The sequence below is a fragment of the Bacillus sp. SH7-1 genome, assembly GCF_008042405.1.
GTDB lineage: Bacteria > Bacillota > Bacilli > Bacillales > Bacillaceae_G > Bacillus_A > Bacillus_A thuringiensis_N.
Genome location: NZ_QNUD01000006.1, coordinates 1 through 57,671, shown reverse-complemented (window position 1 = coordinate 57,671; position 57,671 = coordinate 1). Strand labels below are relative to the sequence as shown.

Sequence of the window (57,671 nt, the reverse complement as noted above, 5' to 3'; positions counted from 1 at the left end):
TTTTCTAATGGAAATATGGATAAGACCAAGTTTATTCGTACGTTCAAGAGCTTCTTTTAATAATAGATACGATTTTTCGTGTCCTGGAGTAGGGCCTATAAAATAAGAGCGGTCATAAAGAACAGAATCAATTTCGTTATTTTGGATAAAAGATATAATACGAATAGATCGTGGTTCGTGAGCTTTTTGCAACGCAGATAATTCTTTTTCATCCATAATAATGTACTTATGAGGGGCGTATTCATAGGCTTTTACAATATCTTTATCATCAATTTCTTCATCCGTACAATCAGGAGCAAATTTTTTATATTTAATAGGGGTTAAGCATTCTTTATGGAGACTTAAAAATTTTATATCGTTTTCTTCTACGGCGCTATATAGTTTAATTCCTATATTTAATAGTCCAAGTGAGAGTGCACCTTTCCATACAGTATGCAAATGAAGCCTCTCCTTTCCTTAAAAATGATTATGTATATTATGAGGTAGTAAGAAATTTCCTATACGTTTTTTGTTTTTACGGGAGGGTAAACAGGAGGGCCTGGGATATAAAATATATTGACAAGCCCTCCAAAATATTTTAATGTGATTGTATAAAATTGTGTATATAAAGGGGAGTAACTTATTACAGTAAAGTCGTCATTACAGGGAGAAACCCTCGGCTTTATTGGCAACGTTTCGTTGTTAGTGAGACCTTTACCAGCAATGGTAAAGGCCCCTTATTGTCTTTTTTAGGACCTTTACCATATTTGGTAGGGTCCTTTTTGTATACAAGGAGAGGAGATATAAAAATGAAAAAACTTATTAGTAGATTAAGAGTTGTATTTCATGTTCGTCGTTTCGTTCCATTCCTATTTGACTTTTTTACTTCAAAAGAGGTTTCAATAAAGAAGAAAATCTTATCTATTGCTTTTTTAGTTGGTTATGTAGCGATGCCGCTCGATTTAATTCCAGACTTCTTACCGTTCATCGGTATTTTAGATGATATTGGAATTGTGTTATTTATTCTGAACCGAATTGTAAAAATGGCGCCAGTTCAATTACAAGAAAAGCATAACGTAAACGTAGGATAGGAGTTAAAATATGGAGCAAATTATTTTAGATATAATTGAGTTTTTAAAGCAGTTTTCTTATTTTGGAGTTGTATTGGCTTTAACGTTTGAATTTATTCCGGCAGAAGTCGTTTTGCCTATGGTTGGGTATTGGGTGTACGAGGGTGATATGAATTTTTGGCTAGCTGTATTAGCTGGAACACTTGGCGGAACGACAGGACCGTTAACGTTATATGCACTCGGTTATTACGGTGGTCGTCCTCTATTAATAAAGTACGGGAAATACTTCTTTATTAAAGAAGAACAAATTCAAAAAGCAGATGATTTCTTTGAGAAATATGGACCGGTTGTAGCATTTGTTGGACGCTTTGTACCGGGGGTTCGAACACTTATTTCCGTTCCGTGTGGTATGGCAAAGATGAACATATGGAAATTTAGCATATATACATTTGTAGCAATGTTCCCGTTAACGACTTTGTATATTTATTTTGGAATGAAATTAGGTCCGCATTGGGCAAAAGCGGCGGATGTTGTTGGGCAATATATGCTACCGATATTACTAGTCGTGGTTATTGTTGTCGGTGGTATATTAATCTATAAATTTATGAAAAAAAGAAACAGAACGGAATCTATCTAGTCATTGGTACCGATGTTTGAATATTTTTTGAAAATAAATGAATAGTACAGGCAAAAGACTCTGAGGGACATACACATATAGGGAATATAAAAGAGAGAGGGGAAACAACTATGTCTTGTGAGTGCTCAGGGTCAGCTTTAACTTGTTGTCCAGATAAAAATTATGTGCAAGATAAAGTGTGTAGTCCGTGGTCTGCTACTGTAGTTGCGGCAGCAATTGATAATGTTCTCTATACAAATAATATTAACCAAAACGTGGTGGGGACTGGTTTTGTTAAATATGATGTTGGACCAGGTCCGATTACTGTAGAAGCACTTGATTCTGCTGGGGCTACAATTGATACACAAACATTAAACCCAGGAACGAGTATTGCTTTTACGTATCGCCGCTTTGATAGTATACAAGTTGTGTTACCTGCAACACCTGCTGGAACGTATCAGGGAGAATTTTGTATTACAACACGTTATCCACTTTCATAGCAGAATAGGAGAGAATCAAAATGGGAATGAGAAGTTCCGGTTTGTCTTGTTGTTCTAATAAAACGCTTGTACAAGATCAAGTATGTACAGACTGGTCTATTACAGGTGCTGGTACTCAAATTGTATATACAAATAATATTACGCAAGAAGTATATGGTTCGGGTTACGTGAAATATGATGTAGGTGCGGCTCCAATTACAGTTGATTTTTTAGTAGGTGCTACAGTAGTTGACACAATTACTGTACAACCGCAAAGTAGTGGTACTTTCACTGTACGATATTTTACTACCGTTCGAATTACTACAACAGGAACAACTGTTAATCAAGGAGAATTTTGTATTACAGTACGTTATCCGATTTCATAAAAAAGCATACCGTAAATGGTATGCTTTTTAATTAAGAAAGTAATGAAATTGGTATTCTATAAGCAACATGTAAATTGGCAACAGTACTTGCCTTCTAAATATAGTGAAGGATTATTTTGTATATTAGTAAGACTGACTGACTGTAAGTCTTTTCCTGTGTACGATATTGTATTACCAGGAAACACGGTGAAAATATTGGTTACTGCTCCAACAATTTCAATTGTAATTGCTTCTGTGCTGCTAGTACTATTGTAAGCCGAGACAGTACCTGATATAGGTAGTATTCCATCGCTTTGCCACAGTATCATCGATTGTGATGCATCTTTGGCAGAGGGAATGGTGTTATTCGTTATGAGGAAATTCACTGCAAATTCATTTGTTACTCGCTCGCAATTTGGATTTGGAGGAGGGGTCGGTGGACAAGGGTCTGGGCAAATGATAGACAAAGGAGCAAAACAGCCAATGTTTTTTTATTCTTCAATACAACCCCTCCTTTTTAAGTAGTCTTTTACTACTATTAAATGTAGAAGCATGACCGATGTGTTAAAAAAAGAAGAAAATGTTAAAAATTAAGATTGTCTAATAGGCTTAAAACTTAAATTATTATTTATGTTATAGAAAAGATTATATGTGAATAGACATGGGAAAAGAATGCTCAGACTCTTTTAGACAAAAAGTGGTTGTATAAGATAATACAAGGAATGTTGGACTTCATTTCTAATTAACTATATATTTACAAAAGTCTAACAAAATTCATTTGTTATTTAAACGACATTAATATGTTTTAGATAAAATAGCCCTTGTAATGAATTAATTATTATGAGGGGGATTCATGTGGAAAGAACAGCTTTACGCAAAGTAAAAGGTCTTATTGGATTATTAATGGTTTTTGTATTAGCATTTGTATCATTTCCGTGGAGTACATCAGTTAAAGCAGAAGAGAAGAAGCAAGAAAAGGAACCGAGTGAGAAGAAGATAGTTTTTCCAGTTGTAAGTGATGTACATATTAAGAATAGTGGAACAGATGATACGTTTCGCTGGAAACGAGCAATCGAGCAACTGAATACACTTGCACCTAAACAAGATGCGTTTGTAATTGTGGGAGATTTTACTGATTCAGGATCACTGCAACAATATGATCGTTTCATGCAAGTGTATAACGAAAATGCAAATAAAGATGCAGTACGAATGAATTCTTTAGGAAATCATGATTATTGGAACGGTTTATCTGTAGAGGGAGCGCAGAAGCGTTTCTTAGAAAAAACAGGTATGGAATCGATTTATTATCATAAAGTGGTGAAAGGGTATCACTTCCTTGTTATGTCTCCGGAGGACGGGACAACTCATGGATATTATTCAGACAAGCAAATTAATTGGTTAAAAGAAGAAATGGCAAAAGCACAAAAAGATGATCCAGAAAAACCAATTTTCGTATTTTTACACCAACACATAAAAGAGACAGTTTACGGTAGTCATGAATGGGGAACAAAAGATAGCGCAAAAATTAATGAGGTGTTAAAAGAATATCCGCAAGCTATTACGTTTTCAGGTCATTCACATTATCCGCTAGATGATCCAAGGTCGATTCATCAAAAAGACTTTACATCAGTTGGTACATCTTCTGTAAGTTATATGGAAGTTGAAGGTGGTAAAGTGCAAGGGAATATACCGCCAGGAGCTAGCACATTAAGCCAAGGTTTATTAGTAGAAGTAGATGATGAAGAAGTAACGATTAATCGTCGTGATTTCCATACAAATTCTTGGACAGGCGAGCCTTGGAAAATTAAATTACCAGCAAAGAAAGACACGTTTACACATGTAGAAGATCGAGACAAAGAAAAGCCATACTTTGCTAAAGATGCAAAACTTACGGTATCAAATGTAACAGAAAATGCAGCAACAGTAACATTCCCGCAAGCTGTGGACAACCTTCTTGTTCACTCTTATCGTGTACAAGCTAGAGATAAGCAAACAGGAGAAATTAAGAATAAGTTGTTAGCATTCTCAGAGTTTTACCGTGACCCAGTGCCGAAAGACCTTACATTTACACTGGCAGGATTAGATGGCGGAAAAACATATACGCTTGAAGTAGTTGCAATTGATTCATTTGGTAATGAAAGTGTGCAGCCTTTAACAGCAGAAGTTACTACGAAGAAAGATAATATTGATCCGAATGTAAAAGTGCCAAAGGCAGATGTTTTTGATGTGAATTTCTTAGATGGTACATTTAAAGATAACTCATCGTTTGGAACGAAAGGCGATGTGAAAGGAAATGTATCTATTGCATATGATAAAGCTTTAAAAACAAATGTAATGAAATTGAATGGACAAGCTAATACATTTGGATATCTTCCGTTTTCAGCAGCACAAAAAGAGAAAGTAGCAAATACGTTCACGCTAGAAACTGTATTTTCAATGAATGAAATTCGCGGACAAGGTATTTTACAAAATACAGAGAGTGGCGGAATTGGATTTGAGTCTACAGGAAGTGGATATGTTGAATTGTGGGCTCACATTGGCGGCAGCTATAAACGTGTTGGAGTTCAATTAGAAGCGAACAAAACGTATCACTTAACAGGAACGTATAACGGAAGTGAAGTAGCTATTTATGTCGATGGTAAAAAAGTAAATAGCCAACCAGCTAAAGGGAAAGTGTCTCATCCGAACGTACCATTTGCATTTGGAGCTGACCCTGATAGTAACGGAAATGGCGGTATTCCGTTAAACGGACAAATTGCGCTTGCAAAATTATATAGTAAAGCGTTAAGTTCTTCAGAAGTATTAGCAGCGTACAATGAGTTTTCTAACCGCACGAAGTTAGAGCAAGTGAACGCGTTATATGAAGAGCTTGGAAAAGTAAAAGAAGTGTTAGCTGGTACGTATGAATTTGGTGATAAGCCAGGTCAATATTCAAAGGAAGCATTTCAAGAATTAGAGAAAAGCTATAATCATGCAAAGCAAGTGTTTGAAAATCTAGCAAGTACTGGGGAACAGATTGTTCAAACATATAATGAATTAAAAACTGCAAATCAAGCATTTATACAATCTAAAGTAGTAGAACAACCGAAAACACTGAAAGAAAAATTACAAATTAATATTGAATCTGCAAAAGTAGTAGTGAAAAAAGCGCAAGCTGCAAATGTAACGGACGGTTCAGTGAAATCATTGAGTCAAAAAATTACAGTGGCAGAAGCTGTATTAAAAGATGCGAAAGTAAAGGATGCACAGGTAGAAGCGATGAATCGTACATTAGAGTATGCGATTTCACTCGTTGAAAAAAGCATAAACAAATAAGAGTGAAGAAAAGAAGCTTATCATGATAGGCTTCTTTTTTGTTATACTAAAAATAGTATAGAAAAAGGGAGCGAATAATTTGGAACAGAAAAAGCTAAAAAGAATTCTTGAATATGTATGGATCGCGGTTGTGCTCCTTGTAGGATATTATTTATTAAAAGATAAAAGTATATGGGTTCTATTTTTAATGACGTTTTTATTAGCGGGTTTAGGCACGCTATTTATTAACTTTTTCTTTGATAGTTTGAATGCATGGAAGAAGAAAAAGAAGGGAACGAAGTAAAGGAGGGAATATATGCAAAAGTGGAAGCTTATATATCAGGTGATTATTTTCATAGTACTTGTAGGTATTGGTATTTTTAAATATTCTACACCAATAGGAAATTGGGCATGGTTTACAGCTTGCATCGGCATATTTTTCATTTTACAATCGTTAACGAAAAAGCATAATCAGACATGAAGAGAGCTCGCCGTTTTATCGGCGAGCTATTTTGTTATGCTTTTTTCTGTTCATCATTCTTTTTTTCGCTAGCTAAGTGACTATGTTTTCTAGAGTAGAAGAAATAGAAGCATAAGCCGACTAGAAGCCAAACGGCAAAGCTAATCCATGTCGTTTTGGACAAATTGATCATTAAATATAAACAGCAAAGAATTGCAACAACTGGTAATACAGGTACGAAAGGTGCACGGAATCCGCGTTTTAAGTCAGGATGAGTTTTTCGTAAAATAAGTACAGCGCAGCAAACGAATGTGAAGGCTGTTAACGTACCGATGTTCACTAAGTTAGCTAATACATGTAAGTCTAAAAGTCCTGCTAATAAAGCCGACACAACGCCAGTAATCCACGTGTTTAATAAAGGGATTTTTACTTTTTTATTCACACGTGCTAACGCTTTTGGAAGTAAACCGTCGCGGCTCATCGCATACGAAACGCGAACTTGTCCATACATAACGACTAAGAGAACGGTTGTCATTCCAGTCATTGCCCCAACAGCGAGTAATCCTGCAATGGTATCTTCACCAACGAAATGTAAGGCAAATGCAACTGGATCAGAAACATCTAATTGTGTATATGGAACCATACCTGTTAAAACGAAAGATACAATCATGTATAAAACGGTACAAATAAGAAGAGAGCCAATAATGCCAATTGGTAAATCGCGCTGCGGTTTTTTTGTTTCTTCCGCAGCGGTTGCGATTGCATCAAAGCCTAAGAAGGCGAAGAACACAGTGGCAGCCCCAGTAATAATACCGTCGTATCCGAATGGAATAAACGGCGTCCAATTTTCAGGTTTTACATATTTTGCGCCTGCTACGATAAAGGCGATAATAACCGCTAACTTGATAAGAACCATAATATTATTAATGCGTGCGCTTTCGCGTATACCAAAGCTTAAAAGCCCTGTAATGAGTAGTAAAATACAAACCGCCGGTAAATCGATAAGGCCACCCTTTCCGACTCCAGGGGCCGAGGCGATTATGGCGGGCAGATGGATGTTAAATCCTTGTAGTAAAGATTGTAAATAACCAGACCAACCGACAGCTACTGCCGCGACGGCAAGTAAATATTCGAGCATTAAACACCAGCCGACGATGAAGGCGACAACTTCTCCGACTGTCATATATGCGTAAGTATACACACTTCCTGAGACAGGAATAGAAGAAGCAAATTCGGCATAACAAAAGGCTACACAAGCACAAGTAAATGCAGCAATAAGGAATGATAGCATAATACCAGGACCAGAATGTTTCGCTGCGACAATACCTGTTAAGACAAAGATCCCTGTCCCAATTACGGCGCCAATTCCTAAAAATGTTAAATCAAGTGCGGTTAATGTTCTTTCTAACTGCCGTGGTGATTCAGTACTAAGCGGTTTTTTTCGTAATAATGACTTCACTTTGGACTCTCCCCCCGTTTTTTCATTTCCATAACTGCGAATATAGTATGAGCCCACTAGAAAAGAGTATGTAAGTAAATGGAGGTACAGTTATGGTGCGTAGTTTTTTAAAATTGCTGGGTTAATCTTAATATAATTCAGAATATTTTGTCAAATAAAAATGTGACAAATAAAATGCGGATGAATAGGAGAAACTACTTGCAGGAATGAACGATGGTTAACAGAGTGAAAAAAACACTCATAAAAGTTTCACTTTATAAAGTAGGAGAAGATGCTATGCTGTTTTATTTTGAACTTGTTGTCATTTTGCTTTGTACGAAATTAGCTGGTGATATTAGTGTAAGACTCGGCCAGCCTTCTGTACTTGGAAAATTAATTATCGGTATTATTATCGGTCCAGCTGTACTTGGTATTATAAATAGTTCTGAATTAATTGATGAACTGAGTGAGATTGGTGTTTTGCTACTTATGTTTATGGCTGGACTTGAAACAGATTTAGAAGAGTTAAATCGGAATTTGAAATCATCATTTGCAGTAGCAGCTGGTGGAATTATTTTTCCTTTCATCGGTGGTTATGTAACAGGATTGCTGTTTGGATTAATACAATCTCATGCCATTTTTTTAGGGTTATTACTTTGCGCAACGTCAGTTAGTATTACGGTGCAAACGCTAAGAGATTTAGGGAAAATGAATACGAGAGAAAGTACAACGATTTTAGGTGCAGCTGTATTTGATGATGTCATCGTTGTTATTTTATTAGCGTTTGTTATGAGCTTTTTAGGAACGCAAGATGTGAATATAACACTTGTTATCGCAAAGAAAATTATTTTCTTTGTCAGCATTGTTTTTATCGCATGGAAAGTTGTTCCGTGGATTATGAAAATGCTTGTGCCACTTCGTGTAACAGAAGCGTTAATTAGCGCGGCTCTTATTATTTGTTTCTCATTTTCGTATTACAGTGAAATGATGGGGATCGCAGGTATTATTGGGGCATTTGCAGCCGGAATTGCCATTTCGCAAACAGAGTATAAGCACGAAGTAGAACATAAAATTGAACCGATTGCTTACGCGATATTTGTACCGGTGTTCTTCGTAAGTATCGGAATGGAAATTACATTTCAAGGTATCGGAAGCCAGCTTTGGTTCATTATCATTATGACGCTCGTTGCGATTTTCACAAAGTTAATCGGATCGGGTTTAGGAGCAAGACTAACAGGGTTCAACCTTCAATCTTCTATTAGTATCGGGGCGGGGATGGTGTCGCGCGGAGAAGTAGCACTTATCATCGCAGCAAATGGACTTACGGCGAATCTATTAGCGAAAGAAAATTTCACAGCGATTGTTATTGTTGTTATATTAACGACGATTATTACGCCGCCGCTTTTGAAGAAGTATTTCGTGTAAAGAGGAAGAGCTTATCTGACGTAGATAAGCTCTTTTTTTATTGTAAAAAGCAATAGTCATGTGGCATGAAAGGTTTGTAATTATGGTAAAATCTATGTATGTGATATGACAAGGAGAGGGAAGTGTGAAGATTACGAAGGGGAAGGTTATCGGTGTAATTATACTTATTGCACTATGTATACCATTTACTGCATGGAAAGAATCAAAAGTGAAAGATTTTCCGGTTTCTATTTTTTCTTCCTATGTAGAAGACGAAAACCCGAAAGACTATAAGTACACTGCTTTTGTACCTGACTTTGCAATTTGGATAGGTGGATGGGAAAAACAGCGATCTGAAGGTGAAATAACGTCATATAAAAAAGGGGATCGAACTGTAATTGTTCACCATCCACCTGGTAATGATGGTTTTTATCTATATGATACGAATGATATTAGAGAATATAAGCAACCGTAAGAAGTGGAGGTTAAATAGTGAAAGCTTCAACATTACTATTTAAAATTGAAAATAATATGGATCAATTTTCACCAGCTGAAAAGAAGGTTGCCATGTACATAATGGAGAATGCAGAGATTGTTCCGAACTTAACGACGAAAGAAGTGTCAACTAATGCGGGCGCAAGTGAGGCGAGTGTTGTTCGCTTTTGTAAGTCGATTGGAATTGGAAGTTTTAAAGCATTTAAAATCGCGCTCGTTCGTGAATTAACGATTGCTGATTATAATATTAATGATTTTTCAGTTATGAATACGGAAGATGGACCGTATGACTTGTTTAATAAAGTTACATATGTCAATAAAGCTGCAATTGAGGCGAGCGTTACGGCGATAGATAAAAAAGAACTTGAGAAAGCTGCAGATCGTATTGTAAATGCGGATAAGATTATATTTTACGGAGTCGGCGGATCAGCTACTCCAGCGATGGACGGGGCTTATAAATTTACAAGGCTCGGATTTACAGCGATGATGCTATCTGATTTTCATATGATGTTGCCGCTTGTGACGAATTTAAAAGAGGGCGATATATTTGTTGCGATTTCAACATCTGGTCGTACGAAAGATGTACTTGAAATGGCGCAATATGCGAAGAGACAAGGTGCAACAGTTATTGCGATTACAAAGCTCGATCAATCATCACCGTTATATAAAGAGGCGGATATTCGTCTTTGTATGCCAGATGTGGAACAAGATCATCGTATTGCGAGTATTGCTTCAAGAATGACACAGCTGAATATGATTGATGCCTTATATGTGATTACCTTTAATCGTATCGGTAATAAAGTTTTGGATCAATTTATGGAGACAAGAGAAGAAGCCTTGCGATTACGGAAGTTAAAATGAAAAGATGGGGAAACCCATCTTTTTTTGTATACTGACATAAAGTGAAACTTTAATAATTGGAGGTTTTGTTCATCACCCAATTATTATTAGTTGAACCAATCGGATTTTTACAGGCAGTTGATCCCCCACCTATTTTTTGTTTTCGCTGAATTTGAGGTGGGGGGTCTTACTGCCAGTTAAAGTGGGATAAATTCGTCATGAAAAGAAATTAAATTTCATAAAATAATAAAGTAATATTGATTTTAAATTTCTTAAAGTTATAATAAAAGTATGAAATTAAATTTCAAAGCAGGTGATAATATGTTAGAAAATTTATCGACAGAACATCGTAATGAGAAGACGATGAATTTAGATGAGATGAGTATAAAAGAAGTTTTGCAAAGTATGAACGAAGAAGATCGGACTGTTGCGTTAGCAGTTGAAAAAGAGATAGAGCAGATTGAACAGGTTGTGCAAACTGTAATTCAATCATTTGAAAGAGAAGGGCGACTCATTTACATTGGGGCTGGTACAAGTGGCCGTTTAGGTATTTTGGACGCGGTGGAATGCCCGCCGACATTTGGTACAGATGATAAAATGGTGCAAGGATTTATAGCAGGTGGATTGAAAGCGTTTACTAAAGCGGTGGAGGGTGCCGAAGACCGCGAAGGGTTAGCAGAAGAAGATTTAAAAAGTATTGGATTAAACGAGAAAGATACAGTGATTGGAATTGCGGCAAGTGGTCGAACTCCTTATGTCATTGGCGGATTGAAATACGCGCATAGCGTGGGAGCGAGTACAGCGAGTATCTCCTGTAATAAAAATGCTGAAATAAGTAAATATGCAAAACTAAATGTGGAAGTAGAAACAGGTGCAGAAATTTTAACAGGCTCAACGCGTTTGAAGGCTGGTACAGCGCAAAAATTAGTGCTTAATATGATTTCAACAGCATCTATGATTGGTGTTGGGAAAGTATATAAAAATTTAATGGTAGATGTTCAATCTACAAACGAAAAGTTAGTAGAACGATCAAAACGAATTATTGTGGAAGCAACAGGGGTTAGTTATGAAGTAGCAGCAGAGCATTATGAAAAAGCAGAACGTAACGTGAAAGCTGCGATTGTTATGGTGTTATTGCAGTGTGAGTATGGGGAAGCACTGGAGAAATTAAAAAAAGCGAAAGGGTTTGTGAAGAAGGCACTATAAAATAATAGGGAGGGGGATTCTATTATGAAGAAAGAAGAGAGAATGGCCAAAGAAATTTCAGAGCAACTTGGGGGAATAAAAAATATTCGCGGTATTGCTCATTGTATGACGAGACTACGATTAACGCTTCATGATGAAAGTAAAGTGAACATGGACCTTTTGAAAAAGGTTGAAGGCGTTATGGGGGTCATTGAAGATGAAACGCTTCAAGTTGTTGTTGGGCCAGGGACAGTAAATAAAGTAGCAGCTGAGATGGAAGGTTTAACAGGACTCCGAATCGGTGAAGTGGCAGATCATCATCTTGAAGATCTTGGGCAAGAGATGAAGTCAGAGATTAAGAAGAAAAATAATACACCGGTGAAAAACTTTTTAAGAAAAATAGGAAGTATTTTCATTCCGTTAATTCCGGGTCTTGTCGCGTCAGGTATTATAAACGGGGTTGCTAACTTTGCGAAAAACGCAGGTGCTGATCCGAATGCAACGTGGCTACAAATGTTACTACTTATTGGGGGCGGTATCTTTACATTCTTAGGTATTTTAGTCGGTTGGAATACAGCGAAAGAATTTGGCGGGACACCGGTTCTTGGGGCAATTGCAGGTATTTTAATTTTTAACCCGGCGATGGCGAATGTGAAATTATTTGGTGAAGCGCTCGTACCCGGACGGGGTGGATTGTTTGCAGTTATTTTTGCAGCGTGGCTTATGGTTGTAGTGGAAAGACAAGTTCGAAAAGCTGTACCAAATGCAGTTGATATTATCGTGACACCACTCATTACTGTGTTAGTCGTAAGTATCGTAACGATGTTAGCAATTCAGCCGGTAGCAGGTTTCTTATCTGAAGGAATTACAAGCGGAATTAATGGTATTCTAAATATTGGCGGCGCGTTTGCTGGAGCAGTGCTTGCAGGAACATTTTTACCGCTCGTTATGGTCGGATTACATCACGGTTTAACACCGATTCATATGGAGTTTATTAATCAAACGCACGTAACACCTTTATTACCAGTACTAGCAATGGCTGGAGCTGGTCAAGTAGGCGCAGCAATTGCGATTTTTGTAAAAACAAAAAACAAACGACTTCGTAACGTAATTAAAGGTGCATTACCAGTTGGATTTTTAGGAATTGGTGAACCGTTACTATACGGGGTTACATTACCACTGGGAAAACCGTTTCTTACAGCTTGTTTAGGAGCAGCAGTTGGCGGTGCATTCCAAGCAGTTATGCAAACAGCTGCACTTGGAATTGGCGTATCAGGATTATCTTTAATTCCGTTAATTGCTGATAATAAATATTTATTATATTTCCTTGGATTAGTAGTGGCATATACTTTCGGATTTATCTTTACGTACTTCTTCGGTTTTAAAGAAGAAATGGCAGAAAACATATAGAGAAAGGGATTCCTTTCTCTTTTTCTATTCATAGAAAGGGAGATTCATATGCTAGGAGTATCAATTTATCTTTCAAAAGAACGAGTAAAAAAGCAAGAAGAATGGCTAAAAATGGCGAAGGAAAACGGGTTTTCATCTATTTTTACATCACTTCATATTCCAGAGGATGATCCTGGTACGTATAAAGAGTTAATACAAATACTTGGGAAGCAAGCTCTCAAATATGAAATGGAATTAATGGTCGATGTTTCTCCAAAATCGTTACACCATTTAGGAATGACTTACAAAAATGTCGAAGAGTTAGTAGACTGGGGCATTACTGGTTTACGAATGGACTATGGCATCACGCCGAAAGAAATCGCGCGCGTATCCCATAAAATGAAAGTAGCTTTAAATGCGAGTACGATTACAGATTCATTTTGGAAAGAATTAATCACTGAAAAGATACGGGTAGAGAATGTAGAAGCGTGGCATAATTTTTACCCGCGCCCAGAAACAGGACTAGCAAAGTCCTTCTTGCAAAAACAAAATCAATACTTACATGAATGTGGGATAAAAACGATGGCATTTATTCCAGGAGATGGAGAAAAACGTGGTCCGTTATATGAAGGCTTACCAACGTTAGAAAAGCACCGCAATATGCGCCCGCTTGAAGCGTACTTAGAACTTGTACAAGATTGTGGCGTCGATAAGGTGTTAATCGGGGATATAAGCGGAAGTCTAGAAAGTGTACAAGAGATAGCGAGTGCGAGTAGAGGGATTATTCCGCTGCGGTACAAATCGTTTGTAACTGATAAAGAAGCATTAAAATTATTGGAGAGAGTGCATACAAATAGACTAGATCCAGCTCGTGATGTCATTCGCTCAGTAGAATCGCGAGAAGAACATAAAGTGATTGTACAGCCAATGCATACAATTGTAAGAAAGAAAGGTAGCATTACAATTGATAATGAATTGTACGGTAGATATGCTGGAGAGATGCAAGTTGTCATACATGATTTGCCTGTAGATGAGAAAGTGAATGTTGTTGGCATGGTAGTAGAAGAGGATATGTCTTTATTGCCGTTTGTTGGTGCTGGAAAAATGTTTCAACTTTTTTGTGCGATAGAGTAAAAGCTTGAATTAGCGCTATTTTGTAAGAAAACATTATCCGTAAAAGGGATAATGTTTTTTGTTTTCTTTAAAAAAGTATTTGACGAATGAAATGAAATACCGTATTGTTTTGACTTGTAAATAAAAGTTCACCATAACAAAACAAAAAGGAGAGTTCAAAATGAATCAACATATTGGGAATTTAATTATTCGTATCGTGTTAGGAGTGACGTTTTTTGCACATGGTTTAGCGAAGTTTCAATCAGGCATCGACAACGTAGCAGGCTGGTTTACAAGTATCGGCTTACCAGGCGGTCTTGCATATGGCGTAGCAACAGTTGAATTAGTTGGTGGTATATTATTAATTATCGGTTTAGGCGTACGATATGTAGGATTATTATTCGCTCTTATTTTAGCTGGAGCTATCGTAAAGGTAAATGGAGCAGCAGGTTTATTAGGAGATGGAAAGAATCCAGGATATGAATTAGACCTTGCGTTATTATCAATGGGTGCGTATTTATTCGTTGTAAAAGCAGAAGGATATGTAGATCGTTTCTTAAAAGAGAAAGTAATGAAAACGAAGTAAATTTATTTATAAATTGTTGACTTGAATCATAATTGTAACTATAATAATTACAACGTATAGATTAAGAATAAAACAATTTAAATATTTTTTTACACAAGGTGTAACCACAGAAGTTACATCTTGTGTAAAAATAAATAAAACGGGAGGAAGTAATATGTCTAAATCAAATTTAGAAATTATTCAAAGCACGTATGAAGGATCAGCTTCTTCGAATGCCAAGCATTTAGCAGAAGCCCTCTCTGAAAAAGTAGAATGGACAGAGGCAAAAGGATTCCCGTACGGGGGAACTTATATAGGTGTAGAAGCAATAATGAAAAATGTATTTAGCCGTTTAGGATCAGAGTGGGATGATTATAAAGCAAGTGTAAATACATATCATGAAGTAAGCGGAAAAGATGTAATTATTGCTGAAGGTATGTATTCAGGAGTTTATAAAGAAACGGGAAAATCATTTAACGCAGAATTTGTTCATGTATGGCAACTTGAGAACAGGAAAATTGTGAAGTTTAAGCAGTATGTAGATAGTCATATTGTTAAGGAAGCGATGAAGAGATAATGCTTTTTAAATGGATCGTAGGTATATGCATTACAATTATAGTAATTTTCTCGTCTATAGTTGGCGGAAAGAAATTGCTTGCATATGTGGAAAAAGAAAATAAAAATATTCAAACCCAGCAAGTGGCAAACGAAAAAGAGAAGAAAGTTGCAGAAGAATCTCCACAAGTTAGTGAAGGTGAAATTATTTCTACTATGCACAAAATGGTACACCAAAAGGTAAAATCCTCTGAAAAATGGGGATTTGTAGAAATGACAAACAAGGAAATTTCTAATGTGAAAAGAGATATTGAAAATAGTACAGGTTTTCAATATAAAATGAGGTTATTTTCTATTATAAATAGATGGGAAAAAGGAGATTTTTCTCAAACTGTTGAGGAGCATAACTTTTTATGGAGCCTTCAAGGTGGAGATACTGGTAAGGCAACAGAACGTTTATCACCAGAAGAGGAAAAGCAGTATATAAAAGAAATGAAGAATAAATAAAAAACATCGCCAACTCAGATGACGATGTTTTTTCATTAAGAATGTTTTCGTATTAAAGCTCCAGTTGGCTGAACAGCAACTGTTTTGAAATGAGAAAATAAATAACATCCAGTCACAACGATCATTGTCCCTACAATTTGTATCCATGTTAGTTCTTCACCGAGGAAAAGGAATGCTAAAATAGCAGTGAAAATGGGATTGAAGTTTAGAAAAATGCCAGATGTAGTTGCTCCTAATTTTTGTACGCCAACATTCCAAAATACCATACAAAGAACTGTGGAAATGAGTCCTGTATATAAAAGTGATGTTATAAAAGAAGTGTTGATATTTGTAACAGTGAAGCTCCCTATGTTAAATGGCAATAATAAAATAACGCCGAAAATACCAGAGTATAATGTGGCCATGAGTGGTGTCGTTGTTTTTGTTGCCCATTTACTACAAACAGAATAGATTCCCCAAATACAAACAGCAGCCATCATCCATAAATCGCCGCTATTAAAATGTAATGAAAATAAAAGTGAAAAATTACCTTTTAATAGGACAAGAATAACCCCAAAGAATGAAAGAACCATGGATAGGATTTGAAGTGTATTTACTTTTTCTTTTAGAAATAAGACAGAAAATAATGCGATTGAAATTGCGTTTAATGTAGAAATAAGCCCTACATTTGTTGCGGATGTTTTTTCTAATGCTAAAAATTGAAAGATGTTAAAAAGAGCAACCCCTGAAATTCCCATCAATATTAACGGAAGTATTGCAGTACGTGGTGGAAGGATTTTCTTTTCTTTAAACCATACCATTGGTAATAAACAAACAATCGCAATCATCCATCTTAAATTTGTCAGTGTCATCGGTGATGCATGATCGACGAGTGATTTTCCAACGACGAAATTTCCTCCCCATAATAAGCTCGTTAGTAATAGTAAAAAGACGTAAAAATAAGGCATGCTAAAATCCCCTTTTTTGTAATCAATACGAATTGTAAATAATTTTAGCATTTTTCTTTATTGTACAATATATTATTTTGTATAATGGGTAAAAGTAGATAAAATGTTTTGTTATTAATACTATTTACAGAAAAATATTCAGTTTTATGTAATTTAAGGCGTGTTTTTTCGAATAATCATCGGTAAGAAAAAAGGGGGAATTGTAATGGAGTCGTCTGTTATTAAAGTGTTGGATGATTTAGATGTAAAAATTTTAGATATATTGCAGAAAGAATCACAAGTAAGTAATGCAGAGCTTGCGCGACGCGTTAATTTATCACCAGCTGCGATGCATGCGAGAATAAAAAGATTAGATGGAGAAGGATTCATTGATAAGCAAGTAGCCATTTTAAATCAAGAAAAGCTTGGTTTTGATTTGTTATGCTTCATTTTTATGAGTACGAATATTCATCAATCGGATAAACTTGAAGTGTTGGAAAAAGAATTAGAATCGATGCCTGAAGTGTTAGAATGTCACTGCTTAACAGGAGAGTATGATTATTTATTAAAAGTTGCAAATCGTGATCGTAAAGAATTAGAGCAGTTTATTAGAAAGCTGAATAAGCTTGGTATTACACGTATACAGACGAGTTTAGCACTTCGTGAAATTAAATATTCGACCGTATTACCGATACGAAATGAGGAACCGAGCATCGATTAGATTGCTTGGTTTTTTGTTTGTGTAAGGATAAGAAAAGTGATTGACGGGGAGAAAGGAGAGATGTATTATTATATAAAATTATGTATTAAAATTCATTAAAAGTTATAAATATTAATATCAGGGGCAAGGGGATAGAATATGAAAATCTGTAATGCGGTTACGAGTGATGTGAAAGGAATTTATAGTCTCATTGAAGTTTATGCAAAAGAAGGAGTGGTTTTACCGCGTTCTCTTTTATCTCTCTATCAATATTTACAGTGTTTATATGTTATGAAAGAAGGAGAGAACATTGTTGGAGTTGCTGGTTTACATGTGTTAGGGAAGGATCTAGCAGAAGTTCGGTCATTAGTCGTTTCGCATACATATGCAGGGAAGGGAATCGGGCGTATGCTAGTGAATCATGTCATAAATGAAGCAGCGAAAATAAAAGTGAGTAGAGTTATTTCTTTAACCTATGAAACGGAATTTTTTCAAAAGTGCGGATTTGATTTTGTGAATAGAGAAGCATTACCTGAAAAAGTGTGGATTGATTGCAGACATTGTCCAAAGGTGGATTATTGTGATGAGGTGGCGATGATTCGGTATGTTGGATGAATTTTTCAGACAGAAAAAGGCCCACTATTATTTAAGTAATAGTGGGCATCTATATTTTAGGGGAAATTAAGAACTTGAATTAGTTTTTCTTACTGCAAAATTAAAAATGGGGCTTTTAAGCTCATAGTTATAAGTAAAACCATCGACAAGCCCTACAACTTTATCGCTATCGTAAAGATCAAGCATAAATTGTGCCATTTGTTTTGCAGTGTGGAATTTCGGTACAACATTATCGTATTGGAACTCATCAATATCAAATGAACGTTTTGCAAATTCTGTTTCAGTTGCAGCAGGAGCTAAAACTTTTGCTTGCAGTTTTGCGCCTTGTTCCTTCAGTTCGTGAGACAGCCCTTCTGTAAATGCACTTACATAGAATTTCGTAGCACAGTACGTAACAGCATCAGCAACAATCGTGTATCCGCCGCCCGATGAAACGTTAATAAGCTGTGTTCCATCAACCATTGAATAATCTCGAACGAAAAGAGAAGAGAGTATTGTTAGTGCTTCTATATTGACATGTAACATCGTTTCTATTTTATTTAAATTTTGTTCGGCAATTGAGGCGAAATTACCAAAACCTGCGTTGTTAATCCACGTTTCAATTTGAAAAGTTTGTAGGCTTTCATAAAGTTTATAAACATCTTCAGTGACAGATAAATCAGTTCGTCGAATGACAACATCCAACTCTGGATGCATTTCGTTAATTTTCAATTTTAATCCGTTCAATTCTTCTTGTCTTCGAGCTACAAGTACTAAATTTTTCCCACGAGATGCAAATGCTAAAGCTGCTTCATAACCAATTCCGGAACTTGCACCAGTAATAACCGTGTATTTCATATAAAATCCCCCTAAGTTCAAATTCATTTATGGTTAGATTGTATTTGTTAGAGTATACTCTAAGTCAAATGTTTTTTATAAATTTGATAAGATTGTGAATATATGAGGATAAATGGCATGCGGAGGGAGTTAGAGTATGTATACAATTAGTGAGGTAGCTAAATTATTAGGAGTGAGCACACATACACTACGTTATTATGAAAAGGAAAATATATTAATTGCAAATCGCGATACAAATGGGAATCGACTTTATGAAGAGTCACATATAAAGTGGTTGCAGTTTGTAATGAAATTAAAACAAACGCAAATGCCAATAGCGAAAATAAGAGAATACGCTAGGTTATATTTAGAAGGAGAGCATACGACTGAAGCTCGTTTACAGCTTCTAGAAGATCATAGGAGAGCTATTCAGGTTCAAAGAGAAAACTTAGTAATTACAGAAAAGATGCTTGAGAATAAAATTATTGCATACAAGGCCTCTTTGGAAAATAAATAGAAAACATAATCTGCTCCTTAGTTAAATGAAATAGTGTGTTGGCAAATAAAAAAGAGCAGATAGCAAAAGCTAACTGCTCCATTTAAGGGATCTCTCCAAGGGGGAGTGGAGAAAATATTATGTTACTAGCAGTATTGACAGATTATTAGGAAATATACAAATCGGATGAAAGAAATTTTAAATAATCTTTCGGCATTGACAGTTCTTAAAATATTCATGTACAATATTTATGAATGATATTCAGTCATTTTCTGTGACAGAATGTAGTTAGTTTGAAAGCGAAACAAATATAAATGGTAAATGAGGATGATAGTTGTTTATATATAGTAGTGATGAAAGAGAATATTTTTTTAAAACAAAAATGACTGATAGTCAGTCATAAGAGGTGAGAGGTATGAAAAATAAAGCTTGGTTATATGTCGTATTAACATGTATCTTTGAAATTTTTTGGGTGTTTGGTTTTAATACGGCTAATACTTGGTGGCATTGGATCGTTATTTTAGGAGTTATCGCTGTTGATTTTCACTTCCTTACTAAAGCGTGTGAACATCTTGCGACAGGAACTGTATATGCTGTTTTCGCCGGAGCTGGTACGGTAGGTACTTTCTTAATGGATGTATTTCTTTTTGGCGGCAGTTTCAGTGTAGGGAAATTATTCTTTATCGTGATGGTTGTAGCTGGCGTTATCGGTTTAAAGCTAGCTGATAATAAAGAAGAAACTATGGAAGGAGCTGCTTAAAGATGGGTTGGTTTTTCGTATTTTGTGCTGCAATTAGTGAAATAGTCGGTGTGATCGGTCTTAAAATGTATAGTAAAGATAAGACGTTAGCCAATGGTGCGATTTATATAGGCGGATTTGCTACATCCTTCGCATTCTTGTATACATCTTTCTTATTCTTACAAGTAAGTGTCGCTTATGCGGTTTGGATTGGTATTGGAACAGCAGGTGCCGTTTTATTAAACATGTTCCTGTTTGGTGAGTCGAAAAGTAAAGCACGTATCATTAGTGTGGCTCTTATTGTATGCGGAGTGACAGGATTAAAGGCTCTTTCGTAAAGATATACTACATTTGATCTCCTAGTGGTTTGTTAGGAGATTTTTAATATTAAAAAATGATTTCCTCTTAGAGTTCACTATCATTGACAGTACAATCGATTATCTTATAAAATGAGTGACAGTCATTCAATACGCGTGTGAAAGGGTTTAGATGATGAATAAAAAAGAGAAAATTGTCTATGCAGCGATTGAAGTGTTTCAGGAAAAGGGCGTTGAAAAAACGAAGATTTCTGATATCGTGAAATTAGCTGGCATTGCGCAAGGAACTTTCTATTTATATTTTCCTTCTAAGCTATCTGTTATGCCTGCAATAGCAGAAGTGATGGTCGAAAAGATGATACTTGCAGTGAAAGAAAAAGTGCAAAACGAAGCGCCTTTCTCAAGTAAAGTTACGCAAGTAATAGATGCGGTGTTTCACTTCATAGCTGAATATCGTGAAATACAAGCTTTAATGTATGCGGGTCTTGCATCTACAGAACATATAAAAGAATGGGAAGCTGTGTATGAGCCTCTTTATATGTGGTTAAGTGAATTTTTAAATGAGGCGAAAGAAGCTGGTGAAATTCGTGATTCGGTTCATGCAGAAAGAACAGCGAAGTTATTTATCGCCCTTGTTGAATCAGCAGCGGAACAAGTTTATTTATATGATCATAAAGATGATGAGCAAGTCGAGCTACAAAAGGCAGAAGTACTAGATTTTTTAACACATGCACTACATATAAAGAAGTAGTAAGATGAACCTGTCTGAGAAGGTAGGTTCATTTTTGAGGAAAACTGAATGATAGTCATTCACCTGATACTTATGTATGTGTGGAAGGATAGAGTGAAATTCTAATGAGTGGGATATCTCTACTCATGATTAGCCCACAAAGAGCAGGATAAAGAAAAGCTTCTTGGGCATTATTTTTTGAGAGGAATTTATGGGAAGAGGTGTGAAAAAGTGAAGAAACCGATAAAAGAACAAAAGATGGTATTGGTCATTCTTTTGAGTAATATATTTATCGCTTTTTTAGGGATTGGATTAATCATTCCGGTTATGCCGTCCTTTATGAATGATATGGGTTTGACAGGGAAGACGATGGGTTATCTCGTTGCAGTGTTTGCAATGGCTCAGCTTATTGCCTCACCTATTACAGGCCGGTGGGTCGACCTTTATGGTAGGAAGAAAATGATAATCATTGGATTATTTATTTTTGGTGTTTCAGAGCTTCTTTTTGGATTAGGAACAGATGTATGGATGCTCTATGCAGCGAGGGTGTTAGGCGGAATTAGTGCTGCATTTATTATGCCTGGTGTTACGGCATATGTTGCTGATATTACATCTATGCAGGAACGTCCAAAGGCGATGGGATACTTGTCTGCGGCGATTAGTACCGGATTTATTATAGGGCCTGGAATTGGCGGATTTATTGCAGAATACGGTATACGTGTGCCGTTTTTCGTTGCAGCAGTAATTGCCTTTGTAGCATGTGTGATTTCGATCTTTATTTTAAAAGAACCGTTAACGAAAGAAGAGCTTGCAGAGATTTCTTCTAATACGAAAGAATCAAGTTTTATTGGAGATTTAAAGAAGTCATTACATCCAATGTATGCAATCGCATTTATTATTGTATTTGTACTTGCATTCGGTTTATCGGCATATGAAACTGTGTTTAGTCTGTTTTCTGATCATAAGTTTGGATTCACACCGAAAGATATTGCTGCAATTATTACAATTAGTTCAATCTTTGGGGTAGTTGTGCAAGTATTTATGTTTGGAAAATTAGTTGACATGTTTGGCGAAAAAGTATTAATTCAAATATGTTTAATTGTAGGTGCAGTATTAGCGTTCGTTTCAACTGTAGTCTTTAATTATTGGATTGTACTTCTCGTTACTTGCTTTATTTTCCTTGCATTTGATTTACTTCGTCCAGCTTTAACGACGTTTTTATCAAAGGCAGCTGGAAAAGAGCAAGGATTCGTTGCTGGTATGAACTCGACTTATACGAGTTTAGGAAATATCGCAGGACCTGCCATGGGCGGAATATTATTTGATATGAACATTCATTATCCATATGCATTTTCAGGAGTTGTTTTAATAGTTGGTCTCGGTATTACATTTATGTGGAGAGAGAAACAGCTAGCTGAGAGTTTTGCGAAGTAATAAAGCCCCTTACGATAGTAAGGGGTTTTTGTTTTATAAATTTAATCCAAACCGTTTTAATTCAATGAATATCCCCTCTAATTGTTTTCCTTTATCCGTTAATGTGTACTCTACACGAGGCGGAACTTCTGGATATACTTTTCTCGTTATAATCCCTTGAGCTTCTAGTTCTTTTAGTCGAAGCGATAATGTTTTCGGGCTAATGCCATCCATTGATTTTTGTAAATCACTAAAGCGTAATGTTCCTTCGATAAGAAGGTCACGGATGATTAAAAACGTCCATTTTGTACTAATTACATCAAGCGTTTTAGCGATAGGACAAGGTATGCCAGGTAACCCTTTTGTTAATTCAACTGGATCTATATTGTTCATGGAACTAGCCTCCATAAATTTTTTTGAATGAATTTGCTTTATAGTATCACAAAACTATACTTTTGGTAACTATATGAAAAAAATATCACTACTTCCATATAGGAAGTTAATACATATACAATAGCAATACGAAATACAAAGGGTTTAGATGAGGAGGTGGTGATTTTCATGGGGATAAAAAAGTTGTTTGGATTCTTTAGTTTGTTTGTTGTTTGTATTGTACTTGTAGCATGCGGCGCGGAACAAAAAACTGAAGTCCAGTTATTAAAAGAAATGCCAAAGGCAAAAACAATGACAATCGATCCTTCACTAAGTAAAATGGAAGCGACCGAAATGGTTCATGCAGCGCAGCGTTTTTATGCATTTTGGGATACAGGTAAAGAGGAGCTTCTTTCGCAGACTGTTACGAAAGATTTTTTCGATAATACGTTGCCGAAAGGGCGACCACAAGGTGTTGAAGGATTAAAGTTTGCAGCGCAAAATTTTCGTAAAGTCGTTCCTAATATACATTGCGAGATTGAAGATTTATTAGTTGTTGGTGATAAAGTAACAGCTCGTCTTTCTTTTACAGGAACGCATAACGGTAAAAATATTAGCTTTTCTGCAATAGACATTTTGCATGTGAAAGACGGAAAGATAACCGAAGATTGGCATTTGGAAGATAATCTTACGTTGAAACAGCAACTTGGGTTAATAAGTGAGGAATAGAGTAGGGGAGAGAAAAACGATGAAAAATATATTTATTATAAATGGACATGAAAAATATGGTACAAAGGAAGGACGATTAAATAAAACGTTAGTGGATCATATGGTAACGGTATTAAGCGAGAATCATCATGTGAAAACAACAACGATTCAAGATGGATACAATATAAAAGAAGAACAAGATAAGTTTTTATGGGCTGATGTTGTAATTTATCAAACACCGATTTATTGGTTTAGTGTTCCAGGATTATTTAAAACGTATATGGATGAAGTATATGAATACGGTTTGTTCTTTGAAGGTGCAGATGAATATGGAACAGGTGGTTTATTAAAAGAGAAAGCGTATATGTTCTCTACAACTTGGAATGCACCTGAAAAGGCATTTGGAGATAAGACGAAGTTCTTTGAAGGGGAAAGTCTAGAATCAACGCTTAGTCATTTACACCGCGTGCAGAAGTTTCTTGGGATGAGTCCGTTAAAGAGTTTTGCCTGTTATGATGTGGTAAAGAATCCGGATATTGAGCAGTATTTATTGAACTTGAAAGATCATTTAGATGGAGTAATTAAATAGTAGTTTGTATTGTGAAGAAGGTACTACTAAGGATGTAGTACCTTCTCTTTTTATAAAAACTCACACTTTAATACATGGATGGCTGTATCCATAACTTTGCAAAATTTGCCCAGCCGAATGAATCAATTGTTACATTTTTTAAAGAAGAAGGGTATGTTTTTCTTTTTAAAACGTGATAGTTAAATAAAATGATATTTTCTGTTTGTAAAAATTCTTCGATCTCATACATGAGCTCATAGCGTTTTTCTTTATTTTCTTCTAATAAAAATGTATCAAGTAAACAGTTAATTTGTTTTTCATAGTGCGGGTCCATGAACCGACTTACGAAGCAGCTTTTATTTTTAAATACATTTAAGAATGCAAGTTCATGATCGGCAGCAAACACTTCTCCCATGAAAATAATATCGGCATGTTGATCGATAGAACGATCCATATAATCTGAAACGAGAAATGGGTGAAGCTCTACTTGTATACCTAAACTTTCACATCGTTCTTTTAGGAAATATGCGTCATTTGCACTGTCTTTAAATGCGAAGAAATAAATATGTATCGTTTCTCCGTTATAGGTGCTCTTTTTTAAATAAGCTTTTGCTTTTTCTAAAGAGTAGGACCTTTTAGAAACTTGGCGGCTTCTTTCAGGGAAAAAGCTTGATGCAGCAATTGTTCGTCTCCCCTCTATGCTACGAAGTATCGTTTCAACATCATATAGTTCTCTCCAAGCTTTTCGAAAGTAAATGTCGTGATGAGGACCAGGTTTTGTAAAGTTGAAGCCAGCATAAATACAACCTATTTCTTCTATTTGTATATCATGCCTTTCATTTTCTTCTTCATTTGGTAGTTCATAATCAGCATCTATTTGCACATGATCAGGAATACCCCAAAATTCAATACGGTCTAATAACGCGCGCTCTTTAAAATAATGAGTGAACGCTTCGAGTACGATATTATCTTCAGAGTAATGAGCAAGTTTGAAAGGTCCCGTACCTATGTAATGATGATTTTCGATACTCACATCACGCGGTAAAATTGCTAGTTGTATGGAACTTACATAGTGTAAGAAAAATAAATTTGGTTTTGCTAAATGAAATCGAATTTGCAGTGGTGATGGCGTTTCAATTTGAACAATTTCTTCTGTTAACCATTCGAAAGGAGAGTGAACTTCTTTTAGTCTTTCAAATGAAAATCGTACATCTTTAGAAGTTAAAACTGTTTCGTTATGAAAATATACATCCTTTCGTAAATAAAAAGTCCACGTAAGCCCGTCTTCACTTAATTCCCACGTATGCGCAATGTGTGGTTCCATTTTTTCAGTAACATCGTTATAAACGACTAACGTATCAAAAATTTGACTCGTAAGATGGCTCTCTGTAGTTACAGCCACAAAAGCCGGATCTAATGGGAATATCTTTCTCGATATAGGAATCTTTAATATATCGTACATATCATTTGAAGGTTCGTATCCAAAATGATGATGTAGTTTATTTTCTATCTTTTTTTGAAGTGCAAGGGGTAGGGGTTCTTTTAAAAGAAGAAAGATATCTTTTAATTTTTCTTGCGCTAACAGTTCATCTGTATAGGACTCAATCGCTTCTACGAAATTATGTATAAATAGAATTTCCGTTTTATTTCCGCGGCCTCGCCCTGGAGTCCAGCTAATTAATTGCTCCTCGCTCATTTTCTTTAATAAAATCTTTACGTTTTTCGTACTGCAATATAAAATATCCGCTAATTCTTGTAAGCTATTTCGCATATGTTGTTGATCTTGTGCATGTAGTCTTAGTCTAATGTAATAGTCCATAATTTTCATATATACACTTCCTTCTATCATAAAAGGGGAAACTCTTTAGAATATTCTAACCTTTTTCTTCCTTTTTTTCAAAGTAATATAAGTAAGCATAAGGAGGGGGAAACAATGGGATTTTGGAGTATGCATCGAAATATAAAAATTAGAATTATAACTTCGTTTTTAACACGTGCTGTGTCCACGATGATTTTTCCATTTATGGCGATTTATTTTTCAATAAAGTTAGGTAGTGCGATTGCTGGTGCGTTACTACTTATTAATGTCATAGCTTCATTAGTAATTGGTTTATACGGTGGTTATGTTGGAGATCGGCTTGGTCGTAAAAAGGTGATGATTATCGGTCAAAGTATACAAGTCATTTCCATTGCTTGTATGGGAGTTGCGAATTCGGATTATGTAGATTCACCGTGGTTAACATTTATCTTTATGCTAGTGAATAGTTTAGGATCTGGACTTATGAATCCTGCTACAGAGGCGATGTTAATTGATGTGAGTACACCTGAAAATCGAAAAGTGATGTACACCATTAACTATTGGGCTATTAATTTATCAATGGCAATTGGAGCAATATTTGGCGGATTACTATTTGAGAACTTTAGATTGCAATTGTTTATCGGATTAACAGTTATTGCCGTTATTACTTTATATGTGATGGCTGTATACATGGAAGAAGTGTATGTAGCGAGAAAAACAGTAGAGAAGAAAAATGTATTAAAAGATATGGCGGATAGTTATAAAGTCGTAATGAAAGATAGAGCGTTTTTAATTTTTTGTGCAGCAAGTATATGTACATTATCTTTAGAGTTTCAGGTTAATAATTATTTAGGAGTACGTTTGCAGCAAGAATTTGAAACGGTGCACTTTTTCTTTGGGAATGGTGCTACGTTTGATTTAACAGGTATTCGCATGCTGAGCTGGATATCAGCGGAGAATACAATTTTAGTTGTGTTATGTTCAGCACTTCTTATTAAAATGCTGAAAAGCTTCAACGATTTGAAAATCTTATATGTAGGTTTATTCATTTATACAATTGGATTTACAATACTCGGAGCGAGCAATAGTTTATGGATTTTATTAATTGCAGGGCTTTTCCAAACGGTAGGCGAGATGATGTATGTGCCAGTGCGTCAATCTATTATGGCAGATATGGTGCCAAATGAGGCAAGAGGTTCATACATGGCGATTAACGGAATGGTCTTTCAAGTGGCAAAAATGAACGGGGCATTAGGTGTTATGCTAGGTTCATTTATTGCATCTTGGGGCATGAGTGTTTTGTATTTTATCGTTGGTATGAGCAGTATTTTATTATTTATGAAGGCGATAGGGAAAGAGAAGTATGAGGATGAGAGAAATGTTTCTCAAATTGGATGAAACGATATAAAAGCGAACCAGTTATACTGGGAGTCGCTTTTATATAATTTTTAGAACGGATCAACTTCAGCTAAATTTGGAGTGGTATTCGGCTGTAGCAAAAGATTTTTTAATGTGCCTACTTCAGAAAGAGCGACTAATATGTAGCCACTAATCAGTACAATAAGTCCAATGACGCGTAACGTTTGTAAGCTCACTTCATTATTATTCGTTTCCGTTGGATTTGGGGGCATTGAAGGTGGATTGTTATTCATAAATAAGGCTCCCATCTTTTGTATTTATATATGTGCGAAATCATTATTTAACTTATGGATAGGAATGATATAGTCATTTTCACTATATGAGAACTGCCTATGAAAAGTGATTAGAAATTTGGGGACGAGAAAAGGGGATCCAAAAGATTATTTAAACTGAACTTTTGGATTCCCCCTTTTTATTTATCCTGCTATTTGTGGTGGTCGGATTTCCTGTAAACGACCAGTTGGTGAGGGTTAATAATCAGTGGGGGATGAATAAAACCCCACTGATTCATTATTTTCATGTAAATAAAAGGAGATTAATTAACCAAAGTAGCTATCCTAATATACGCAACGATTCTTCAATAAACGCCGGGATGTCCTCAGGTTGTCTACTTGTGACCAGCTGATTTTGGCATACGACTACTTCTTTATCATGGAAATTTCCACCGGCATTTTTCAAGTCGATCTCAATAGATTTATATCCAGTCACATCACGTCCTTCAAGTGTTTGTGCAGTGATGAGTAGCTGAGGTCCGTGACAAATAGCGAAAACAGGTTTTTCCGCATCCATAAATGCTTTACTAAAGCGTACAAAACGTTCATCTGCACGAAGTATATCTGGGGAGAACCCGCCTGGTATGAAGAGGGCATCAAAGTTCTCTGGAGAAACATCATTGATACCTTTATCAATTACAACTTCACTTTTTCCTTGTTTACCGTGTACCGTTTTACCTTTTTCTGCTTCAATAGTTGTTAATTCATATCCCTTTTGTTTAAAAGCTTCTGCTGGCTCTGTGTATTCTGTGTCCTCGAAATAATCCGTTATTAAAATAGCAATTTTTTTACTCATTCTAATCCGCTCCTTATATTATATTATCGGTTCCAGAATCGTCCTTGGGCAATGCCTTCTATAAATGACTCAATTGAAGTGTCTGTTAAGTTGTAAACTCCTGCTCCATCTAATTTAATTTTACTATTGTCCAAAGCATGAGGATTACTAAGGACATGAGCTATCGGTTTAAAATGTTTAAAAGTAGTTTCTGCAAATTCTAAAACAGGGGGGTGAATGACAGAATCACTACTAAACACTAATACTGCATCAAAAAGGGAAGAGTCTGTTGTTGTATAAGTATCAGTTACTTTAATGGAATCATTGAACTGATAAATTTTATTATCTATGATGCTATAGTTAATTCGATGCTGTACAAAAGCTTGAATCCATTCGGACAGAAGGGAGACGCTTGGGTCACCATTTAATAGAATTGCAACATTTTTGGAATCAGCTTTAAAAATAGTGTTGGACATACTTAGTGCAGGTGATTTGGCATCTGAATTTACTTCGTGATTTTCTTTAGGTAAAGGGGCTCCAATAATGTTAGCGACTTCTTGTGCTAATTGACGATCGACGTGGTTTAGGAGAGCAATTACATTTGCCTTCACCATGTCTGATTTACACTTCCCAACTTCAAAGCAAAAAGCTTCTTTTATGTGCTGCTTTTCAATAGGCCTCATACTATTGTAGAAAAGTTTAGCTTGAGAATAAAAGTTAAGGAAGCTTTTACTGCGACCTCTAATTTTATGTCCATCAATCTTTTCTTGATAATGCTCATATCCGCCCTGTTCAGCTTGCACGGTTGCTGGTTGATTGTCATTTAAGCCATTAGGATGATAGCTTGTTTGACCGCGATGAATTTGCATTTGATGCATACCATCACGTTGATTATTATGAAAAGGACATACAGGCTGGTTAATAGGAATTTGGTGAAAATTAGGGCCTCCTAAACGAGATAATTGTGTATCTGTATAGGAGAATAATCTTCCTTGCAGAAGAGGATCATTTGAAAAATCAATACCTGGTACGACATGGCCAGGGTGGAAAGCTACCTGTTCCGTTTCGGCAAAGAAGTTATCAACGTTTTTGTTCAATGTCATTTTACCAACTAGTTTTACAGGAACTTCTTCTTCCGGCCATAATTTCGTTGGGTCTAAAATATCAAAATCAAATGCATGCTCATCTTCTTCTGGAATTAGCTGTAATCCGAGCTCCCATTCCGGATAATCGCCTTTTTCAATTGCTTCATATAAATCTTGACGATGGAAATCGGGATTTTTCCCAGCGACCCTTTGAGCTTCATCCCATACTAATGAATGAACCCCGAGGGTAGGTTTCCAGTGAAATTTTACGAAATGGGCTTTTCCTTCTTTATTAATAAGTCGAAATGTATGAACCCCAAAACCTTCCATCATTCGTAAACTACGCGGAATTGCGCGATCACTCATCTGCCACATAACCATATGAGTAGACTCGGGATTATGGGCAACAAAATCCCAAAATGTATCATGAGCGCTAGCTCCCTGAGGAATATCATTATGTGGTTCTGGTTTAACTGCATGGACAAAATCAGGGAATTTAATAGCATCTTGGATAAAGAATACTGGCATATTATTACCTACTAAATCATAGTTACCTTCATCTGTATAAAATTTTGTGGCAAATCCGCGCACATCTCTTACTGTGTCATTTGATCCTTTAGAGCCTTGAACGGTTGAGAACCGTACAAATACAGGTGTTTTTTTTGAAGGGTTAGTAAGAAAATCTGCTTTTGTATATGCTTCTAACGATTCATAAAGCTGAAAATAACCATGTGCGCCAACTCCGCGCGCATGAACAATTCTTTCAGGAATTCGTTCATGATCAAAGTGGGTCATTTTCTCGCGAAAGTGGAAATCCTCCATTAAGGTTGGGCCTCTTAAGCCCATCTTTAAAGAAAATTCATCCTCGGCTATTTTGACTCCTTGGTTTGTTGTTAAAGCATGTTTGCGTTGATTATCTGTAACGTGGTGTTCCAATTGCTCCATTTTTTTATTCACAATATAGGCCCCTCCTTTACTCTGTTAATTTAATACATACCCTTTTTATTAGGACGTAAACATGTATTATCATTTTTGTATGTAAAATCATAAAATATCGGTTATTCTGGTGATTCTTGTTTGAGGAAGGAAAATAAAAAAGCCAAGGAGATCATTTATTTTCTCCTTGGCTTTTAAGATAACTCTTTTTGTTAAAACGAAGAAACGCGTTGCTTCGTTTTTGGTACAATAATAAATTTGATCCAAAGTAACCCGATAATCATAATGATAAGGCTATGTAAAAATTGACCTGTAGCAATGAGTATAACAATTGAAAATACAATGAGTTGAATGCTTAGCAATATAAAGATTAAGTGAAGAAATTGATTCATTCGTTTTTCAGTATCAATTGGATATAATGCTACAATAATATTTCCCGAAAAATATTTCCATAGGGAACGGAGCTGCATAGAGATCATATATAGGACGATATATGCGATAGCGCCTTTTACGTATATGTTTGGTATAAAATATAAGGCAAAGGCACCAATCAGCCCTAAGCGAATATATATACCGAAATAATCATTCCCGCGTAAAAATGCTAGTGTGTGTAAATAGAAGAAAGTTGCTCGTTTTTTATGTAATAAAGGTTCAATCCAAGTTGTAAGCCATTTTCTTTTATTTACTTGCTTATTCAGTTGCGGAACATCGGTGAAGATGCTAGCAAATTGATAGAAACGAACGTTCATTTTTTCTTCTTGCTCGATTATGTAATCCCATGGTATTCGTTTTGTAGGCTGTTTTTTCGTGTATAGAAAAAGGAAAGTAAGTAGTAAGAGTAATCCGCCTAATATGAGAACATTTGCCGCATAAAACAGCATGTAAATAATGAGGGCGTTACAAGCAATACGAATAATGAACCATATGCTTTTTTCATGACTATCACGCCACATCCAATGTATGTATATGTTCCAAGCTTTCGTAATCATTAAAACGATAAAGATTGTACATAAGAAAGGTACAGTTAATTGTAATGATTGCAGTGCAAGTGGAACGAGAATAAGGAACGTAAATAATAATGGGAAAAGCTGAATGATGTAATTATATAGAAGAGATTTTTTGAAATAAGAAGTTAATTTCTCTTCTAGTGCTAGTAAATAGACAGCATCAGGTTTTTGAATAAATGTACGGATAGGACATCTCGTTATAATGAATGTAAGTACAATCGTGATGAGTAGTAAAGATATTCCTTTAGAAGGAGATGTTTTTAGAAACTGAGCATAGTAGTATGCGCCAACGCATGAAATAAAGATAAAGCTATATAGTAAACCGTTAATCATACGTGCAAAGTATGTAATGATATTTTGAATATGTTGTTGGAAGCGGCTGCTCCATAGTGATTCGATTGACATGTTTTTCACCTCTTTGTTCTATTATATATGTTTTGCAAAAGAAAAAACGAGCAAATTGCGTTATGCAACTTGCCCGTTTTTCTTTTCGTTATTTTTTTTCTGATCACGATTCATTAATGGATAGAAGGCAAAACCGATTACGAATAAACCAATTCCGAGAAGGAATGTTTTTATATCGGATGCACCGGTTTTAATAACCCATAGTGCGTAACAAAGTGCGATCACTGCGACTATACCATCTGTAATTCTTGCCCGCATTTCATTTTTATACGTTTCACCAGTTGCGACTAGTTTTAACTGGAAGATCGGTGAAACGAGATATGGAATGAGGTAGGCCAGTGTTGATACGGTAATAACGAATGTATAAGCTTCCGCAATGGTTCCTGATAATGTTGAGAATAGGAACACTTGCGACATAATGTTTGTTAATCGTAATGAGTAAATTGGACTTCCTTTTTTATTTGTTTTCGTGAAGAAGGAAGGGAAGAAACCTTCTTTTGCTGCTTGATAAGGTACTTCTGAGCTTAATAAAATCCAGCCTAAGATCGAACCGAATAGGGAAGTAAGAGCAAGTAGTGCCATCAGTTTCCCGCCGCCGTGACCCATTGCAGCATTTAATGCATCTGCTAATGGACGTTCAGAAGCTTGTAATGTATCAACGTGAAGGACACCCATTGTTAAAATTGTAATTCCTAAGTAAATCGCAACTGTAATAAGTAATCCAGCAACTGTTGCGCGTTTTACCGTTTTTGGAGAAACAGCACGGTTTGATAAAAGAACCGCTGATTCAATTCCGATAAATGCCCAAAGTGTTGTAAGAGCAGCTAAGTTTACTTGTGAAAGAAGACCGTGTGATACACCTGATTTATCGATCATCGGTGTGTACCATTGTCCAAACTTAGAAGCTTCGAATGCAAATAACGTAACGACGATGAATAAAAGGAATCCAGTTACTTTCGTTGTTGTTGCTAAGAAGTTTAGCTTTCCAGCTCCGCTTACACCGTTAGTTAATATAATATGAGTTCCCCAAAGTAAGATGGAACAAATCGTAAATGTAATTAGTTTTCCGACTTCTATGTTAAACGAACCGATTGAAAATAGTAGTCGTGTATCTTTCATAATTGGGAAGAAGAGTGATAAATATCCCGCAAATGATGTAATGATGGCAACGTTACTTGCCCAGTTTGCAACCCAATATCCCCATACCATACTGAAACCAGCCATTTTTTTCTTTTTTGGTGTTGAGAATAAGGCATATGCATGACTTTGTGGTCCTGTCGTTAAATCAGGACGACGAATTGCTAAATTACCGAAAACAAGAGCTAGCATTAAAACACCAAACCCTGTTGTTAACCAAGCTAAAGTGACACCGAGAGGGCTTGCTGTTTGTGCCAACGTACTTGGCACCATGAAAATACCAGCGCCAACCATGTTACCGACAACGAAAGCTGTGAGTACCCAAAAGCCCCATTTTTTTTGTTGCATAGAAAATACCTCCAAAGTTAGTATAACCAAGTCAAGCGAGGAGATATGTATGTCTTCCTGAGTCAGGAAGAGAAGTCCCAAACAAAACAAAAAAAGCACGTAATTTGCCGCTACATGCTTTCTATCTTATAAGAAACCCACGACATACCTCTCGATAGCTCTCCACAAACGAAACGTTTGTGACAGTTCTGCACTTATTAAATGCAGACCCAGCAAGTGTGCATGGTGGACACAACTTACTTCGGCAACCATTCCTTTCTCATTCCTTCATCAATGCCACTACATCTCCGGAAATGATACTCTTAATAATTGCAACCTCTACCTCACCGAGATACGAATGAGGATTTAAATATTAAATTAACGTATTTAAGAGTAACAAATGAATTTTTATACGTCAATGGATATAGTAATAATCAGATTATAGAGAAGAGTTTGTGATTAAAAGTATGAGGGATTATTATGTAATATTGAATTTTCATAATATAATAAATGTTATTAGCGCTAGATGATTGAAAAGGGGATGAAGTATATGTCTGTATGTCATAAACATTCAGTAATAGGTGTGTTAGATTCGGGAGTTGGGGGATTAACAGTTGCGAGCGAAATTATAAGACAATTGCCTAAAGAGAGCATTTATTATATTGGTGATAATGAGCGTTGTCCGTATGGGCCAAGAAGTGTAGAAGAGGTACAATCTTTCGTATTTGAAATGGTTGAGTTCCTCAAACAGTTTCCGTTAAAAGCTCTAGTTGTAGCATGTAATACTGCTGCAGCTGCTGCATTGGCTGCGTTGCAAGAAGCACTTTCTATTCCGGTTATTGGCGTTATACATCCGGGAGCAAGAGCGGCTATTAAAGTGACGAAGAAAGGGAAAATCGGAGTAATTGGAACTGTAGGTACGATAAAATCTAATATGTACGAAAAAGCATTACATGAGCTTGATACATATTTGAAAGTGCATAGTCACGCGTGCCCGACTTTAGCTACAGTTGTAGAAAATCAATTAGAAGATACAGCATATGTAACGCAGCAAGTGAAACAAGCTTTACTGCCATTAACGAAAGAAGATATAGATACGTTAATTCTTGGGTGTACGCATTATCCACTTTTAGAGTCTTATATAAAAGAGGAACTAGGAGAGGGTGTAACGATTATTAGTTCTGCAGAAGAAACAGCGATAGAGTTAAGCACAATTTTACAGCACAAAGGAATTCTGGCTGACAATTTGAATCCTAAGCATCGATTTTTTACAACAGGCTCTGTTTCATCATTTGAACATATTGCTGAGCGATGGCTAGGGTATCAAATTTTTGTAGAATGTGTACATTTGCCGATGAAAAATGCGTGTATGTATAATTAGGATGTATTAAATTACTTTTTTAATAAATCAGGTTCGTTTCATAAGAAGGAAAGAATAAGCTTTTAATTGAAGTGTTTAAGGGCAGTTCAATTAAAGGGGAGATTGGATTATGGAATTATCAAGATCTCAATTATTTGCTTTAGAGTATATTTCAAAATATGCAGAGAACGAAAAACGTGAGGCGAAAGCAACAATTAATCATATACTTAACATGTCTAATATTACAGAGGAAATATTTGAAGAAGCTGTCGCTAATTTAAAATCTCATGCAAGGATTGCTTTACACTTTCATCCAGACAGACTAGATTCGAATATGAAAAGTGTTGCTGAAGCACTGTTTGAGCAAGGAGTATATAAAAGTCAGTTTGAAACATTGCTATCTAATGGAAGCGTATCTGCTTATCCTGGTGGTGAACGTGACCTTTGGGAAAAGAGAATATTTGGAGGAGCATATCAACTTGAAGGTGTAACGAATGATCAACGGCCAAAGTATGGAGCTCTAAATTTGATGTTACATCCAGATGGGCCTGCTCCGCGTTTTGGATCATGTTATTTTCTCTTATCTCCAAAAGTTTCTTCGCGCTCTACATATACATATTTAGATTCGCATCAAGATCCGAAAGAAAAGGGGACTTATGAGGAGTTTGATATGATTTTAGCTGCTCTTTTGGAAGAGACATTTGTAAGAGATTTTGCAATTGGTGAAGGAAATTTGACGCCAACAACATTCATGAATCATTTACTGGCTAACCTGAAAAGGCCGTTTATAGATTTAGTAAGCAAAGAGCCAGCCCGTAATCTTAATCATTATATTGAAGCGCAAGTTCATGGAGAGATTTCTCTTAAAGAAGACGTGGAAGCGCTTGTTGCAGATCCTTCATTTAAGGGTACGGATGTAGGAAGAACTTTAGAAGAAATTTGCCTGAAGTATTCTATAGGTTTGTATTGGCACATGGGTTTTGTACTTATGGTAGATGAAGTTCCGATGAATTTTAGAGGTTCAAAAATGCCATCTTTAGCAAGACGAATTGCACGGAATCATTGTATCGATGCAAATATAATTGGCTCTGCTGTAGTTGATTTGAAACGCAATCCATTATCTTGGAGTGATCGTGGAACTTATGAAGAAGTGCTTCAGGAATTAAAATTATTATGGCATGTTTTAGTTCGATTTGGAAAACCAAATCAGAAGTTGAACTAAATCCTTCGTTTTTGAGAAGTATCTATATAGAAAAGAAGCTGATCTAAAATTAGATCAGCTTCTTTTTATAAGATTAAACTAAGTTTAATACAGTTACTTTTTCACGTGTCATAGACTCAAGGCTCTTACGAATACCTTGTGCGCCCATACCTGAACCTTTTACACCGATGAATGGGAAGTGGTCAGGGCCGCGCTCTGTGCGTCCGTTAATTTGAACAGAACCAGTTTCGATTTTGTTAGCAATTGCAAATGCTTTGTTAATGTCTTTTGTGAAGACACTTGCTTGTAAGCCGAACTCTGATTTGTTAGCAATTTCAATTGCTTGCTCATCAGAAGAAACACGGATGATTGGAAGGATTGGGCCGAATGGCTCTTCCCAAGCAACTTTCATTTCTTCTGTTACGTGGTCGATTAATGTTGGGTAAATTAAGTTACGCTCACGTTTGTTACCGATAACGATTGTTGCACCTTTTTCAACAGCATCGTCAACTAAGCCTTGAACGAAGTCAGCAGATTTATCGTCGATTAATGGAACGATTGTGCTGTCTTGTTCTGGAGATCCAACTGATAGTTCAGCTACTTGCGCTTTTAATAAGCTAACAAGTTCGTCGGCTACGTTTTCGTGTACAAGTACACGTTTAATAGCTGTACAACGTTGACCAGAGTAAGAGAATGCACCGCTTACGATATGGTTTGCAGCATCTTGTAAGTCAGCATCTTCACGAACGATACCAGGGTCTTTACCACCAAGTTCTAATACAAGTGGAATCATTGCAGCTTTTTTCGCTAAATGTTTACCTGTGTTTGTACCACCTGTGAACGATACCATATTGATGCCTTCGTGTTCTACTAAGTAGTCACCAATTACAGAACCGCGTCCTGTTGCTACGTTTACAAGACCTTTTGGAAGGCCAGCTTTATGAAGTGCTTCAACCATTTTAATACCGCTAATTGCACCTTGAGTTGCTGGTTTGAAAATAACAGCGTTACCCATAATTAGTGCTGGTGCAAGTTTTGCAGCAGATAAGTTTACTGGGTAGTTAAATGGTGCGATTGCTAATACAACACCAAGTGGTGCACGTTGGATGATTGCAAGTTTAGATTTCGTTCCGCCAGGGAAGCTATCGCCCATCATGCTTTCTCCGTGCATATGTAAAGCTTCTTCGATCGTGTAACGAATGAAGTCAGCTGTACGAACAACTTCTTTCTTCGCATCTTTATATCCTTTACCGACTTCTTTCATAATGATATCGGCAATTTCATCTTGCATATTTACGAGCTCATCAGCCCATTTATATAAATATTTTGCGCGATCTTGTAGAGAAGCTTCCGCCCATGATTTTTGAGCTTCTTTTGCAGATGCAATTGCTTCATCTACTTCTCCGCGAGTAATTGCTTGTACTTGTCCAATTACTTCGTGTAAGTATGGAGATGGAATTTCAATTGTTTCTCCTGAAGAGCTTTCTCTCCATTCTCCGTTTAAATAAAATTTGTACGTATTGCTAGTTGTCATGATTAGTCCTCCTAAAATAGCAACTTGTAAGAGTGAGTATAAGGTGATTGTAGGGGGTTTGATAACATTTTTCAAATGAAATGTTTGTGAAAACGATTTCTTATTCTTTTTTTATTTTGTATGCCCTTTCTTACAGAAGATTCTCTTATTTCAAAATGATATATCATATATTTTTTGTTTGATGTGTGAAAAAACAATTGACAGAATACTCAATAAAGTTGTAAGATTATAAATGGAAAATAAATGAAGGGGGTGTGCGTAATGATTGTAATCGTAAATGTAATGGGCTTAGCTCTGTTAAATGGCAGAAAACATTTATATCATTACGCAACCCGTGCGGATATATAGGGCATCTTTGTCTTATAAAAAGCGTACGTTGCGTATATCGTAACGTACGCTTTTATGCATTTTTGTGCATATCGTCAAGCGACGGTATGCTTTTTTTTGTTTATTTTCCATGTTACTATATAAAATTTTGGAAGGTGGAAAAATGTGATGAGATTGTATGGGTTACGAAATGTAAATGTGATGGGTCTGGATAGCGGATAAAGAAATGAGATTGAAACGAGAACGAGAAGGGAGAGGTTACATTGTTATCAGTATTACTAAAGTTAAAATGGTTTTTTAAAGAACATTGGAAGAGATATAGTATCGCCATTGGAGCTCTTTTAATTGTGAATATAGTTGAAGTTATTCCCCCGAAAGTGTTAGGGGTTACGATTGATAATATAAAAACAGGAACGTTATCAAACGAAGCTATTATACAGTCTATTCTTATCTTAATAGGGGTTACGATCGTTGGATACGGTCTTACTTTTGTGTGGCAACATCAATTGTTTGGCGGTGCATTCGTACTGGAGAAGACGATGCGCTCTAAATTTATGGGGCATTTACTTAAGATGACACCCACGTTTTATCAAAAAAATCGTACTGGTGATTTAATGGCGAGAGCGACAAATGATTTAAAAGCAATCGCTATGACAGCTGGTTTCGGTATATTAACGCTCGTGGATTCGAGTTTATATATGCTTACGATTGTCTTTATGATGGGATTTACAATTAGTTGGGAGCTTACATTTGCGGCACTTATACCGCTTCCGATTATGGCGTATGCGATGAATATATATGGAAAGAAATTGCATGAAAGATTTACAGTTGCGCAAGATGCGTTCGGTGATATGAACGATAAAGTACTAGAGTCAATAGCTGGTGTGCGCGTGATTCGTGCATACGTACAAGAAAATGCAGATCAAGAAAGATTTCATCATTTAGGAGATGACGTCTACGAAAAAAATATGAAGGTAGCTAGAATTGATGCACTATTCCAACCAACTGTGAAAATGCTTGTTGGTCTTAGTTATTTAATTGGTTTAGTGTACGGCGCATATCTTGTATTTCAATCAAAGGTGACACTTGGCGAACTTGTTTCCTTTAACGTGTATTTAGGGATGATGATTTGGCCGATGTTTGCAATTGGCGAATTAATTAATGTTATGCAAAGAGGAAATGCTTCATTAGACCGTGTAAATGAAACGTTAGCGTATGAACCGGATGTTAAGGATCCGAAAAATCCAAAGCTTGTACAAGAGCCGGATTATATTCAGTTTGATGACGTTACCTTTTCATATCCTTCATCAACTGAAACAAATTTAAAGAAGGTTTCGTTTACATTAAAACAAGGGGAAACGCTTGGGGTTGTTGGAAAAACAGGAAGCGGAAAAACGACGCTCGTACGTCAGCTTCTTCGCCAATATCCGCTTGGCGATGGAGATATTGCAGTCTCTGATGTGACGTTAGATAAAATAACGAATGAAAATGTACTTGGATGGATTGGGTATGTACCGCAGGAACATATTTTGTTCTCAAAAACAGCGAGGGAAAATATTTTATTCGGGAACCGAGAAGCGACGGAAGAAGAACTTGAGAAAGCGATTGAAATTGCGGCGTTTACAAAGGATTTAGAGTTTTTACCAGAAGGATTAGAAACGCTCGTTGGAGAGAAAGGTGTTTCTTTATCAGGAGGGCAAAAACAAAGGATTTCAATTGCGCGAGCTGTTATTCAAAATCCAGAAATTTTAATTTTGGACGATTCTTTATCAGCTGTTGATGCTCGTACGGAAGCAGCGATTATCGAAAATATAAGAACAGAAAGAAGCGGAAAGACGACGATTATTACGACGCACCGTTTATCAGCCGTACAACATGCGGATTGGATTCTCGTTATGGATGAAGGTGAAGTAATAGAAGAGGGTACGCATGATCAGCTTATCAAAAGCGGAGGCTGGTATGCTGAGCAGTTTGAAAGACAACAAGGTGAAAGTGAAAGTGCGGATAGTGGGGTGAAAATATGAGTGTTTCAAAAAGATTGTTTCAATATGCGATGAAAGTGAAAGGGACGATTTTTGCAGCGATGCTAATGTTATTTATTTTTGTCATCGCAGAGCTTGCTGGTCCTTTCGTCGCAAAAACGATGATTGATGATCATATCGTTGGAATTGAGAAACCTTGGTATGAAACAGAAAAGAGTGAAGAGGCTGTTTCGTATAATGGTACCTTTTATAAGCGAAGCGATCGCTTTGAAGAAGGGGAGAAAAAAGGAAAAGAAGTACGCGTGATGCAAGTCGGTTTTCAATATTACTTTGTGCCGAATAAAGTGAATGCTGAAGGGTCGCGTACTGTAAAAGGTGATATGATTACCGTTCAAAATGGTAAGGCGGTGCAAGTGTATAAAGCGAAAGCATTAACGAAAGAAGAAGTGTTTGCGTTTTATAAACCAGAAATAAACCGTCTATTATTACTTGGTGGTGGCTATTTCGCTTTATTAGTAGTCGTTTCACTATTTGCATACGGAAAGCAATTTTTCTTACAGAAGGCAGCGAACAAAATTATTCAAATTATGAGGGAAGATGTCTTTTCTCATATTCAAACGTTGCCGATTCGTTATTTCGATCATTTACCAGCAGGGAAAATCGTGTCGCGTGTAACGAATGATACGGAAGCTATTCGTGATCTATACGTAACGGTACTTGCGACATTCGTTTCTAGTATCATCTATATTATTGGGATATTTGCCGCGCTATTTTTACTTGATGTAAAACTGGCAACGCTATGTTTACTCATCATCCCAATTTTAATTGTTTGGGCGATCCTTTATAGAAAGTATGCGTCTGTATATAATCATAAAATGCGCTCACGTTTATCTGATATTAACGGAACAGTGAATGAATCCATTCAAGGTATGCCGATTATTCAAGCGTTCCGTCAAGAGCGTGAAACAAAAAAAGAGTTTGAAGAATTAAATGGCGATTATTTTAAGTATCAAAATAAAATTTTGAATTTAAATGCCGCAACTTCTCATAATTTAGTGTCTGTATTAAGAAATATCGCTTTCACAGGTGTGATTTGGTATTTCGGTGGCGCTTCATTAAGTGCTACAGGCGTCATTTCTCTAGGTATACTGTATGCGTTCGTTGATTATTTAACACGATTGTTCTCACCAATTACAAATATGGTGAATCAGCTTGCTAACTTAGAACAATCGCGTGTTGCATCAGAACGTGTTTTTGAATTGTTAGAGGAAAAAGGGGAAGCAGTAGAAGAGGAACGTATGCCTCGCTTACAAGGAAACGTGAAATTTGATAATGTGTCGTTTTCTTATAATGGAAAAGATGAAGTGTTAAAAAATATTTCTTTTGAAGCGAAACAAGGCGAGACAGTGGCACTTGTCGGTCATACTGGATCAGGAAAAAGTTCCATTATGAATGTACTATTTCAGTTTTATGAGTTTGAAAAAGGAAAGCTTACAATTGACGGTCACGACGTAAAAGAGATGCCAAAACAAGCAACTCGTGAACATATGGGAATCGTACTGCAAGATCCGTTTTTATTTAGCGGGACAGTTGCATCTAATGTAAGTTTAGAAAATGAAAAAATTTCAAAAGATCGCATCATAAAAGCATTGCGTGATGTTGGTGCGGAAAGATTTGCGAACAATATAAATGAAGAAATTACGGAGAAAGGAAGTACTCTTTCAACCGGAGAACGTCAGCTTATATCGTTTGCTAGGGCACTTGCTTTCGATCCAGCCATTTTAATTTTAGATGAAGCGACATCTAGTATTGATACAGAGACAGAAGCGATGATCCAACAAGCACTAGAAGTTGTGAAAAAAGGAAGAACGACATTTATTATTGCTCACCGACTTTCAACAATTAAAAGCGCAGATCAAATTATTGTGCTTGATAGAGGAACAATCTTGGAAAAAGGTTCTCATGATGAATTAATGAAAAAGCGCGGGCGTTATTACGATATGTATAAAACGCAAATGGAAGGAAACCAAAGCGCATAATATGTATAGAGAAGAACTTGCGATTTTCGCAAGTTCTTTTTTTAGTGAATCAGGGCAGTTAAATAAGAAGTATTATTTTACCTTTCGTACAATAAATGCTATATTAAAAAATGTTACTTATTTTTTGTATGTAGCATTATTTTTCCCTTTTGTTTGATTATGAAGAAAAAGGATAAACTAAATAAGAACATTTTCATTGAAAAATTGTTCAAGATTGCATACAATCAATATAGTTTTTAAATTCCTATCAGAATACTTGGAGGATTACCATCATGAAAAAATTATTTTCAGTACTTGCAGTAACTACATTAGCGATCGGGATTGTAGCTGGCTGCGGTAAAGAAGAGAAAAAAGATACAGCTAGTCAAGACGCGTTACAAAAGATTAAACAAAGCGGTGAACTTGTAATTGGTACAGAAGGTACATATCCACCATTTACGTTCCACGATTCAAGCAATAAATTAACTGGATTCGATGTTGAATTAGCAGAAGAAGTTTCAAAACGTTTAGGAGTAAAGCCTGTATTTAAAGAAACGCAATGGGATAGCTTACTTGCTGGTTTAGATGCAAAACGTTTCGATATGGTTGCGAATGAAGTTGGTATTCGTGAAGATCGTCAAAAGAAATATGACTTTTCTAGTCCATACGTTTCCTCTTCAGCGGTATTAGTTATTGCAAAAGATAAAGATAAACCTGCTACATTTGCTGATGTAAAAGGATTAAAAGCAGCACAATCTTTAACAAGTAACTATGCAGATATTGCTAAGAAAAATGGCGCGGAAATCACGAATGTAGAAGGCTTTAGCCAAGCGGCAGAATTATTAAACACTGGCCGTGTTGATTTCACAATTAATGATAAATTATCAGTGTTAAACTATTTAGAAACGAAGAAAGATGCAAAAATTAAAATTGTAGATACAGAAAAAGAAGCGTCACAAAGTGGATTCTTATTCCGTAAAGGTAGCGACAAGCTAGTACAAGAAGTAAACAAAGCGTTAGAAGATATGAAAAAAGACGGTACGTACGACAAAATAGCGAAAAAATGGTTCGGTGAAAATGTATCTAAGTAGTGCATTGGTTTCAGATCGATTGTCTACTTGGATAGATATTATGCAGTCTTCCTTCATGCCTATGCTGAAGGAAGCTGTTTTTACAACAATTCCATTAACGCTTATTACATTTATTATCGGGATTATACTTGCGACGTTAACGGCGCTTGCACGTATTTCAGGTAGTCGTATTTTACAATGGATTGCTCGTATCTATGTATCTATCATTCGCGGAACGCCACTTCTTGTACAATTATTTATTATTTTCTATGGTCTTCCAACTCTTAATATTGAAGTTGAGCCATATACAGCAGCAGTTATTGGATTTTCATTAAATGTCGGTGCATATGCATCTGAAATTATTCGTGCTTCGATTCTTTCCATTCCGAAAGGGCAGTGGGAAGCAGCTTATACAATTGGGATGACATACCCGCAAGCGTTAAAACGTGTTATTTTACCGCAAGCAACGCGCGTATCAATCCCGCCGCTTTCAAATACATTTATTAGCTTAGTGAAAGATACTTCATTAGCATCGTTAATTTTAGTAACGGAAATGTTCCGAAAAGCGCAGGAAATTGCGGCAATGAACTACGAGTTTTTAATTGTTTATTTTGAAGCAGGTCTTATTTATTGGGTTATTTGTTTCTTACTATCAATCGTACAGCAGATGTTAGAGAAGCGTTCAGAACGCTACACGTTAAAATAATACGTTAAAATAATCCTTTTACAAAAGGAGTTTTTGTTTTTATGATTTCAATTCAGCACTTACAAAAAAGTTTCGGAGATAATACCGTACTAAAGCATATAGATTTATCAGTTGAGAAGGGCGAAGTTGTTGTTATTATCGGGCCGTCTGGGTCTGGTAAAACAACATTCTTGCGTTGCCTTAACGTATTAGAAACACCAAACGCAGGTAACATTCGTATCGGCAATAAAGAGCTTAACTTCTCTCGAAAAGTATCGAAGAAAGATATTGTTAACCTTCGTACGCAAACAGGTATGGTATTCCAGCACCATAATCTATTTCCGCATTTAACAGCACTTCAAAATGTAATGGAAGGGCTCGTTACAGTGAAGAAGATGGGGAAAGAAGAAGCGAAGAAAAAAGCAAACTATTTCCTTGAAAAAGTTGGTCTTGCGGATAAAGTAGACTTATATCCGTTCCAATTATCAGGCGGACAACAACAGCGCGTTGGAATTGCTCGCGCGCTTGCGATGGAGCCTGAGGTGTTACTATTTGATGAGCCGACGTCAGCACTTGATCCTGAACTCGTTCAAGAAGTTCTGAAAGTAATGAAAGAACTTGCTAAAGAAGGCATGACGATGGTCATTGTAACGCACGAAATGCGCTTTGCACATCAAATTGCAAACCGCGTTATTTTCATGGATGGCGGTGTCGTCGTCGAACAAGGTACACCAGAAGATGTATTTACAAATCCAAAAGAAGAACGTACGAAGAAGTTTTTACAAATGTTGCAATAAATTAAGGAAGGTCTCAAGGCATATGCCTTGAGACCTTTTTGCCATATATATTTATTTGTGGAATCCGCCAAGGCTTTGCTCAGCCATTGCAACTAGACGTTTTGTAATTTCGCCACCAACAGAACCGTTAGCACGAGCCGTAGAATCTGCTCCTAATTGTACACCAAATTCTTGAGCGATTTCGTACTTCATTTGGTCGATTGCAGCTGTTGCTCCTGGTACTACTAATTGATTTGAAGAATTTTGGTTTGCCATAGGAATATATCCTCCTTAGAGTTATAAAAATTTTTTTTGGTTGGACTAGCTGGAGTTGAACCAGATTATCGCCCCGGTTGGCGCTAATCCATCGGTAATTAAGTTTGTACTCATAGTATGGATGTTACCTAGAAAGATATACAAAATAATAATTTGTAAATTTTGTAAAAAAATCTTAGTGATTTCGTAAAGTATGAAATAAGAGTAATCGTTGTATTTTTAAGAAAAAAGGCTAAACTAAGAGCGTTATGAAATATGTTTTTCTTTTTGTATCCCGTTATTTGGGGCAAATCATTAACTTCTTATTTATTACATTTAAATCGGTAGCAACTTCATAGTTCTATTTTGAGTAGGAATGGGACAGAAGGCCGCTCCTATGCATAGATAGATGCTTGTAAATGATAACGTATGGAGGAATCGTGATGGGAATTTGCCCGCTTTGCAACGCATTAGAATCACAAACATATTCTTGTCAAAATTGCCAAAGTATACTCCAAGATTATGGGAAGGCTGTAGATTACATAGACGATTATAGTGCGTATATGGACCAAGAATTATTAAGTGCAGTAGATGGATTAACACATAATAATTCAAATGAATACTGCAATCATATTTTTTATTGCGGAGTATGTAATGTGGAAACAGAGGTTGTAGTAAAACTTGTGTAAATAGAAAACTTCCACCTTATGAATGAGGTGGAAGTTTTTGTTTTCGTATTTGTGAGTGAATCATAGGGGACGGGATATGCTCGGTGCTTGAGGAAGACGCTGATTTTATTTGAGACATTTTTTCTTTTGCATCGCGCAAAGAATGTTCAGTTAAGTAGATGGCATATTCGTAAAATAATTGGCGCGTCAGTTCACTTTGCTCTTTTAACTTTTCATCTTGGAATACAGTTCGCCCAGGCTTAGAGTTTGCTTCAAAGAGCCACGGATTTTCCTGCGTGTCTAAACCGATATCAAAACCGATTTCTCCAATATTTCCGGTTACTTGTTCATCGAGCGCGTAACTGATTTGTAAGGCTGTATGTTTTAATTTATTTTCAATTTGAACTTGTTTTGTTGAATCTGGAAAAAGTTCTTGCAGTAATTTTGTATCACCACCGCTGTTTACATGCGTTGTTAAGCTACCTTTGCCAGCAATTTTTGCGACGATCGCACTGACCATCCATTGCCCGAAATGATTTTTATTTGTATGAATGCGGAAATCAACAGGTTGCCCATCGAAGCGAAGTAAGGGAATACCTTGTTGTACGATAAACTTTTTTAAATCATGTCCTTTTAACACATGGTTCAGAAGCGTTTCTAATGATTGGTACTTTCTTAGTTTATTTTCTTCATTTTCACGATAACGACAGTAGTAGCAATTCTCTGCCTGAGAATAAAATAGTTGATGAATATTTCTACCGAAGCTGCCGTGAATCGGTTTCATGTAAATCGATTTATACGTACCGAGAAATCGTTCTACTTGTTCGAAGTGTTGAAATGTTTCTGTGTTTGGTAATAATGGCATGAGTGCATCATCTTTCATAAGAAGTTGATGCACTTCCCATTTATTAAAAAATCCTGGATTAAACCATGGAATAGCATAGTCATGCTCTAATTTTCTTTTTGCTCTTACGATTGGTTTATAATTTTCGGCTTTACGATTTGGTAATCGGTCATAAATGACATTCGGCAAAGGGACTTTTTTCTTTATCCACTGCTGCTCTTGAAAGAAATATCCTTCAATTGTTTCGTCTTCCCAGTCAATATGTTGCACACCAAAAACAAATACAAATGGTCGCAAGGTGAATGGCGGCGTTAGTAACTCGCCAAGGGATGTTGAACGGTTTCCTAAAGGGTTAGAAGAGTCATCGTTAAAACCAGTTGTAAAAATCCCGATTAATGGTCCGAAAATAATGGTTTCATTTTGAGTGAATGCATGGATAGTAGTGGAATGAGGAAGTAAAAGCTTTTCTGCAATTTGTTGTCCGATAATGATTTCGCGAGTAAAGGAATAATGAATTTTTACATCTTCACTTGCAACATGGCGTACGCCGAAGGAAAGGGATGTAATTGGTGGTGTAATGGAAAAAATATAAGGTAAAGTAATACTATTTGGATGCTCATCTGAAATATTTAATGTATATATGTGCTCTTTCAAAATGGGTTTACCCCCTTTCATTATGGTGTGAAGCGACTAAATTTTAGTGGTCCATGATATATTTTTTCGGCTAATGAATCACTATGACGAATGTAATGTTCGTACGGGGGAATCGTGTTGACATACATAAGCCAAATGGCCCCCTTTTGATCCATAATGGTGGAAAGCTCTAGCTCGAATAACGAAGAATAAGATTGATCTAGTGTTTGAAACACTTCATTTATAATGTCTTGTAAAGCGTCTTGTAATAGTTGTACACCGGTACTAGATAGTACGTATTTAATTTTTGAAAATGAATGTAGCGAGGAATCATCCGTTGCCGAAAGTAAAAGTTGATTTGGAAATGAGCTTTTTTGTATAAATTGACCGATAACGTTCCACTCGTGTTCTTTATTTTTTTGCAAAATGGTTCGAATATGGAGTGGGTATGTTAATTGATTTGGTGGTTGTAGCATGGTATGGGTGATGTAACGTGCTGAACGTATATTAGATTTGTACCAAGATATAAATTCATCAGTCCGTTTCATTTGAGCAGAAGTATGATATGCGTCATTTATTGTATCAATATGAAACGTTTTATTTTTATAAGCGACCCGGTACAGACTATCATTACAATGTGTATTAGTAGGACGTATAATAATATCTTTTGTTTTTAATAACAGTTTGAAAACGTTTTGTATCGTTGCTATTTCAAATTTTGGTATATAAGGAGATAATTTTTTATTCGTGAGAAATACATCATGTAGTTCGCTTAAGTCAATGAGTGTGTTATTTAAAAAGGTAGTGGTAGGACGGTTGTGTAATGAGTGAATAATTGACTTTGTTTTTTTGAGGTCTGTTTCCTCGTTAAAAGAAGAACGATCGTATATATAAGAAGGAATAGGGAATGTTTGCTCTTTCCATTTCCCTGTATCTGTATCATAAATCAGACCAGAAATAAGATCTGTTTTAGGATCAATACCAAATGGCGTAAACTGGGCAACGACATTATGATAAAGCCGAGCGCGTTTAGCGATTTCGGTGTAATACGTTTGCTCATAATGAGGGTGCGAAGTTAAAATACCGAGAACCAACGAAATCACTCCTTTACTAACAAAATGTTGACATAATAGGCGAAGCTATATATTGCAAATACGTTTTTATACCATTATACTTTTGTCCGTATGATGATATGCTATAGTTTTGGAGAAGCGAAAGGTTGATTGTAATGAATATATGGTTAAGTATGTTAACGACGACAGGGCTCGGAGCAATTATTGGAGGATTCACAAATCATTTAGCGATAAAAATGTTATTTCGTCCTCATCGCCCTATTTATATTGGTAAGTTTCAAGTGCCATTTACCCCAGGATTAATTCCGAAGCGCCGTGATGAGCTTGCTGTTCAATTAGGGAAAATGGTTGTAGAGCATTTGTTAACGCCAGAAGGAATCGGAAAGAAGCTAACAAATGAAGAGTTTCAAAAAGGTTTAATCCAATGGGCACAAGTAGAAGTGGATAAAGTAATTACGAATGAACAGTCGTTAAGACAAATGTTAGAAAAATGGAACGTAGCGCATGTAGAAAAAGAGGCAACCGAGAAAATCGAACATGTGATTACAGAAAAAATAGAGGCATTTTTAGCGGAGTACTATACATATACATGGGAACAAGCTTTACCTCATTCTGTTCATGAAAAAATAGAGAATGCGATCCCAAATGTCTCGGCGTTTATTTTAGAGCGAGGGACTCAATTTTTTGAAAGTGAAGAAGGGAAAGCTCGTCTTTCAAAAATGATTGATGATTTCTTTGCTTCTAGGGGAACACTGCTTAACTTAGTCGGAATGTTTTTAGGGAATGTAAGTGTAGTGGATCGTGTGCAGCCAGAAGTCATTAAGTTTTTAGGGCAAGATGGCACAAAGCAGCTTTTAACTGATGTACTGCAAAAAGAGTGGGAGAAGTTAAAAGGAAGAGATGTAAAAGAATTAGAAACGTTTGTAGAAAAAGAAATGATTGTAAGCTCCATATTGTCAGCAGTTAAAGTGGAGGAAACAGTGAGTAAGTTTTTAAACCAATCTGTACAGCAAGTATGTGAGCCGGTTCGAGAAACAATCATGGAAAAGGTAGTCCCGAGTGCAGTAACGAAAGGCTTGAAGTGGGGGACAGAAAACGTAGCGAGTATATTAAATAATCTCCACCTTGCGGAAATTGTCCAGCAAGAAGTGTCTACATTTTCAACGGAGAGACTAGAGGATTTAGTTCTGTCCATTACAAAAAATGAACTAAAAATGATTACGTATTTAGGAGCATTATTAGGCGGAATGATCGGACTCGTGCAAGGACTGCTATTGTTGTTTCTTAGATAATAAGATGAGTACATAGAAATAAAAGTGAAATTTCTTCACATCTCTTGCATAGTTTGATATGGTAAGAAGAGGTGCGTATGTAAATGCACGTAAAAGGCAGTGCGAGAGAAAAGCGCTAGCCTTCTAAAGGAGGAAAAATAAAATGACAAAAAACATTCATGATGTAGCATATGAATTACAAAAAGCAATCGCTGAAAACGATGATTTCAAAACGTTAAAAGAGAGCTACGCAGCAGTTCAAGCTGATGCAGCTTCAAAGAACTTATTCGATGAGTTCCGTACAATGCAACTTAGCCTACAACAAAAAATGATGCAAGGTCAAGAAATTACTGAAGAAGACAACCAACAAGCACAAGAAGTTGTAGTTCGCATTCAACAAGATGCTAAAATTACAAAGTTAATGGAAACTGAGCAACGTTTAAATACAGTTATCACTGACGTTAACAAAATTATCATGAAGCCACTTGAAGAATTATATAACGCGCAACAACAAGCGTAATGGGAGAAGACGCTCCTAGTATAGGGGCGTCTTTTTTGTGATTTCTATTTGTATATATCATTATTTCTTGAAATACTCAGTCTCAATATTTTTCTCCTTCAAAAACTGTTCAATTTCTTTTTGCTTCCTACCATTAACTTTCTCAAAGCGTTTTGTAAAAGAAAAATCAGTTTTGAATAAGTTACCATCTTCAGCGAGTTTTTCTAATTCTTGCTCTAGTTCTATTGAAAGTGCCGTAGACGATGAAATATATGCATGAATTTCCTTCGAAGGCTGTTTGTAATCATCAGGAATCGTATTGTTACTAATAAAATCATGGAAATTCGCATCATTTTGTTTTGCTAAATTTACTAGTTGCTGTAATTTCTTTCGGTCAGATTCAGTGACATTCTCGTCAGACATGGCTGATGAAAGTGGAACGGTGTTTTCGTATAATTCTCCACTATAATCTAAATAAGTTTTTATATTTTGTTTCATTTCATCTTCGTTAATAGTTTCATTCTTTTTTGAGGAAGTGAATATAGTTTCCGGAATTTTAATGGTAACATCTTTAATAGATTGTACATCTTTTTCTTCCTTAGGTTGTGAATTGTTTGAACAAGCTGATAGAAATAAAACTGTAAGTAGCATGAGTGCGTATAAAATATATTTTTTCATATGAATCTCCTTTTACATTTATTGGTGTCTTTGTAAAATAGCTACATTCCATTTCAAATACTTTACTAAAAGTGCATATAGATGTTTGACCATTTGATAAGATATGACGGATATGAGTAAACCGCCGCAAAAAGCGATGAACACATTATAAACATCGGAATAACTAATTTGATGAAATCCTTTAAAAAATCCTAATCCTATTAATAAAATAGGTGAAATAATTAATAATGAAGTGGCGATGATCAGTGCTAGGAGAATCGGTAATAAAAAGAGTAGTACGAAAAAGGCGATAATGATAAAGGTAAAGTTTAAAACACTTAAGCTCATAACAGAGAATAATGCTGTTATCATATTTTTAAAGCTTCGTTTATTGTCAGCATTGCTTATTGTATATGAAACAGTAAGTTCTTTAGCAATAGTTTTAGGGTTTCCTAGTTTTTTAGAAATTTCCTCTTCAGATTTTCCATCTTGTTTACCACTGATAAAATGAGTTTCGTACTCTGAAATAATATCTTTCTTTTCTACATTAGGCATATTCCGCAGGGAAGAACTAAGTTGTTCCAAAAATTCATTTTTGTTCATAACAATCACTTTCCTTTATAAAATGATGAATGAAAGCTGAGAATCTTATCTTTTGAAAAGGGGATACGAATTATAAAATGCATTCCAATTAATGGGTATTCCATTATTTACAAATATATCATTTAGTAGTGTTCTTTGCAAGGTACTGTTATTTTTAAAATACTGTGATGATATGGAATTTTTTTAGATTTTTTCGAGGAGATATAAAAATGTTATTTTAGGATAAACAAAGGGGTGTAAGCGTATTCTCTATTGGTTGTCAAAATAATGTCATATTCATATTCTTGGAAAAATAATGCATTTGTAATATAATGATAAATAATGCTTCACCACATTAATTAACTAGGTGAAGTTAAAAATCTTTATTACACAAATTATGAAATAAAGGAATGATTAGTTTGAGTACAGGTGTAAAAGCAAACGACGTGAAGACAAAAACAAAAGGAGCAGATCTTGTTGTTGATTGTTTAATTAAACAAGGTGTTACACATGTTTTCGGTATTCCAGGAGCGAAGATTGACTCTGTATTTGATGTACTACAAGAAAGAGGACCAGAGTTAATTGTTTGTCGTCATGAACAAAATGCAGCATTTATGGCAGCTGCGATTGGTAGATTAACAGGAAAACCGGGCGTATGTCTTGTAACTTCAGGACCAGGGACATCAAATTTAGCGACAGGTCTTGTTACTGCGAATGCGGAGAGTGATCCCGTTGTTGCTTTAGCTGGTGCAGTTCCGCGTACAGATCGATTAAAACGTACGCATCAATCTATGGACAATGCTGCACTATTCGAACCAATCACAAAATATAGCGTAGAAGTAGAGCATCCTGATAATGTGCCAGAAGCATTATCAAATGCATTTCGAAGTGCGACTTCCACAAATCCAGGAGCTACTTTAGTAAGTCTTCCGCAAGACGTTATGACTGCGGAAACGACTGTAGAGTCTATCGGTGCGCTTTCTAAGCCACAGCTTGGAATCGCTCCCACACATGATATTACATACGTAGTAGAAAAAATAAAAGCAGCGAAATTGCCGGTTATTTTACTCGGTATGAGAGCAAGCACAAATGAAGTGACGAAAGCTGTTCGTGAATTAATTGCGGATACAGAACTTCCTGTCGTTGAAACATATCAAGCAGCTGGTGCGATTTCACGTGAATTAGAAGATCATTTCTTCGGCCGCGTTGGATTATTCCGTAACCAACCAGGTGATATTTTACTAGAAGAAGCGGACCTTGTTATTTCTATCGGTTATGACCCAATTGAGTATGATCCGAAATTCTGGAATAAACTTGGGGACAGAACGATTATTCATCTTGATGACCATCAAGCAGATATCGATCATGATTACCAACCAGAGCGTGAATTAATTGGTGATATTGCCTTAACAGTAAATAGCATCGCAGAAAAATTACCGAAACTTGTGTTAAGTACGAAATCAGAAGCAGTATTAGAACGATTACGCGCGAAATTATCAGAACAAGCAGAAGTTCCAAATCGTCCTTCAGAAGGTGTTACGCATCCACTTCAAGTGATTCGTACACTTCGTTCTTTAATTAGTGACGATACAACCGTTACATGTGACATCGGTTCCCATTCTATTTGGATGGCGAGATGTTTCCGTTCTTATGAACCACGTAGATTATTATTTAGTAACGGTATGCAAACGTTAGGTGTTGCACTTCCTTGGGCAATCGCAGCTACTTTAGTAGAACCAGGTAAAAAAGTAGTTTCCGTATCAGGTGACGGTGGTTTCTTATTCTCAGCGATGGAGTTAGAAACGGCGGTACGCTTAAATTCTCCAATCGTCCATCTTGTTTGGAGAGACGGCACATATGATATGGTTGCATTCCAACAAATGATGAAATACGGCAGAACATCAGCTACAGAGTTTGGCGATGTTGATCTTGTGAAATATGCGGAAAGTTTCGGGGCGTTAGGTCTTCGTGTTAACACGCCTGATGAATTAGAAGATGTATTGAAAACGGCATTAGAAGCAGACGGCCCTGTCATTATTGATATTCCAATCGATTACCGTGACAACATTAAATTAAGCGAAAAATTATTACCAAACCAATTAAACTAATGGAGGCAGATTTGAGATGACTGTTGCGCAATTAATTGATATTGATGCAAAAAAAACGAAAACGAGTAATGAAGTATATCAAACATCTACAATGCTTGCGCTATTAGATGGTATATATGATGGTGTGATTAGCTTTGAAGATTTGAAAAAACGTGGTGATTTCGGTATCGGCACATTTGATCAATTAGATGGTGAAATGATTGCATTTGATAATGAATTTTATCATTTACGTTCAGACGGTTCAGCAGAAAAAGTAGAGCCGGAAGAAACAACACCATTTGCGACTGTAACGTTTTTTGAAAAAGAAATGAGTTATACAGTAGAGCGTCCGATGAATCGTGAAGAAGTCGAAGCATTATTACATGAATTAATGCCGAGTAAAAACTTATTTTATGGTATTCGAATGGATGGTACATTCCGCGAAGTAAGAACGAGAACGGTTCCAAGACAAGAAAAACCGTATACACCGCTCGTTGAAGTGACGAAATCACAACCAATCTTTTCATTTAAACATACAGAAGGTACGCTTGCTGGATTTTGGACACCAGATTATGCGCAAGGTATTGGTGTAGCTGGATTCCACTTACATTACATTGATGATGAAAGAAGCGGAGGCGGACATGTTTTCGACTATGTTGTTGAAAACTGTACAATCCAAATTTGTCAAAAAGCTCATATGCATTTAGCACTTCCAGAAACAGCTGATTTTATGGCGGCTGAATTATCTAGAGAAAACTTAGAGGATAATATTGCGACTGCGGAAGGTGCGGAGTAAAAAGGGAGAGACTGTTCCATTTTGGAACAGTCTTCTTTTATTTGTAATGTCATTATTTGTCGATAAGTCGATATTCCTTGTCTAATCGTTGATATCGTTTATTTCTTTGAAACAAACGGATGCCCTTCATAATAAAAACGCCACGGATAATGTACAGCTTCTTCTGCATAGTCGATGTTAATTCGAGGTCCGGCTATTATTTTATATTGTGAGGATATGTGTTCTTCTTCTCGGACGAGTTCGATATGTAATGTATCACTTTGTAATGAGACGCCTCGTTCTTCTAAAGTGATTCCGAGTGCGCGGCATAGTTTGCCAGGCCCGTTCGTTAAATTTTTATACTGCGCCTTTGTAATGTCGGTTTTGTTGTAGCGCGCTAGTTTTATTTCTTCAATCCCGTCTACCGGTTCAAGGGCTCGAATGAGCACTCCTTGCGGGATACCAACTGGTGCTGTAATGACGTTAAAACAATGATACATACCGTAAATTAAATATATGTAAGCATGTCCTGGTGCGCCAAACATAACTTCCGTGCGATCCGTCCGTCTACCACCGTAACTATGTGCGGCCTTATCATCCGGACCTTTATATGCTTCTACTTCAACAATGATTCCGCTTCGTTTTATTCCGTCTACAATATGAACAAGTTTCTGCCCGAGTAATTTCTTTGCGACTTCTAACGTATCGCCTTCATAAAAGGAAGGAGGTGCCTGCATTGTACTATCTCCTTTACTGAGTGTATATGTATATAGTAAACCAAATTTTCAGTAGTAATTCTAACTCGTTCTATTTGCTACATTTATTTCATAAATTATGGATAGAGTACAACAGCGAAGAGGGGGAGTGCGACATGATTTATCGCTTACTAGCTCTTAACATAGATGGGACACTACTATACAACAACGGAAAAATCGCAAAAGGACTACGGGAAACAATTGAATTTGTGAAAAGAAAAGACGTATACGTTACATTATTTACGAGCCGTAATTTTCAGTCCGCTCATAAAGTAGCAAAGGCGTTAAAATTAGATTCTATATTAGTGACACACGGCGGTGCTTTTGTTTCAGCAACGTTAGATAAGCCGTATGTTCAAAGAAGATTATCGGAAGAGAAGACGTTTAACATTGTGCAAGTATTAGAGCACTTTGATTGTAACGTCCGCATTTCTCATGAACGGTTTTCAATCGGAAATCGTGAGAGAAATACACCAAACTTAATTGCACGTACTGTGTTATCGAGTGCAGATCCGTTATTTTATCCAGTTCAATTTGTAGATTCATTAGGTGATGCGCTTCGTGATCATCCAGTAGCGGCGCCAAAAATTGATGTTCTTTTCCAAACAAAAGGTGAAAAAGAACGAGGACTCAATACACTAAGAAAAGCGTTTCAAGATCTAGAGTATGTTGAGTGTGATTCAAAACGAATAGAAATTTTGCCGCAAAATGTATCAAAATTACGCGGATTACAATTACTTGGAGAGCATTTAAATATTTCGCTAAACGAAATGGTTGCGATTGGGGATAGCATGGAAGATTTAGAGGTTATTGAAAATGTAGGTCTTGGGGTAGCAATGGGGAATGCACCTGTAGAGTTAAAACAGGCAGCTGACTGGATTACACGTTCAAATAGTGAGAACGGCGTAGAGTATATGATTAAAGAACATTTCCGTAAGCAATTCCCGCTTCCATTTTTGAAGAATCATAAAAATACACCGAAACGATAAAGGAAAAACGTAGCTTTTGGCTACGTTTTTTTATTGGTTTTATCCTAAGTTTGAAAGCGTTTTACCCGAGGTAATTGTGTCTAAAATTCATACAATTCACTTGAATCCTTTAGAAAATTGTTGTAAAGTGGATGATGTTGCCAAAAAAAGTTACACCACATGAAATATTCTCCATATTAATTTTATTGAGCACCCATAAGCAAAAACACTTCGCATGTTAGTTTAGTTCACGTATTATTTCAAAAATGCATTGTAGTAATTTTATTAATTAGTTGTAGAGTTTCTTTGTTTTATTTAAATGGATTACTTTAAGTTAATGTGAGTAAGGTTTGGTATATATGAAATGAGCTTCATTTCGTAAATTTAGGAATTATAATAGGGGGAATGAATTTTTTGAGGAAATCATTTAATCAAAAAATAAAAAAAATAAGTAGTAGTTTTATAGTCGTATTACTAGTATGTATGAATTTTTTAATCCATTTACCAAATAAAGCAGAGGCAGCTACAACAGAATTAAAAGGTTTAGGTGATGTATCTTATTACAATGCAATCATTTTTGGAGATCATAGTGCAACGAGTGCGGATATTGAAGGTGCGATGGCCATTCAAAAAAATATGAATGCATCAAGTTATACAGTCTTAGCTGCTGCAACAGGAGCACATAACTTAGCTGGAGCAACATGGATAGAGGAAGGATATCCATCATTATTACTAGGTGGTCAATTTACGAAAGCGGGAGCAGGACAAGTAATTATTCAAGATGGAACAGTGGCGATGACAAAAGATGGTGATCCAGAAGGTGCAATGAAATCATCGTATGACCGTATCTCTTATAAAGAGCAAGCGGAGATTGATGCTAAATTTAAAGAGTTTAGAAAAGACGTTGATAGTGTAATTGAGGATGCGGGCCAATTACATACTGATAAACCAATATCGGGTATGACCTTTGGGATTGGTGAAGATGTAAATAATCCTAATATTTACGTTTCTTCAGGACAAAATGGAAAGGAAACATTTGATGTAAAAGATGTTTTTCTTCCGAATGTAGACAATAAAGATTTTATTGTTATTTATTCAGATGCGGAAACAGTTAATTTTGCTAGTGGTGCAATTTTGTATGATACAAAAAACACTGGGATGGCAACAGACTTAATTAATACATCTCAAGCATACGATCCTAATTCATCTTTTACTGAGTTAGCTAGTAAAGTAATTTGGGTGTTTCCAAATGCTAAAAACATAACAACTAAAGGATATGGTGTAGTAGGAAGTGTATTTGCGCCTAATGCAGTTGTAGATACAAAGGGTGGTTCAATTAACGGACAAGTCTTTCTTGGTGGATTACACCAAAGAGATGGTTTTGAGGTTCATAACTTTAAATTTAATTGGCCGAAATGGAATAAGCCATCGATTGAAAAAGTAACAGGGCAATTTGAAATTGCAAAAGTAGATGCAAGTGATGAAACAAAGTTATTACCAGGTGCTGAATTTGAAGTGTATAAAGATGGGAAACAAATAGATACATTACGAACAGATAAAACAGGTAAAGTAATATCTAAGAAATTAGAACCAGGTAAATACACACTAAAAGAAACGAAAGCACCAGAAGGATATAAATTACTAAAAGAAGAAATTGAAGTTAATGTGGAAGAGAACAAAGTAGTACAGGTAATAGTTAAAAATGTAAAAGAGTTGGGAAGCTTACAGGTAATCAAAAAGGATGCTGAGAGCAAAAATGTGCTAGAAGGCGCGGAATTTAGACTGAAAAACGAAAATGGTCAAATAGTTGGAGGGGCAAAAACAACAAATAAAGATGGTGTTGCTACATTCGAAAACTTAGTGCCAGGTAAGTATACGTTAGAAGAAACGAAAGCGCCAGAAGGTTACAAAGCGATAGACGTTACAGTAGAAGTAAACGTTGTAGCAAATAAAGTAACGAAACAAGAAGTATTGAATGAAAAAGTGAAAGAAGAAATTACAGGTCAATTAGAAATTGCAAAGGTAGATGCTAATGATACAGGTAAAACATTAGCTGGCGCAGTGTTTGAAATTTGGAAAGATGGAAGAAAAATAGACACATTAACAACAAATAAGAATGGTAAAGCGATTTCTAAGAAGTTAGAACCTGGAGATTACATCTTAAAAGAAGTTCATGCACCAGAAGGATATAAATTATCTGATAAGGAAATTAAATTTAAGATTTCTAATGAAAAAATAGAAGTTAAAAATCTTAAAATTACAAATGAAAAAGAACAAGACAAAGATCCAGAAAAACCAGGCGAAGAGACAGAGAAGCCGGGTGAAGAAACAGAAAA

At 36.1% G+C, this 57,671-nt stretch carries 59 protein-coding genes and 1 riboswitch (1 of these 60 running past the window's edge); of the genes, 40 read left to right on the top strand and 19 right to left on the bottom strand.

The genetic code is table 11. The annotated features are described in order from the left end of the window. A protein-coding gene (ku, locus tag DN390_RS05845) for a non-homologous end joining protein Ku (RefSeq protein WP_147806804.1) crosses the window boundary here: on the bottom strand, positions 1-438 show its 5' portion. The gene continues 375 nt to the left of window position 1, outside the view; only the first 438 of its 813 coding nucleotides appear in the window; it begins with the start codon at positions 436-438; its stop codon lies beyond the left edge, outside the window. 350 nt (positions 439-788) lie between these two features. On the opposite strand from ku, the gene DN390_RS05840 reads away from it, so the two are divergent. From DN390_RS05840 to DN390_RS05825, 4 genes are all read left to right on the top strand, one after another. Further along, positions 789-1,070, top strand: coding sequence for a YkvA family protein (locus DN390_RS05840; RefSeq protein ID WP_000733844.1), 282 nt, complete (start codon positions 789-791; stop codon positions 1,068-1,070). A gap of 10 nt (positions 1,071-1,080) precedes the next feature. Then, the gene (locus DN390_RS05835) at positions 1,081-1,686 is read left to right on the top strand and encodes a DedA family protein (protein WP_000435010.1); all 606 of its coding nucleotides are present in this window, start codon (positions 1,081-1,083) and stop codon (positions 1,684-1,686) included. A 110-nt stretch (positions 1,687-1,796) separates the two neighbouring features. Continuing rightward, positions 1,797-2,165: a DUF3992 domain-containing protein gene (locus tag DN390_RS05830; RefSeq protein WP_001277534.1), complete on the top strand. Its 369-nt coding sequence runs from the start codon at positions 1,797-1,799 to the stop codon at positions 2,163-2,165. A 20-nt stretch (positions 2,166-2,185) separates the two neighbouring features. Then, the gene (locus tag DN390_RS05825) at positions 2,186-2,530 is read left to right on the top strand and encodes a DUF3992 domain-containing protein (RefSeq protein ID WP_000525802.1); all 345 of its coding nucleotides are present in this window, start codon (positions 2,186-2,188) and stop codon (positions 2,528-2,530) included. A 56-nt stretch (positions 2,531-2,586) separates the two neighbouring features. Here the strand turns inward: DN390_RS05825 and DN390_RS05820 are convergent, their stop codons facing one another. Continuing rightward, positions 2,587-2,994: an S-Ena type endospore appendage gene (locus DN390_RS05820; protein ID WP_255443915.1), complete on the bottom strand. Its 408-nt coding sequence runs from the start codon at positions 2,992-2,994 to the stop codon at positions 2,587-2,589. A 370-nt stretch (positions 2,995-3,364) separates the two neighbouring features. On the opposite strand from DN390_RS05820, the gene DN390_RS05815 reads away from it, so the two are divergent. The 3 genes from DN390_RS05815 to DN390_RS30575 all read left to right on the top strand — a co-directional run bounded on the left by DN390_RS05815 (position 3,365) and on the right by DN390_RS30575 (position 6,284). Next, positions 3,365-5,824 carry a LamG-like jellyroll fold domain-containing protein gene (locus DN390_RS05815; protein WP_147806803.1) on the top strand — a complete coding sequence of 820 codons (2,460 nt, stop codon included), beginning with the start codon at positions 3,365-3,367 and terminating at the stop codon, positions 5,822-5,824. A gap of 79 nt (positions 5,825-5,903) precedes the next feature. Next, the gene (locus tag DN390_RS05810) at positions 5,904-6,107 is read left to right on the top strand and encodes a hypothetical protein (RefSeq protein ID WP_000435800.1); all 204 of its coding nucleotides are present in this window, start codon (positions 5,904-5,906) and stop codon (positions 6,105-6,107) included. 12 nt (positions 6,108-6,119) lie between these two features. Continuing rightward, positions 6,120-6,284, top strand: coding sequence for a hypothetical protein (locus DN390_RS30575; RefSeq protein WP_060629670.1), 165 nt, complete (start codon positions 6,120-6,122; stop codon positions 6,282-6,284). A gap of 34 nt (positions 6,285-6,318) precedes the next feature. Here the strand turns inward: DN390_RS30575 and DN390_RS05805 are convergent, their stop codons facing one another. Next, positions 6,319-7,722, bottom strand: coding sequence for a branched-chain amino acid transporter BcaP (locus DN390_RS05805; protein ID WP_147806802.1), 1,404 nt, complete (start codon positions 7,720-7,722; stop codon positions 6,319-6,321). 213 nt (positions 7,723-7,935) lie between these two features. Between DN390_RS05805 and DN390_RS05800 the strand changes: the two genes are divergently transcribed. The 9 genes from DN390_RS05800 to DN390_RS05760 all read left to right on the top strand — a co-directional run bounded on the left by DN390_RS05800 (position 7,936) and on the right by DN390_RS05760 (position 15,754). Continuing rightward, positions 7,936-9,126 carry a cation:proton antiporter gene (locus tag DN390_RS05800; protein ID WP_147806801.1) on the top strand — a complete coding sequence of 397 codons (1,191 nt, stop codon included), beginning with the start codon at positions 7,936-7,938 and terminating at the stop codon, positions 9,124-9,126. Positions 9,127-9,250: 124 nt separating this feature from the next. After that, the gene (locus tag DN390_RS05795; RefSeq protein WP_147806800.1) at positions 9,251-9,580 is read left to right on the top strand and encodes an outer surface protein; all 330 of its coding nucleotides are present in this window, start codon (positions 9,251-9,253) and stop codon (positions 9,578-9,580) included. A 17-nt stretch (positions 9,581-9,597) separates the two neighbouring features. Continuing rightward, a complete protein-coding gene (locus tag DN390_RS05790; protein ID WP_060629673.1) occupies positions 9,598-10,461 on the top strand; it encodes a MurR/RpiR family transcriptional regulator in 864 nt (287 codons plus the stop codon). Positions 10,462-10,761: 300 nt separating this feature from the next. Then, on the top strand, positions 10,762-11,646 hold the full coding sequence (gene murQ / locus DN390_RS05785; RefSeq protein WP_147806799.1) for an N-acetylmuramic acid 6-phosphate etherase: 885 nt from the start codon (positions 10,762-10,764) through the stop codon (positions 11,644-11,646). Positions 11,647-11,670: 24 nt separating this feature from the next. Then, positions 11,671-13,035, top strand: coding sequence for a PTS transporter subunit EIIC (locus tag DN390_RS05780; protein WP_147806798.1), 1,365 nt, complete (start codon positions 11,671-11,673; stop codon positions 13,033-13,035). A gap of 48 nt (positions 13,036-13,083) precedes the next feature. After that, positions 13,084-14,148 (top strand): DUF871 domain-containing protein, encoded by a 1,065-nt coding sequence (locus DN390_RS05775; protein WP_147806797.1) that lies wholly within the window; start codon positions 13,084-13,086, stop codon positions 14,146-14,148. Positions 14,149-14,308: 160 nt separating this feature from the next. After that, entirely contained in the window at positions 14,309-14,713 is a 405-nt protein-coding gene (locus DN390_RS05770; protein ID WP_001071547.1) for a DoxX family protein, read from the top strand. Between the two features lie 154 nt (positions 14,714-14,867). Next, positions 14,868-15,269, top strand: coding sequence for a nuclear transport factor 2 family protein (locus DN390_RS05765; protein ID WP_147806796.1), 402 nt, complete (start codon positions 14,868-14,870; stop codon positions 15,267-15,269). Next, positions 15,269-15,754 (top strand): PRK06770 family protein, encoded by a 486-nt coding sequence (locus tag DN390_RS05760; RefSeq protein WP_147806795.1) that lies wholly within the window; start codon positions 15,269-15,271, stop codon positions 15,752-15,754. The genes DN390_RS05765 and DN390_RS05760 overlap by 1 nt, the downstream gene beginning before the upstream one ends. Positions 15,755-15,789: 35 nt before the next feature. On the opposite strand, the gene DN390_RS05755 is transcribed toward DN390_RS05760, so the two are convergent. Then, positions 15,790-16,701: a DMT family transporter gene (locus DN390_RS05755; RefSeq protein WP_147806794.1), complete on the bottom strand. Its 912-nt coding sequence runs from the start codon at positions 16,699-16,701 to the stop codon at positions 15,790-15,792. Between the two features lie 205 nt (positions 16,702-16,906). Here DN390_RS05755 and DN390_RS05750 point away from each other — a divergent pair, with 205 nt between their 5' ends. Both DN390_RS05750 and DN390_RS05745 read left to right on the top strand, forming a co-directional pair. Continuing rightward, positions 16,907-17,401, top strand: coding sequence for an Lrp/AsnC family transcriptional regulator (locus tag DN390_RS05750; RefSeq protein ID WP_097908231.1), 495 nt, complete (start codon positions 16,907-16,909; stop codon positions 17,399-17,401). 138 nt (positions 17,402-17,539) lie between these two features. Then, positions 17,540-17,995: an N-acetyltransferase gene (locus DN390_RS05745; RefSeq protein ID WP_147806793.1), complete on the top strand. Its 456-nt coding sequence runs from the start codon at positions 17,540-17,542 to the stop codon at positions 17,993-17,995. 66 nt (positions 17,996-18,061) lie between these two features. Here DN390_RS05745 and DN390_RS05740 read toward each other — a convergent pair whose 3' ends face one another. Beyond that, on the bottom strand, positions 18,062-18,832 hold the full coding sequence (locus DN390_RS05740) for an SDR family NAD(P)-dependent oxidoreductase (RefSeq protein ID WP_147806792.1): 771 nt from the start codon (positions 18,830-18,832) through the stop codon (positions 18,062-18,064). A 136-nt stretch (positions 18,833-18,968) separates the two neighbouring features. Between DN390_RS05740 and DN390_RS05735 the strand changes: the two genes are divergently transcribed. The 5 genes from DN390_RS05735 to DN390_RS05715 all read left to right on the top strand — a co-directional run bounded on the left by DN390_RS05735 (position 18,969) and on the right by DN390_RS05715 (position 22,527). Next, positions 18,969-19,328, top strand: a complete 360-nt coding sequence (locus tag DN390_RS05735; RefSeq protein WP_097950054.1) for a MerR family transcriptional regulator — start codon at positions 18,969-18,971, stop codon at positions 19,326-19,328. A 394-nt stretch (positions 19,329-19,722) separates the two neighbouring features. Continuing rightward, positions 19,723-20,067 carry a DMT family transporter gene (locus DN390_RS05730; protein ID WP_147806791.1) on the top strand — a complete coding sequence of 115 codons (345 nt, stop codon included), beginning with the start codon at positions 19,723-19,725 and terminating at the stop codon, positions 20,065-20,067. Between the two features lie 2 nt (positions 20,068-20,069). Beyond that, positions 20,070-20,384 carry a DMT family transporter gene (locus tag DN390_RS05725; protein ID WP_000539670.1) on the top strand — a complete coding sequence of 105 codons (315 nt, stop codon included), beginning with the start codon at positions 20,070-20,072 and terminating at the stop codon, positions 20,382-20,384. Positions 20,385-20,535: 151 nt separating this feature from the next. After that, entirely contained in the window at positions 20,536-21,114 is a 579-nt protein-coding gene (locus tag DN390_RS05720; protein WP_147806790.1) for a TetR/AcrR family transcriptional regulator, read from the top strand. Positions 21,115-21,324: 210 nt separating this feature from the next. Beyond that, a complete protein-coding gene (locus tag DN390_RS05715; RefSeq protein ID WP_064473855.1) occupies positions 21,325-22,527 on the top strand; it encodes an MFS transporter in 1,203 nt (400 codons plus the stop codon). A 33-nt stretch (positions 22,528-22,560) separates the two neighbouring features. On the opposite strand, the gene DN390_RS05710 is transcribed toward DN390_RS05715, so the two are convergent. Beyond that, positions 22,561-22,899: a winged helix-turn-helix transcriptional regulator gene (locus DN390_RS05710; RefSeq protein WP_060629687.1), complete on the bottom strand. Its 339-nt coding sequence runs from the start codon at positions 22,897-22,899 to the stop codon at positions 22,561-22,563. 168 nt (positions 22,900-23,067) lie between these two features. On the opposite strand from DN390_RS05710, the gene DN390_RS05705 reads away from it, so the two are divergent. Beyond that, on the top strand, positions 23,068-23,607 hold the full coding sequence (locus DN390_RS05705) for an ester cyclase (protein WP_147806789.1): 540 nt from the start codon (positions 23,068-23,070) through the stop codon (positions 23,605-23,607). Between the two features lie 19 nt (positions 23,608-23,626). Further along, on the top strand, positions 23,627-24,175 hold the full coding sequence (locus DN390_RS05700) for an NAD(P)H-dependent oxidoreductase (RefSeq protein WP_087966942.1): 549 nt from the start codon (positions 23,627-23,629) through the stop codon (positions 24,173-24,175). Between the two features lie 67 nt (positions 24,176-24,242). Here DN390_RS05700 and DN390_RS05695 read toward each other — a convergent pair whose 3' ends face one another. Beyond that, positions 24,243-26,003, bottom strand: a complete 1,761-nt coding sequence (locus tag DN390_RS05695; protein ID WP_147806788.1) for an SgrR family transcriptional regulator — start codon at positions 26,001-26,003, stop codon at positions 24,243-24,245. 84 nt (positions 26,004-26,087) lie between these two features. Here DN390_RS05695 and DN390_RS05690 point away from each other — a divergent pair, with 84 nt between their 5' ends. Continuing rightward, positions 26,088-27,350, top strand: coding sequence for an MDR family MFS transporter (locus tag DN390_RS05690; protein ID WP_147806787.1), 1,263 nt, complete (start codon positions 26,088-26,090; stop codon positions 27,348-27,350). A gap of 50 nt (positions 27,351-27,400) precedes the next feature. Here the strand turns inward: DN390_RS05690 and DN390_RS05685 are convergent, their stop codons facing one another. The 5 genes from DN390_RS05685 to DN390_RS05665 form a co-directional block, all read right to left on the bottom strand. Then, positions 27,401-27,604, bottom strand: coding sequence for a hypothetical protein (locus DN390_RS05685; RefSeq protein ID WP_147806786.1), 204 nt, complete (start codon positions 27,602-27,604; stop codon positions 27,401-27,403). Positions 27,605-27,923: 319 nt separating this feature from the next. Continuing rightward, positions 27,924-28,439: a type 1 glutamine amidotransferase domain-containing protein gene (locus DN390_RS05680; protein WP_147806785.1), complete on the bottom strand. Its 516-nt coding sequence runs from the start codon at positions 28,437-28,439 to the stop codon at positions 27,924-27,926. A gap of 23 nt (positions 28,440-28,462) precedes the next feature. Continuing rightward, a complete protein-coding gene (locus DN390_RS05675) occupies positions 28,463-30,460 on the bottom strand; it encodes a catalase (RefSeq protein ID WP_147806784.1) in 1,998 nt (665 codons plus the stop codon). A gap of 191 nt (positions 30,461-30,651) precedes the next feature. After that, a complete protein-coding gene (locus tag DN390_RS05670) occupies positions 30,652-31,851 on the bottom strand; it encodes an ABC transporter permease (protein WP_147806783.1) in 1,200 nt (399 codons plus the stop codon). Positions 31,852-31,911: 60 nt separating this feature from the next. Beyond that, a complete protein-coding gene (locus DN390_RS05665; protein WP_001186296.1) occupies positions 31,912-33,336 on the bottom strand; it encodes an amino acid permease in 1,425 nt (474 codons plus the stop codon). A 147-nt stretch (positions 33,337-33,483) separates the two neighbouring features. After that, positions 33,484-33,665: riboswitch (Lysine riboswitch) on the bottom strand. Positions 33,666-33,865: 200 nt separating this feature from the next. Between DN390_RS05665 and racE the strand changes: the two genes are divergently transcribed. Continuing rightward, positions 33,866-34,696: a glutamate racemase gene (racE, locus tag DN390_RS05660; protein WP_147806782.1), complete on the top strand. Its 831-nt coding sequence runs from the start codon at positions 33,866-33,868 to the stop codon at positions 34,694-34,696. A gap of 109 nt (positions 34,697-34,805) precedes the next feature. After that, entirely contained in the window at positions 34,806-35,897 is a 1,092-nt protein-coding gene (locus DN390_RS05655) for a DUF3626 domain-containing protein (RefSeq protein WP_147806781.1), read from the top strand. A gap of 73 nt (positions 35,898-35,970) precedes the next feature. Here the strand turns inward: DN390_RS05655 and gapN are convergent, their stop codons facing one another. Beyond that, positions 35,971-37,410: an NADP-dependent glyceraldehyde-3-phosphate dehydrogenase gene (gapN, locus tag DN390_RS05650; RefSeq protein ID WP_061677872.1), complete on the bottom strand. Its 1,440-nt coding sequence runs from the start codon at positions 37,408-37,410 to the stop codon at positions 35,971-35,973. 590 nt (positions 37,411-38,000) lie between these two features. Here gapN and DN390_RS05635 point away from each other — a divergent pair. The 5 genes from DN390_RS05635 to DN390_RS05610 all read left to right on the top strand — a co-directional run bounded on the left by DN390_RS05635 (position 38,001) and on the right by DN390_RS05610 (position 44,289). Next, on the top strand, positions 38,001-39,761 hold the full coding sequence (locus DN390_RS05635; RefSeq protein WP_097950041.1) for an ABC transporter ATP-binding protein: 1,761 nt from the start codon (positions 38,001-38,003) through the stop codon (positions 39,759-39,761). Further along, positions 39,758-41,758 carry an ABC transporter ATP-binding protein gene (locus tag DN390_RS05630; RefSeq protein WP_147806780.1) on the top strand — a complete coding sequence of 667 codons (2,001 nt, stop codon included), beginning with the start codon at positions 39,758-39,760 and terminating at the stop codon, positions 41,756-41,758. Before DN390_RS05635 ends, DN390_RS05630 begins: the two co-directional genes overlap by 4 nt. A 272-nt stretch (positions 41,759-42,030) precedes the next feature. Next, positions 42,031-42,828: an amino acid ABC transporter substrate-binding protein gene (locus DN390_RS05620; protein WP_000732853.1), complete on the top strand. Its 798-nt coding sequence runs from the start codon at positions 42,031-42,033 to the stop codon at positions 42,826-42,828. After that, positions 42,815-43,513, top strand: a complete 699-nt coding sequence (locus tag DN390_RS05615; RefSeq protein WP_000281495.1) for an amino acid ABC transporter permease — start codon at positions 42,815-42,817, stop codon at positions 43,511-43,513. The genes DN390_RS05620 and DN390_RS05615 overlap by 14 nt, the downstream gene beginning before the upstream one ends. A 41-nt stretch (positions 43,514-43,554) precedes the next feature. Then, entirely contained in the window at positions 43,555-44,289 is a 735-nt protein-coding gene (locus DN390_RS05610; RefSeq protein WP_147806779.1) for an amino acid ABC transporter ATP-binding protein, read from the top strand. Positions 44,290-44,340: 51 nt separating this feature from the next. Here the strand turns inward: DN390_RS05610 and sasP are convergent, their stop codons facing one another. Beyond that, on the bottom strand, positions 44,341-44,544 hold the full coding sequence (gene sasP / locus DN390_RS05605; protein WP_000013338.1) for a small acid-soluble spore protein, SasP family: 204 nt from the start codon (positions 44,542-44,544) through the stop codon (positions 44,341-44,343). 422 nt (positions 44,545-44,966) lie between these two features. Between sasP and DN390_RS05600 the strand changes: the two genes are divergently transcribed. Beyond that, entirely contained in the window at positions 44,967-45,212 is a 246-nt protein-coding gene (locus DN390_RS05600) for a hypothetical protein (protein ID WP_000510468.1), read from the top strand. Between the two features lie 16 nt (positions 45,213-45,228). Here the strand turns inward: DN390_RS05600 and DN390_RS05595 are convergent, their stop codons facing one another. Next, positions 45,229-46,689 (bottom strand): YheC/YheD family endospore coat-associated protein, encoded by a 1,461-nt coding sequence (locus tag DN390_RS05595; RefSeq protein ID WP_147806778.1) that lies wholly within the window; start codon positions 46,687-46,689, stop codon positions 45,229-45,231. A 20-nt stretch (positions 46,690-46,709) separates the two neighbouring features. Further along, on the bottom strand, positions 46,710-47,762 hold the full coding sequence (locus tag DN390_RS05590; RefSeq protein ID WP_147806777.1) for a YheC/YheD family protein: 1,053 nt from the start codon (positions 47,760-47,762) through the stop codon (positions 46,710-46,712). Positions 47,763-47,896: 134 nt separating this feature from the next. Here DN390_RS05590 and DN390_RS05585 point away from each other — a divergent pair, with 134 nt between their 5' ends. Both DN390_RS05585 and DN390_RS05580 read left to right on the top strand, forming a co-directional pair. Further along, on the top strand, positions 47,897-49,033 hold the full coding sequence (locus DN390_RS05585) for a DUF445 domain-containing protein (RefSeq protein ID WP_147806776.1): 1,137 nt from the start codon (positions 47,897-47,899) through the stop codon (positions 49,031-49,033). 142 nt (positions 49,034-49,175) lie between these two features. Next, complete coding sequence (locus tag DN390_RS05580) at positions 49,176-49,532, top strand: YlbF/YmcA family competence regulator (RefSeq protein ID WP_060629704.1); 357 nt, start codon at positions 49,176-49,178, stop codon at positions 49,530-49,532. Between the two features lie 60 nt (positions 49,533-49,592). Here the strand turns inward: DN390_RS05580 and DN390_RS05575 are convergent, their stop codons facing one another. Further along, positions 49,593-50,189: an NDxxF motif lipoprotein gene (locus DN390_RS05575; RefSeq protein WP_147806775.1), complete on the bottom strand. Its 597-nt coding sequence runs from the start codon at positions 50,187-50,189 to the stop codon at positions 49,593-49,595. Positions 50,190-50,207: 18 nt separating this feature from the next. Beyond that, positions 50,208-50,771 (bottom strand): HAAS signaling domain-containing protein, encoded by a 564-nt coding sequence (locus tag DN390_RS05570; RefSeq protein WP_147806774.1) that lies wholly within the window; start codon positions 50,769-50,771, stop codon positions 50,208-50,210. Positions 50,772-51,169: 398 nt separating this feature from the next. Here DN390_RS05570 and alsS point away from each other — a divergent pair, with 398 nt between their 5' ends. Further along, positions 51,170-52,858: an acetolactate synthase AlsS gene (gene alsS, locus DN390_RS05565; protein ID WP_060629707.1), complete on the top strand. Its 1,689-nt coding sequence runs from the start codon at positions 51,170-51,172 to the stop codon at positions 52,856-52,858. Between the two features lie 16 nt (positions 52,859-52,874). After that, positions 52,875-53,633, top strand: a complete 759-nt coding sequence (gene alsD, locus DN390_RS05560; protein ID WP_147806773.1) for an alpha-acetolactate decarboxylase — start codon at positions 52,875-52,877, stop codon at positions 53,631-53,633. A gap of 98 nt (positions 53,634-53,731) precedes the next feature. Here alsD and DN390_RS05555 read toward each other — a convergent pair whose 3' ends face one another. Next, a complete protein-coding gene (locus DN390_RS05555; protein WP_147806772.1) occupies positions 53,732-54,349 on the bottom strand; it encodes a DNA-3-methyladenine glycosylase in 618 nt (205 codons plus the stop codon). Positions 54,350-54,483: 134 nt separating this feature from the next. Between DN390_RS05555 and DN390_RS05550 the strand changes: the two genes are divergently transcribed. Next, entirely contained in the window at positions 54,484-55,356 is an 873-nt protein-coding gene (locus DN390_RS05550; protein WP_060629710.1) for a Cof-type HAD-IIB family hydrolase, read from the top strand. Between the two features lie 393 nt (positions 55,357-55,749). After that, on the top strand, positions 55,750-57,671 hold a 1,922-nt coding region (locus tag DN390_RS05545), incomplete at its 3' end, for an MSCRAMM family protein (RefSeq protein WP_179955738.1).

Coding starts and splice junctions, on each gene's coding strand:
- DN390_RS05680 (WP_147806785.1), bottom strand. CDS start 28,439: ATGAGTAAAAAAATTGCTATTTTAATAACGGATTATTTCGAGGACACA.
- DN390_RS05685 (WP_147806786.1), bottom strand. CDS start 27,604: ATGAATAACAATCCACCTTCAATGCCCCCAAATCCAACGGAAACGAAT.
- DN390_RS05670 (WP_147806783.1), bottom strand. CDS start 31,851: ATGTCAATCGAATCACTATGGAGCAGCCGCTTCCAACAACATATTCAA.
- DN390_RS05770 (WP_001071547.1), top strand. CDS start 14,309: ATGAATCAACATATTGGGAATTTAATTATTCGTATCGTGTTAGGAGTG.
- racE (WP_147806782.1), top strand. CDS start 33,866: ATGTCTGTATGTCATAAACATTCAGTAATAGGTGTGTTAGATTCGGGA.
- murQ (WP_147806799.1), top strand. CDS start 10,762: ATGTTAGAAAATTTATCGACAGAACATCGTAATGAGAAGACGATGAAT.
- sasP (WP_000013338.1), bottom strand. CDS start 44,544: ATGGCAAACCAAAATTCTTCAAATCAATTAGTAGTACCAGGAGCAACA.
- DN390_RS05620 (WP_000732853.1), top strand. CDS start 42,031: ATGAAAAAATTATTTTCAGTACTTGCAGTAACTACATTAGCGATCGGG.
- DN390_RS05580 (WP_060629704.1), top strand. CDS start 49,176: ATGACAAAAAACATTCATGATGTAGCATATGAATTACAAAAAGCAATC.
- DN390_RS05780 (WP_147806798.1), top strand. CDS start 11,671: ATGAAGAAAGAAGAGAGAATGGCCAAAGAAATTTCAGAGCAACTTGGG.
- DN390_RS05705 (WP_147806789.1), top strand. CDS start 23,068: ATGGGGATAAAAAAGTTGTTTGGATTCTTTAGTTTGTTTGTTGTTTGT.
- DN390_RS05830 (WP_001277534.1), top strand. CDS start 1,797: ATGTCTTGTGAGTGCTCAGGGTCAGCTTTAACTTGTTGTCCAGATAAA.
- DN390_RS05555 (WP_147806772.1), bottom strand. CDS start 54,349: ATGCAGGCACCTCCTTCCTTTTATGAAGGCGATACGTTAGAAGTCGCA.
- DN390_RS05600 (WP_000510468.1), top strand. CDS start 44,967: ATGGGAATTTGCCCGCTTTGCAACGCATTAGAATCACAAACATATTCT.
- DN390_RS05710 (WP_060629687.1), bottom strand. CDS start 22,899: ATGAACAATATAGATCCAGTTGAATTAACAAAAGGGTTACCTGGCATA.
- DN390_RS05735 (WP_097950054.1), top strand. CDS start 18,969: ATGTATACAATTAGTGAGGTAGCTAAATTATTAGGAGTGAGCACACAT.
- DN390_RS05630 (WP_147806780.1), top strand. CDS start 39,758: ATGAGTGTTTCAAAAAGATTGTTTCAATATGCGATGAAAGTGAAAGGG.
- DN390_RS05655 (WP_147806781.1), top strand. CDS start 34,806: ATGGAATTATCAAGATCTCAATTATTTGCTTTAGAGTATATTTCAAAA.
- DN390_RS05570 (WP_147806774.1), bottom strand. CDS start 50,771: ATGAACAAAAATGAATTTTTGGAACAACTTAGTTCTTCCCTGCGGAAT.
- DN390_RS05665 (WP_001186296.1), bottom strand. CDS start 33,336: ATGCAACAAAAAAAATGGGGCTTTTGGGTACTCACAGCTTTCGTTGTC.
- DN390_RS05700 (WP_087966942.1), top strand. CDS start 23,627: ATGAAAAATATATTTATTATAAATGGACATGAAAAATATGGTACAAAG.
- DN390_RS05775 (WP_147806797.1), top strand. CDS start 13,084: ATGCTAGGAGTATCAATTTATCTTTCAAAAGAACGAGTAAAAAAGCAA.
- DN390_RS05800 (WP_147806801.1), top strand. CDS start 7,936: ATGGTTAACAGAGTGAAAAAAACACTCATAAAAGTTTCACTTTATAAA.
- DN390_RS05720 (WP_147806790.1), top strand. CDS start 20,536: ATGATGAATAAAAAAGAGAAAATTGTCTATGCAGCGATTGAAGTGTTT.
- DN390_RS05755 (WP_147806794.1), bottom strand. CDS start 16,701: ATGCCTTATTTTTACGTCTTTTTACTATTACTAACGAGCTTATTATGG.
- DN390_RS05835 (WP_000435010.1), top strand. CDS start 1,081: ATGGAGCAAATTATTTTAGATATAATTGAGTTTTTAAAGCAGTTTTCT.
- DN390_RS05750 (WP_097908231.1), top strand. CDS start 16,907: ATGGAGTCGTCTGTTATTAAAGTGTTGGATGATTTAGATGTAAAAATT.
- DN390_RS05610 (WP_147806779.1), top strand. CDS start 43,555: ATGATTTCAATTCAGCACTTACAAAAAAGTTTCGGAGATAATACCGTA.
- DN390_RS05695 (WP_147806788.1), bottom strand. CDS start 26,003: ATGATAGAAGGAAGTGTATATATGAAAATTATGGACTATTACATTAGA.
- DN390_RS05690 (WP_147806787.1), top strand. CDS start 26,088: ATGGGATTTTGGAGTATGCATCGAAATATAAAAATTAGAATTATAACT.
- DN390_RS05550 (WP_060629710.1), top strand. CDS start 54,484: ATGATTTATCGCTTACTAGCTCTTAACATAGATGGGACACTACTATAC.
- DN390_RS05615 (WP_000281495.1), top strand. CDS start 42,815: ATGTATCTAAGTAGTGCATTGGTTTCAGATCGATTGTCTACTTGGATA.
- DN390_RS05760 (WP_147806795.1), top strand. CDS start 15,269: ATGCTTTTTAAATGGATCGTAGGTATATGCATTACAATTATAGTAATT.
- DN390_RS05725 (WP_000539670.1), top strand. CDS start 20,070: ATGGGTTGGTTTTTCGTATTTTGTGCTGCAATTAGTGAAATAGTCGGT.
- DN390_RS05730 (WP_147806791.1), top strand. CDS start 19,723: ATGAAAAATAAAGCTTGGTTATATGTCGTATTAACATGTATCTTTGAA.
- DN390_RS05740 (WP_147806792.1), bottom strand. CDS start 18,832: ATGAAATACACGGTTATTACTGGTGCAAGTTCCGGAATTGGTTATGAA.
- DN390_RS05765 (WP_147806796.1), top strand. CDS start 14,868: ATGTCTAAATCAAATTTAGAAATTATTCAAAGCACGTATGAAGGATCA.
- DN390_RS05840 (WP_000733844.1), top strand. CDS start 789: ATGAAAAAACTTATTAGTAGATTAAGAGTTGTATTTCATGTTCGTCGT.
- gapN (WP_061677872.1), bottom strand. CDS start 37,410: ATGACAACTAGCAATACGTACAAATTTTATTTAAACGGAGAATGGAGA.
- DN390_RS30575 (WP_060629670.1), top strand. CDS start 6,120: ATGCAAAAGTGGAAGCTTATATATCAGGTGATTATTTTCATAGTACTT.
- DN390_RS05745 (WP_147806793.1), top strand. CDS start 17,540: ATGAAAATCTGTAATGCGGTTACGAGTGATGTGAAAGGAATTTATAGT.
- alsD (WP_147806773.1), top strand. CDS start 52,875: ATGACTGTTGCGCAATTAATTGATATTGATGCAAAAAAAACGAAAACG.
- DN390_RS05575 (WP_147806775.1), bottom strand. CDS start 50,189: ATGAAAAAATATATTTTATACGCACTCATGCTACTTACAGTTTTATTT.
- DN390_RS05585 (WP_147806776.1), top strand. CDS start 47,897: ATGAATATATGGTTAAGTATGTTAACGACGACAGGGCTCGGAGCAATT.
- DN390_RS05825 (WP_000525802.1), top strand. CDS start 2,186: ATGGGAATGAGAAGTTCCGGTTTGTCTTGTTGTTCTAATAAAACGCTT.